This is a genomic window from Paraburkholderia sp. BR10882, assembly GCF_040948855.1.
GTDB classification, from domain to species: Bacteria; Pseudomonadota; Gammaproteobacteria; order Burkholderiales; family Burkholderiaceae; genus Paraburkholderia; species Paraburkholderia nodosa_A.
On record NZ_JBFPKP010000007.1, the window covers coordinates 345334 to 395628 of the forward strand.

Annotated in this window: 44 protein-coding genes and 2 pseudogenes (1 of these 46 only partly in view); 35 read left to right on the forward strand and 11 right to left on the reverse strand. The window is 63.6% G+C overall.

The window, feature by feature from the left end; genetic code table 11:
* Positions 1 to 783 carry the 5' portion of a fructose bisphosphate aldolase gene (locus AB3X99_RS20485; protein WP_342946106.1) on the reverse strand. 114 nt of this gene lie to the left of the window's left edge, so the window shows 783 of its 897 coding nt (coding positions 1-783); the start codon lies at positions 781 to 783; its stop codon lies beyond the left edge, outside the window.
* A 197-nt stretch (positions 784 to 980) separates the two neighbouring features.
* Positions 981 to 2375 (reverse strand): PLP-dependent aminotransferase family protein, encoded by a 1395-nt coding sequence (locus AB3X99_RS20490; protein ID WP_368617953.1) that lies wholly within the window; start codon positions 2373 to 2375, stop codon positions 981 to 983.
* A gap of 172 nt (positions 2376 to 2547) precedes the next feature.
* On the opposite strand from AB3X99_RS20490, the gene cyoA reads away from it, so the two are divergent.
* The 5 genes from cyoA (at position 2548) to AB3X99_RS20515 (ending at position 6887) form a co-directional block, all read left to right on the forward strand.
* Entirely contained in the window at positions 2548 to 3582 is a 1035-nt protein-coding gene (cyoA, locus tag AB3X99_RS20495; protein WP_368617954.1) for a ubiquinol oxidase subunit II, read from the forward strand.
* A gap of 7 nt (positions 3583 to 3589) precedes the next feature.
* A complete protein-coding gene (gene cyoB / locus AB3X99_RS20500; protein WP_368617955.1) occupies positions 3590 to 5599 on the forward strand; it encodes a cytochrome o ubiquinol oxidase subunit I in 2010 nt (669 codons plus the stop codon).
* A gap of 3 nt (positions 5600 to 5602) precedes the next feature.
* Positions 5603 to 6214 (forward strand): cytochrome o ubiquinol oxidase subunit III, encoded by a 612-nt coding sequence (cyoC, locus tag AB3X99_RS20505; RefSeq protein ID WP_368617956.1) that lies wholly within the window; start codon positions 5603 to 5605, stop codon positions 6212 to 6214.
* Complete coding sequence (gene cyoD, locus AB3X99_RS20510) at positions 6211 to 6585, forward strand: cytochrome o ubiquinol oxidase subunit IV (RefSeq protein WP_368617957.1); 375 nt, start codon at positions 6211 to 6213, stop codon at positions 6583 to 6585. The genes cyoC and cyoD overlap by 4 nt, the downstream gene beginning before the upstream one ends.
* A 104-nt stretch (positions 6586 to 6689) precedes the next feature.
* Positions 6690 to 6887 (forward strand): CsbD family protein, encoded by a 198-nt coding sequence (locus tag AB3X99_RS20515; RefSeq protein WP_069261918.1) that lies wholly within the window; start codon positions 6690 to 6692, stop codon positions 6885 to 6887.
* A gap of 101 nt (positions 6888 to 6988) precedes the next feature.
* Here AB3X99_RS20515 and AB3X99_RS20520 read toward each other — a convergent pair whose 3' ends face one another.
* Positions 6989 to 7408, reverse strand: a complete 420-nt coding sequence (locus AB3X99_RS20520; protein WP_368617958.1) for a response regulator transcription factor — start codon at positions 7406 to 7408, stop codon at positions 6989 to 6991.
* On the opposite strand from AB3X99_RS20520, the gene AB3X99_RS20525 reads away from it, so the two are divergent.
* From AB3X99_RS20525 to AB3X99_RS20535, 3 genes are all read left to right on the forward strand, one after another.
* Positions 7397 to 7870 carry a hypothetical protein gene (locus AB3X99_RS20525; protein ID WP_368617959.1) on the forward strand — a complete coding sequence of 158 codons (474 nt, stop codon included), beginning with the start codon at positions 7397 to 7399 and terminating at the stop codon, positions 7868 to 7870. The genes AB3X99_RS20520 and AB3X99_RS20525 overlap by 12 nt on opposite strands.
* Before the next feature lie 147 nt (positions 7871 to 8017).
* Positions 8018 to 8368 carry a hypothetical protein gene (locus AB3X99_RS20530; RefSeq protein WP_342946114.1) on the forward strand — a complete coding sequence of 117 codons (351 nt, stop codon included), beginning with the start codon at positions 8018 to 8020 and terminating at the stop codon, positions 8366 to 8368.
* A 152-nt stretch (positions 8369 to 8520) separates the two neighbouring features.
* Positions 8521 to 9138 (forward strand): histidine phosphatase family protein, encoded by a 618-nt coding sequence (locus tag AB3X99_RS20535; RefSeq protein WP_133186972.1) that lies wholly within the window; start codon positions 8521 to 8523, stop codon positions 9136 to 9138.
* 28 nt (positions 9139 to 9166) lie between these two features.
* Here AB3X99_RS20535 and AB3X99_RS20540 read toward each other — a convergent pair whose 3' ends face one another.
* On the reverse strand, positions 9167 to 10270 hold the full coding sequence (locus tag AB3X99_RS20540; RefSeq protein ID WP_368617960.1) for a serine hydrolase: 1104 nt from the start codon (positions 10268 to 10270) through the stop codon (positions 9167 to 9169).
* A gap of 183 nt (positions 10271 to 10453) precedes the next feature.
* Here AB3X99_RS20540 and AB3X99_RS20545 point away from each other — a divergent pair, with 183 nt between their 5' ends.
* The 10 genes from AB3X99_RS20545 to AB3X99_RS20590 all read left to right on the forward strand — a co-directional run bounded on the left by AB3X99_RS20545 (position 10454) and on the right by AB3X99_RS20590 (position 20678).
* Entirely contained in the window at positions 10454 to 11134 is a 681-nt protein-coding gene (locus AB3X99_RS20545) for a MarC family protein (RefSeq protein WP_368617961.1), read from the forward strand.
* 124 nt (positions 11135 to 11258) lie between these two features.
* On the forward strand, positions 11259 to 11972 hold the full coding sequence (locus tag AB3X99_RS20550; protein WP_368617962.1) for a GntR family transcriptional regulator: 714 nt from the start codon (positions 11259 to 11261) through the stop codon (positions 11970 to 11972).
* Positions 11973 to 12008: 36 nt separating this feature from the next.
* Positions 12009 to 13268, forward strand: a complete 1260-nt coding sequence (gene mtnK, locus AB3X99_RS20555; protein ID WP_368617963.1) for an S-methyl-5-thioribose kinase — start codon at positions 12009 to 12011, stop codon at positions 13266 to 13268.
* Positions 13269 to 13328: 60 nt separating this feature from the next.
* A complete protein-coding gene (mtnA, locus tag AB3X99_RS20560; protein ID WP_368617964.1) occupies positions 13329 to 14405 on the forward strand; it encodes an S-methyl-5-thioribose-1-phosphate isomerase in 1077 nt (358 codons plus the stop codon).
* A gap of 71 nt (positions 14406 to 14476) precedes the next feature.
* Complete coding sequence (locus AB3X99_RS20565) at positions 14477 to 15112, forward strand: class II aldolase/adducin family protein (protein WP_368617998.1); 636 nt, start codon at positions 14477 to 14479, stop codon at positions 15110 to 15112.
* A 124-nt stretch (positions 15113 to 15236) separates the two neighbouring features.
* A complete protein-coding gene (locus AB3X99_RS20570; RefSeq protein ID WP_368617965.1) occupies positions 15237 to 16352 on the forward strand; it encodes a sugar ABC transporter substrate-binding protein in 1116 nt (371 codons plus the stop codon).
* A gap of 82 nt (positions 16353 to 16434) precedes the next feature.
* A complete protein-coding gene (locus AB3X99_RS20575; protein ID WP_368617999.1) occupies positions 16435 to 17973 on the forward strand; it encodes a sugar ABC transporter ATP-binding protein in 1539 nt (512 codons plus the stop codon).
* Entirely contained in the window at positions 17970 to 18974 is a 1005-nt protein-coding gene (locus tag AB3X99_RS20580; protein WP_069261908.1) for an ABC transporter permease, read from the forward strand. Before AB3X99_RS20575 ends, AB3X99_RS20580 begins: the two co-directional genes overlap by 4 nt.
* 58 nt (positions 18975 to 19032) lie before the next feature.
* Positions 19033 to 20061, forward strand: coding sequence for a dihydroxyacetone kinase subunit DhaK (locus AB3X99_RS20585; protein ID WP_083245029.1), 1029 nt, complete (start codon positions 19033 to 19035; stop codon positions 20059 to 20061).
* Positions 20058 to 20678 (forward strand): DAK2 domain-containing protein, encoded by a 621-nt coding sequence (locus AB3X99_RS20590; protein WP_368617966.1) that lies wholly within the window; start codon positions 20058 to 20060, stop codon positions 20676 to 20678. Before AB3X99_RS20585 ends, AB3X99_RS20590 begins: the two co-directional genes overlap by 4 nt.
* Before the next feature lie 10 nt (positions 20679 to 20688).
* Here the strand turns inward: AB3X99_RS20590 and chrA are convergent, their stop codons facing one another.
* Positions 20689 to 21912: a chromate efflux transporter gene (gene chrA, locus AB3X99_RS20595; protein WP_368617967.1), complete on the reverse strand. Its 1224-nt coding sequence runs from the start codon at positions 21910 to 21912 to the stop codon at positions 20689 to 20691.
* Between the two features lie 271 nt (positions 21913 to 22183).
* Between chrA and bfr the strand changes: the two genes are divergently transcribed.
* The 3 genes from bfr to AB3X99_RS20610 all read left to right on the forward strand — a co-directional run bounded on the left by bfr (position 22184) and on the right by AB3X99_RS20610 (position 27285).
* Complete coding sequence (gene bfr / locus AB3X99_RS20600; protein ID WP_368606499.1) at positions 22184 to 22660, forward strand: bacterioferritin; 477 nt, start codon at positions 22184 to 22186, stop codon at positions 22658 to 22660.
* 793 nt (positions 22661 to 23453) lie between these two features.
* Positions 23454 to 25199, forward strand: a complete 1746-nt coding sequence (locus tag AB3X99_RS20605) for a methyl-accepting chemotaxis protein (RefSeq protein ID WP_368617968.1) — start codon at positions 23454 to 23456, stop codon at positions 25197 to 25199.
* 334 nt (positions 25200 to 25533) lie between these two features.
* A complete protein-coding gene (locus AB3X99_RS20610) occupies positions 25534 to 27285 on the forward strand; it encodes a thiamine pyrophosphate-binding protein (RefSeq protein WP_368617969.1) in 1752 nt (583 codons plus the stop codon).
* A gap of 85 nt (positions 27286 to 27370) precedes the next feature.
* Here AB3X99_RS20610 and AB3X99_RS20615 read toward each other — a convergent pair whose 3' ends face one another.
* A complete protein-coding gene (locus AB3X99_RS20615) occupies positions 27371 to 27769 on the reverse strand; it encodes a nuclear transport factor 2 family protein (protein WP_368618000.1) in 399 nt (132 codons plus the stop codon).
* 81 nt (positions 27770 to 27850) lie between these two features.
* On the opposite strand from AB3X99_RS20615, the gene AB3X99_RS20620 reads away from it, so the two are divergent.
* Positions 27851 to 28810 carry a LysR substrate-binding domain-containing protein gene (locus AB3X99_RS20620; protein ID WP_368617970.1) on the forward strand — a complete coding sequence of 320 codons (960 nt, stop codon included), beginning with the start codon at positions 27851 to 27853 and terminating at the stop codon, positions 28808 to 28810.
* Between the two features lie 37 nt (positions 28811 to 28847).
* Here the strand turns inward: AB3X99_RS20620 and AB3X99_RS20625 are convergent, their stop codons facing one another.
* Complete coding sequence (locus AB3X99_RS20625) at positions 28848 to 30554, reverse strand: phage integrase family protein (RefSeq protein WP_368617971.1); 1707 nt, start codon at positions 30552 to 30554, stop codon at positions 28848 to 28850.
* A gap of 120 nt (positions 30555 to 30674) precedes the next feature.
* Between AB3X99_RS20625 and AB3X99_RS20630 the strand changes: the two genes are divergently transcribed.
* A complete protein-coding gene (locus AB3X99_RS20630; RefSeq protein ID WP_368617972.1) occupies positions 30675 to 31058 on the forward strand; it encodes a hypothetical protein in 384 nt (127 codons plus the stop codon).
* Here the strand turns inward: AB3X99_RS20630 and AB3X99_RS20635 are convergent.
* Positions 31047 to 31649 carry a phosphatase PAP2 family protein gene (locus AB3X99_RS20635; protein ID WP_368617973.1) on the reverse strand — a complete coding sequence of 201 codons (603 nt, stop codon included), beginning with the start codon at positions 31647 to 31649 and terminating at the stop codon, positions 31047 to 31049. The two genes, AB3X99_RS20630 and AB3X99_RS20635, sit on opposite strands and share 12 nt — an antisense overlap.
* 316 nt (positions 31650 to 31965) lie before the next feature.
* Between AB3X99_RS20635 and bktB the strand changes: the two genes are divergently transcribed.
* Both bktB and AB3X99_RS20645 read left to right on the forward strand, forming a co-directional pair.
* The gene (gene bktB, locus AB3X99_RS20640; protein WP_368617974.1) at positions 31966 to 33153 is read left to right on the forward strand and encodes a beta-ketothiolase BktB; all 1188 of its coding nucleotides are present in this window, start codon (positions 31966 to 31968) and stop codon (positions 33151 to 33153) included.
* 34 nt (positions 33154 to 33187) lie between these two features.
* On the forward strand, positions 33188 to 34039 hold the full coding sequence (locus AB3X99_RS20645) for a 3-hydroxybutyryl-CoA dehydrogenase (protein ID WP_368617975.1): 852 nt from the start codon (positions 33188 to 33190) through the stop codon (positions 34037 to 34039).
* 565 nt (positions 34040 to 34604) lie between these two features.
* On the opposite strand, the gene AB3X99_RS20650 is transcribed toward AB3X99_RS20645, so the two are convergent.
* Positions 34605 to 34748, reverse strand: a complete 144-nt coding sequence (locus AB3X99_RS20650; RefSeq protein WP_342946133.1) for a hypothetical protein — start codon at positions 34746 to 34748, stop codon at positions 34605 to 34607.
* 14 nt (positions 34749 to 34762) lie between these two features.
* Between AB3X99_RS20650 and AB3X99_RS20655 the strand changes: the two genes are divergently transcribed.
* Positions 34763 to 34942, forward strand: coding sequence for a hypothetical protein (locus tag AB3X99_RS20655; RefSeq protein ID WP_368617976.1), 180 nt, complete (start codon positions 34763 to 34765; stop codon positions 34940 to 34942).
* A gap of 293 nt (positions 34943 to 35235) precedes the next feature.
* Here the strand turns inward: AB3X99_RS20655 and AB3X99_RS20660 are convergent.
* Positions 35236 to 35586 (reverse strand): annotated as a pseudogene (locus tag AB3X99_RS20660) (IS6 family transposase); the annotation flags it as partial.
* Between the two features lie 599 nt (positions 35587 to 36185).
* Between AB3X99_RS20660 and AB3X99_RS20665 the strand changes: the two are divergent.
* The 9 genes and pseudogenes from AB3X99_RS20665 to AB3X99_RS20705 form a co-directional block, all read left to right on the forward strand.
* On the forward strand, positions 36186 to 37631 hold the full coding sequence (locus AB3X99_RS20665) for a DUF1254 domain-containing protein (protein WP_368617977.1): 1446 nt from the start codon (positions 36186 to 36188) through the stop codon (positions 37629 to 37631).
* Between the two features lie 106 nt (positions 37632 to 37737).
* Positions 37738 to 39246 (forward strand): DUF1254 domain-containing protein, encoded by a 1509-nt coding sequence (locus AB3X99_RS20670; protein WP_368606490.1) that lies wholly within the window; start codon positions 37738 to 37740, stop codon positions 39244 to 39246.
* Between the two features lie 56 nt (positions 39247 to 39302).
* The gene (locus AB3X99_RS20675) at positions 39303 to 40247 is read left to right on the forward strand and encodes a transporter (protein WP_342946137.1); all 945 of its coding nucleotides are present in this window, start codon (positions 39303 to 39305) and stop codon (positions 40245 to 40247) included.
* A 241-nt stretch (positions 40248 to 40488) separates the two neighbouring features.
* Positions 40489 to 41406, forward strand: coding sequence for a LysR family transcriptional regulator (locus tag AB3X99_RS20680; protein WP_342946138.1), 918 nt, complete (start codon positions 40489 to 40491; stop codon positions 41404 to 41406).
* A 136-nt stretch (positions 41407 to 41542) separates the two neighbouring features.
* The gene (locus AB3X99_RS20685) at positions 41543 to 42901 is read left to right on the forward strand and encodes an MFS transporter (protein WP_368617978.1); all 1359 of its coding nucleotides are present in this window, start codon (positions 41543 to 41545) and stop codon (positions 42899 to 42901) included.
* 38 nt (positions 42902 to 42939) lie between these two features.
* Positions 42940 to 45054: an acetate--CoA ligase family protein gene (locus tag AB3X99_RS20690; RefSeq protein WP_368617979.1), complete on the forward strand. Its 2115-nt coding sequence runs from the start codon at positions 42940 to 42942 to the stop codon at positions 45052 to 45054.
* A 67-nt stretch (positions 45055 to 45121) separates the two neighbouring features.
* Positions 45122 to 46426, forward strand: a complete 1305-nt coding sequence (locus AB3X99_RS20695; protein WP_368617980.1) for a DUF1254 domain-containing protein — start codon at positions 45122 to 45124, stop codon at positions 46424 to 46426.
* Between the two features lie 62 nt (positions 46427 to 46488).
* Positions 46489 to 47856 carry a DUF1254 domain-containing protein gene (locus AB3X99_RS20700; RefSeq protein ID WP_368617981.1) on the forward strand — a complete coding sequence of 456 codons (1368 nt, stop codon included), beginning with the start codon at positions 46489 to 46491 and terminating at the stop codon, positions 47854 to 47856.
* 139 nt (positions 47857 to 47995) lie between these two features.
* Positions 47996 to 48402 (forward strand): annotated as a pseudogene (locus AB3X99_RS20705) (porin); the annotation flags it as partial.
* Positions 48403 to 48794: 392 nt separating this feature from the next.
* Here the strand turns inward: AB3X99_RS20705 and AB3X99_RS20710 are convergent.
* The gene (locus AB3X99_RS20710) at positions 48795 to 49913 is read right to left on the reverse strand and encodes a porin (protein WP_368617982.1); all 1119 of its coding nucleotides are present in this window, start codon (positions 49911 to 49913) and stop codon (positions 48795 to 48797) included.
* Positions 49914 to 50295 lie beyond the last annotated feature (382 nt).

The following is a 50295-nucleotide window of genomic DNA, read 5'->3' on the forward strand; positions in this document are numbered from 1 at the left end:
GCTTGCAATCATGCGATGGTTTTTGGCGAGACGCTCGCACGCGTCAGTACGCGAGTAGCCGCCCGAGAGCGCCACCACGCGCACCACGCGCGGATGTTCGATGAGCGGCAGGTAGAAGTCGGGCGTATCGGGAATCGTGAGCTTGATCATCACGTTCTGCGAGGCGGGCAGCGCGTCGAGCCCTTTGAGCAGTTCGTCGCGCAACAGCTTCTCGGCCTTGGCCTTGTCGGGGGCCTTGATGGAGACTTCGGGCTCGAGGATCGGCACGAGTCCGTGCGCGGAAATCTGCGCGCCGAATGCGAATTGCTGCGCGGCGATGGAAGCGATGCCGGAAGGCGAGGCGTGCTCGATCACCGAGCGCATCTTGGTGCCGAAAATGCCGGCCGTCACCGCACGTTCGAGCAGGGCGTCGAGGCCCGGAATCGGCTTCATGAGGCGCACGCCGTCGGACTCGGCCTCCAGCCCCTTGTCGACCTTGAGGAACGGCACGACGCGGCGTTCGTTCCAGAGGAAGTCGGGCACCGGCTTGCCTTGCGCCTGGCCGTCCATGGTCGCCTCGAACAGGATCGCGCCAATCACCTTCTCGCCCGTGAATGCGGGGGCGCTGACGATGCGCACCCGCATTTCGTGGATGAGGCGAAACATTTCGGCGTCGCCGCTATACGCGCTTTCGGGGATGCCGTACTGGCGCAGCGCGCCAGGCGTCGAACCGCCGCTCTGGTCCAGCGCGGCGATGAAGCCCGGTTTGTCGCGCATCTGCGCCAGCATTTGCTCGTTTGCCATCGTCGTATCTCCCGTATTTGGGGCGCCCTTGCGGGCGCGGTTACTCGAATCGGGTCGCCGCCTGCTGCGACGAGTGTACTTGCGCCGCTGCGCCGCGTCTTTGCCATTATGTGGGCATGGCCGCGCAGCCGCGCTGAAGCAGGGGAAACGATACACCGCAGCAATTACGGTGCCAGGGAAGATCGCGGCAAGCGCCGTCACACGATGACTTGCGCCTGCGCGCTGCGGTCGTTCGCGAGCAGCGCCGAGAGCTTGCGCAGCGCGGCCTGCAATTGTTCGCGCCCGCCCGTCGCGCCCAGAGAAATGCGGATCGCGTTCGCGGTCTCCGGGCCTTGCTGGAAAGCCGTGGAGGGCGCCACGGCGAGGCCCTCGGTGCTCGCGGCCGCCGCCAGTTCGCGCGCCTGCCAGTAGCGCGGCAGCGCGTACCAGAGGTGAATGCCCGCGCCCGCCGACGATCCCAGCGTATGCGCCGCGATGCGCTGGCGCTCGCGCGCTTCGGCCTTCACGTCCGCGAAGATCTGCTCGGCCACGCCTTCCTCGATCCAGTGTGTGGCGAGCGCGTTGGTGAGCGGCGCGGCCATCAGCGAGAACGTGCGCAGCGCGGTCACGAGGCGGGTGCGCGCGTCTTCGTCGGGCAGCGCGAGATAAGCCGTGCGCAGGCCGGGCGAGAGCGTCTTGGAAAGCGTCGCGAGATAGCAGACCTGAGCGGGCGCGAGCCGGGCAAATGGCGCTGGCGCATCGGGCGCGAAACGCCAGTAAGGATCGTCTTCGACGATCAACGCGCCGCAGCGCTGCGCCACCCGCAGGATTTCCAGGCGGCGTGGCTCCGGCATGGTCGCCGTCGTCGGGTTCTGCAACGTGGGGTTCACGTAGATGAGACGCGCCGCGTGCTTGCGGCAAGCCGCTTCGAGCGCGTCGGGGCGCATGCCGTGGTCATCCACTGCAACGGGGGCGATGCGGCGGCCCAGTTGCGCCGCCGCGTGCGGCAGGCCCGGATAGAGCAGCGGCTCGGCGAGGATGACCTCGCCCGGCTGCGTGAGCGCAAGGATCAGCGCGGCCAGCGCCGCCTGCGCGCCGGGACAGACCACCACGCGATCGGGCGCGACGTGGCCGAGCACGGGCTGCAGCCACTTCGCGCCCGCCTGCCAGTCGGCGCGGCCGCCGCCGCCCATGTGGTAAGTCATGAGCAGATCGGCGTCGCTGCGCACCAGCACGCGCGCCATGCCTTCGCGCAACAGCGCGTTCATGTCGAGGTCGGCGGGCGCAGGCGGGATGTTCATGCTGAGGTCCACGCGTTGGAGCAGCTCGGCGCGCGGCGCGGCGATGAAGGTGCCCAGCGGCCCGCGCGCCTCGATCAGGCCGCGCCGCCGGGCTTCGTTGAAGCCGCGCGTGACGGTGGTCAGATCGACCGCAAGCAGGGTGGCGAGACTGCGCTGCGCGGGCACGCGCTCGCCGGGGCGCAGCGTGCCATGCGCCACCGCGGCTTCGATGAAATCGGCGAGCCGCAGGTAGCGCGGGCCGTTGCCGGACTGCATCGCCGTGGCCCATGCATTGATATCTCCGGCGCTTTCAGCAGGTTGGTCGTGTGTCATTCTGTCGCGGATGTATGCGTCATGTCTTACTCTAGCATGCGTGCATGAAGCGCGTAAATCCATACATATAGGCTATGTATGGCTTCTGCGGCGGCCCTCCAAGGCCGCTCGTGCGGCAGCAGAGTGAGCACGTATGGATGGGTTTGCGCGAACGTCAACCTTGGAACCAGACATGCGCAATCCAGACCCTCGCTCGGGGCGGGCCGCTACCGCCGGCCCGCCTTCTTCATCACGTCCACTCCTCATTACCCGCTTTCTGCGGCGCGCCGCTCTCGGCGCGGCGGGCATCCCGCTCGTGCTGCTCAGCGGCTGCAACATGGCGCTGCTCGCCCCGAAGGGCGACATCGGCGTGCAGGAAAAGAATCTGATCCTGATCGCGCTCGGCTTGATGCTGCTCGTCGTGATCCCCGTGATCGTGCTCACGTTATGGTTCGCGTGGCGCTATCGCGCCTCCAACCCGAACGCGACTTACGCGCCGCGCTGGTCGCATTCCACGGTCATCGAAGTGGTGGTGTGGACGATTCCCTGCGTGATCGTGCTCACGCTCGCCGTGCTGATCTGGCGCACGACGCATTCACTCGACCCGTATCGCCCGATCGAATCGCAGACGAAACCCGTGCGCGTGGACGTGGTTGCGCTCAACTGGAAGTGGCTCTTCATCTATCCGGATTACGGCGTGGCCTCTGTGAACCAGCTGGCGATTCCCGTGGATACGCCCGTCGAGTTCAACCTCACCGCCGAGTCGCTGATGAATTCGTTCTTCATCCCGCAGCTGGGCAGTCAGGTGTATGCGATGCCGGCCATGCAGACGAAGCTGCATCTCATCGCGAACGAGCCCGGCATCTATGCGGGCCGGTCGGCGGCATTCAGCGGCCCGGGCTTCTCCGACATGCATTTCGAAACGCTGGCCAAGAGCCGCGCCGACTTCGACGCCTGGATCGCGCAGGCGAAGGCATCGCCCACGATGCTGAGCCGGGCGGCCTACGAACAGCTCGCGTTGCCCGGCGAAAAGACCCCAGTGACGCTCTATTCGAACGTCGCGCCGGGCCTGTTCGACGGCGTGGTCGGCAAATACATGCGGGACGTGCACGGCAACCCGATTTGCGGCACGGTCCCCGCGGTCCCGGGCACAGCCCCCAGCGCAGTCCCTGGCACAGGCGCCCCGGCGCTCACGCTCAACCGTAGCGCCATCCTGGCAGCGGAGTAATCACACCATGTTCGGAAAACTCACGCTCGACGCCGTTCCCTGGCACGAGCCGATCATCATGGGCACGGGCGCCGTCGTGGCGCTCGGCGGCCTCGCCTTGCTCGCCGCGATCACGATCGCGGGCAAGTGGGGCTATTTGTGGCGCGAGTGGATCACGTCGGTCGATCACAAGCGCATCGGTGTCATGTACATCATTCTCGCGGTCGTCATGCTGCTGCGCGGTTTCGCCGATGCGATCATGATGCGCGCGCAACAGGCGCTCGCGTATGGCGACGCCGCGGGCTATCTGCCGCCGCATCACTACGACCAGATCTTCACGGCGCACGGCGTCATCATGATCTTCTTCGTGGCGACGCCGCTCATTCTCGGCTTGATGAACGTGGTCGTGCCCCTGCAGATCGGCGCGCGCGACGTGGCCTATCCGTTCGTCAACTCGCTCTCCTTCTGGCTTTCGGTCGTGGGCGCGGTGCTCGTGATGGTCTCCATGTTCGTGGGCGATTTCGCGGCCACGGGCTGGGTGGCGTATCCGCCGCTATCGGAGCTTGGCTATAGCCCGACAGTCGGTATGGACTACTACATATGGTCGCTGCAGCTATCGGGTCTCGGCACGACGCTCTCGGGCATCAACTTCATCGTCACGATCCTGCGTATGCGCGCGCCGGGCATGAGGATGATGCAGATGCCGGTGTTCGTGTGGACGGCGTTCATCACCAACATCCTGATCGTCGCGGTGTTCCCGGTGCTCACCGCCACGCTCGCGCTGCTCACGATGGACCGCTACTTCGACATGCACTTCTTCACGAACGAGCTGGGCGGCAACGCGATGATGTACATCAACCTGATCTGGGTCTGGGGTCACCCGGAGGTCTACATCCTCATCCTGCCTGCGTTCGGTGCGTACTCGGAAATCATCGCGACGTTCTCGGGCAAGCCGCTGTTCGGCTACAAGTCGATGGTCTACGCCACGTCGTCGATCGGCATCCTCTCGTTCTTCGTGTGGCTGCACCACTTCTTCACGATGGGCTCGGGCGCGAACGTCAATGCGTTCTTCGGCATCATGACCACGGTCATTTCGATCCCGACCGGCGTGAAGCTCTTCAACTGGCTCTTCACGATGTATCGCGGGCGCATCCGCTATCACAGCGCCACGCTCTGGACCATCGGCTTCATGGTGACGTTCGCCGTGGGCGGCATGACCGGCGTGCTGCTGGCCGTGCCGGGCGCGGACTTCGTGCTGCACAACTCGCTCTTTCTCGTTGCGCACTTCCATAACGTGATCATCGGCGGGGTGGTATTCGGCTGTCTGGCGGGCGTGAGCTTCTGGTTCCCCAAGGTGTTCGGCTTCACGCTCAACGAGTTCTGGGGCAAGGTGTCGTTCTGGTGCTGGCTGATTGGCTACTGGCTCGCGTTCACGCCGCTCTACATCCTCGGCTTCGAAGGCATGACGCGCCGCATGAATCATTATGAGGTGGCCGAGTGGCATCCGTGGCTCGTGGTGGCGCTCGTGGGCGCGGTGTTCGTGGGCCTCGGCATTCTCTCGTTCATCGTGCAGATCGTGGTGAGCCTGCGCGATCGCGAGGCCAACCGCGACGTGACCGGCGACCCGTGGGATGGCCGCAGCCTCGAGTGGTCGACCGCTTCGCCTGCGCCGTTCTACAACTTCGCCGTGCTGCCGGAGATCACTTCGACGGAGCAGCACTGGGACAACAAGGAAGCGGGCCGCGCCTACGTGCAGCCGGCGAAGTACGAGGACATTCATATGCCGCGCAACACCGGCGCGGGCTTCATCATCGCCGCGTTCAGCCTGCTGTTCGGCTTTGCAATCGTGTGGCACATGTGGCTGTTCGCGGCGGCGGGACTCATCGGCATGATCGCCACGTTCATCGCGCGCACCTACAACCAGGACGTGGATTACTGGGTCCCCGCCGCCGAGGTCGAGCGCATCGAGAACGCGCGCTTCAGGCAACTCGGCATCCAGCGTTTCGATCAATCCGAGCACATCGAGGAGATGGCATAAACCATGGCTCACGCTGCTACTACTCACGCCCATGGTCATGCCCATGGTCATGATCACGACGACAGCACCAGAACCACGCTGGGCTTCTGGATCTACCTGATGAGCGACTGCCTCATCTTCGCGACGCTCTTCGCCACGTTCGGCGTGCTCGCGAATGCGACGGCAGGCGGTCCGGGCGCGAAGGAACTATTCGAACTGCCTTACGTGCTCGGTGAAACGCTGCTGCTGCTTGCGAGCAGCGTCACCTTCGGCATGGCCATGCTGAATCTCTACGCGCAGCGGCGCGGACAGGTGAACGTGTGGCTCGCCGTCACGTTCCTGTTCGGGGCGGGCTTCGTCGCGATGGAGGTGAACGAGTTCGCCAAGCTCATCGCCGATGGGGCGGGGCCCGGCACGAGCGCCTACCTTTCGGCGTACTTCACACTGGTCGGCACGCACGGGCTGCACGTCACGGCGGGTCTGTTGTGGATCGCGATCATGATGCACCAGACCTTCAAGTTCGGTCTGACCGGCACGGTCCGCCGCCGCCTCGCCTGCCTGAGCCTCTTTTGGCACTTTCTCGATCTCGTGTGGATCTGTGTATTTACGTTTGTTTACCTGCGAGGTTTCCTGTGAGCCAGTCCCATGCCACCCACCACGCCGTGCATGACGCGTCGCACGGCAGTTTCAAGGGCTACATGATCGGCACGGTGCTCTCGCTCGTGCTGACGCTCGCGTCGTTCGGCGTGGTGATGTTTCGAGTCGTTTCGCCGGCCTTCGGGCTTGCGGCCATCGTCGTGCTCTGCATCGCGCAGCTCGTCGTGCAACTCGTGTATTTCCTGCATATCGGCGCATCGCGCAGCCAGCGCGCCAACACGGGCATCTTCATCTGCACGGCGTTCCTGATCGCGGTGATCGTCGGGCTTTCGCTGTGGGTCATGCACAACGCAAACATCAACATGATGCCCACGCAGATCTCGATCGACCGCGCCATGGCGCACGACTGACGTGTGACGTTGCGTCCCCGAATACTGGCGCCGGAACCGCGGGCACGGTGCATGCGCTATGTGAAGCGTCGCGACACACCGTCGCTTTTACGTGGAGTGTGACCATGAACAAGGACCAGGTGAAGGGCACGGCTGAAAAGATGAAGGGCAAGGTCAATGAGGCCGTAGGCCGCGCAACCGACAACCCGGCGCGCGAAGTGAAGGGGGACCTCCAGCAGGGAGCTGGCCAGGCACGCAAGAACGTTGGTGACATGAAGGAGGCCGCAAAGGACGTGGAGAAGGACACGAAGCGCCATCACTGATAAACGATCGCTAACCCACCGCGCCGCCGCCTCGAAAGGGGCGGCGGCGTCATGCTGTCCGCGCGTGGCGCGTTCGGCGCTCAGGCCGGCGAGATCCACAATCAAGGAATCAGCCCTTTCGCACGGCCGATGGCGACTGCCTGGGTACGATTGCCCGCGCCGAGCTTGGCGCTGATCTTTCGAAGATGCGACTTCACCGTCAGCTCGGAGACGAACAGCTTCTCCGCGATCACGCGGTTGCGGTGGCCGGCCGAAAGCATCCTTAGCACGTCCAGTTCGCGCGCCGTGAGCGCGTCGGCGGGAGAGTCCGCGGCGTAGGGCGAAAGATCGGCGGCACCCGTTGAGTCCGCCATGCGCGCGCGGGCGGGCGCCACGCCGTCCAGCAACTGCGCGACGAACGCGGGCACCACGCCTAGCGAGCCGATTTGCGTGGGACCGCGCTCGGCCCATGCGCCAAGCAGGCGCATCAATGCTTCACCTTCATCGAGGAACGCGCGCACGAAGCCTTCGTGGCTCGCCATGCCCCGCGCGCGGTCACGCCCGGCTGGCGTGTGCTGCGCTCGCACTTCGGCAGCGCCACGGTGCTGACCGTCTTGTTCCAGTCGTTCGCGGGCTATGCAGTCGTCGCCTGCGGCATCACGTGGATGCCCGTGTATTTCCGCCTCGGACTGGGCTTGCCGCCCGCACGCGCAGGCTGGCTGTTCGGTCTCCAGGTGCTTTTGCAGGTGCCGGTCGGGTTCGCGCTGGCCACGCTCTCGCACGCGCTGCTCAGGCGCAACGTTTCGACGCGCATCGCCCGTGGCGGGCTTTCTGTCGCTGCAGCCCACAAAGGAGGGCTGCGGGGCGCGCTGACATCCGCGTACCCGATTCGACCGAAAGATTATCTCGGCCGGGTTCCTGGTAATTCGCAGTGCAATCCATTCCGCCAACGAGCGAATACCGACAATAGAAGAGGAGACATGCATGCGTTTGAAGCTGATTAGCCAGGGTGTGATGGGCGCGACGTTCGCAATGGCCGCGAGCGCCGCTTGCGCCCAGACGAGCGTGACGCTCTACGGAGTGGCCGACACGTTCTTCCAGTACCTGAACAACGGCGGCTGCAGGCGAATTATTCGTATGCGAGGCCGAAAATGCCACCGTCGCATTCACTCGCTGCTGCGCTCGGCACCGCGCATGCGTATAACGTCACGGAGGTTGGCGCGACGATTCAGGCCACCTCGTTCGACGCGATCCAGATCGCCGGTATTCAGCGCAACATTCACGGCGTTAGCGACGAGACGCTGGGTGTGGAGCTTGGCTACGATCATCAGATATCGAAGCGCACGAGCCTTTACGCGCGTGCGGGTTATCTGAAGAACCACGGCCAGGCGATGATGAGCTGGCCCGGCATTTCCGTCACGACCCCGCATTCTTCGCAAACGCTTGCCGTTGCTTGGCATCTCGCATCTTTTCTGAATCACATTACTACGGAGTGCAAATAAATAGCGGCGCGGCATGACAGCCTCGTCGCTTTCGATCTGCCTTCATTTTGCCATGTGCAACAGGAGGATAGCGGCACGGCGAAAAGCCCTCAGAACAGGTATGCTGCAGGCATCCCGTGTGTTCCGCGCGGGGCACGAACGTGGAGCTCCCGATGTCTGCCAATCCTGCCAGTGTGTCCTCCGGACTGCGCGAAGTCTGGTTGATCCGTCATGGTGAAACGGAATGGAGCCTCTCCGGGCAGCACACCGGCCGCACCGATATCGCGCTCACCGGTCACGGACGCGAGCAGGCGCGCTCGCTGGCGCCGTCGCTCGCCGCACAGCACTTCGACGCGGTGCTTTGCAGCCCGATGGCGCGGGCCATCGAGACCTGCCAGCTCGCGGGCCTCGGCGACCAGATGACGATTTCGGCCGACTTGCACGAATGGGACTACGGGATTTACGAAGGCCTCAAGACAGCGGATATCCGCAAGACCGAACCCGACTGGAGCGTGTGGCATTCGCCCATCGCGCATGGCGAGGATCTCGCGCGGGTTCAGGCGCGGGCGGCGTCGGTAATCGAGGGCCTGCTGGCCATGCGGGGCCGCGTGGCACTCTTTTCACACGCGCATTTCCTGCGCGCGTTGGGGGGCTGCTGGGCTTCCGGTTCGGCGGCGCTCGGCGAGCATCTGTATCTCGACACGGCTTCGGTGAGCATTCTCGGCTTCGACCACGAAAGCCGCGCCATCCGCCGCTGGAATGCGCTCGGCGAGCGCAGGGCGTTGATGTAAAGAATTCCTGACGCGCGCGCGCGCTCGCTCAGCGCAAGGAGCACGACAGCCAGTGCGCGATGCGCACGCCGTCCAGACGAGAACCCTCGGGCGTGGCGCTCCCTAGCATTGTGACGATCACGGGCCGCCGGCCGTGCACCATCATGCGCATCACCATATTGTGGCCGGACTCGTTGATGAAGCCGGTTTTCTGCACGCTCGCGCGGACCTGCCCGTAGCGCACCAGACGATTGCTGTTCACATACTGCAACTGCCCCTGGCCAGTGGCCATGCGTTCCTCATGATCGATCGAATAGCGGCGAATGAGCGGGTAGCCATTGGCTGCGCGCACGAGGCTCGCCAGTTCGCGCGCGGTTGAAACGTTCTGCGGCGAGAGTCCCGTCGCGTTGACGAAATGCGTGTGCTTCATGCCGAGGCGCTGCGCTTTCGCGTTCATTGCCGCGATAAACGCAGGCTGGCCGCCTGGATAGTCGCGGCTGAGCGCCGAAGCCGCACGGTTTTCCGAGGACATGAGCGCAACGTGCAGCATATTCGCGCGCGTGAGCGACGCGCCCACGCCGAGGCGCGAATGCGTGAATTTGAGCGTGTCGAGATCGGCGGCCGTGACGGAGAGCCGCTGTTGCAGGGGCGCATGCGCACTATCGAGCCAGACGATGGCCGTCATGAGCTTCGACACCGATGCGATGGGCGCCACCGTGTCGGCATGGCGCGCGTAGAGCGGCGTGTGGGTGTTTTCGTCCACAACGTAGATGGCATGCGAAAAGAGCTGCTTGCGCGACGCCGGCGTAAAGCCGCAGCGGGCGAGCAGGCGAGGAGCGTGCGCGTTTTTGGCGCTCGCGTGCACGGCGTGTTGCGGCGCGGGCGGCGGGCCATGTCTGGGCTTCGCGCGTTTGGTGCGGCGCTTCGGCCCGGAGAGTTTGGTGGAGGGCGCATCGGCGGGCATCGAACGATGCGCGGGCTTCGTCTTGTGCGCGACTCTCTTCTTCTTCGTGGCCGTTGCGTGGTGGGTTCTCTCGGCCACGCTGCGATGAGCGGCGGCATGGGCGCTGGCTGGAACCGCGCCTGCCGCGAGGGCCGCGACAATCAGGGCGAGCAGGCTGGGCAGCAATCGAAGTCGGGAAGCGAAAGGCATCGACGGATGGGCTTGAACGTTGGGTCTGCGCTGTGCGCGTCGAGATTTTGGCGGCATTGTTCGAGCGGGATCGACCGATGAAGTTCCATTCCGGTTCCATAATCGTCATTCAGTGGGATCATCGTCGTATTGAACGGGCGGCGAGCGGGTCCGTACACTCCGTCATGCCAAGGGGGAACAGGGATGCTCAATCAACTCTCCGACACCTTCCTGCTCGTCTTCGCGGGACTCTTTCCCGTGGTCAATCCGCCCGCGGCGGGGTTCATCGTGCTGAGCATGCTGCCGCATGCGACGGCCGGCGAACGCGCATTTCTCGCGCGGATCATTGCCATCAACAGCCTGTTCATTCTGCTCGGGGCGCTGCTCATGGGCGCCTATGTGCTCTCGTTCTTCGGCATATCGATACCCGTGTTGCGGGTTGCGGGCGGGCTGGTCATCGCGTTCGCCGGCTGGAACCTGCTTCACAAATCGCGCGATGGCGCGGACGCGGCGCAATCGCAGGCGCCGCCGGATTCGGCGCGCCAGGCGACGCTGCGCGCCATGGCGTTTTATCCGCTCACGCTGCCGGTCACTGTCGGACCGGGGTCGATTGCGGTCGCGATTGCGCTTGGTACGGGTCGGCCGCGCGGTCACGTGCAACTCGTCAATGTCGTCGGCGTGCTGCTCGCCCTGGTCGTTCTTTGCGGCTGCATCTATCTGTGTGTGCGCTTCGCGGGGCATGTCGGCAAGCGGCTCGGACCGGTCGGGACCGAAGTGCTCATGCGCTTGCTTGCGTTTGTGCTGCTGTGCATCGGCCTGCAGATCTTGTGGCTCGGGATCGAGGATCTGCTCGAGTCGGTGCCGCTTTCGGTGAGCGTCAAATAGCGCAGCGCGCCCACACTCTCGTCGTGTTGCGCCGCATGAAAGGGAAAACCACGAGCCCATAACATCAGACGTCTGATGTAGATTGGAGCCCAATGTCGCCAACCCACGCAATCTTGCGGAAGCCATGCGCCTGAGCGTCGATCAGTCGATGTGCGAGCGAATCCAGGATTCGCTGCTGGAAATGATCCGCGAGCGCTCGCTCAAGCCGGGCGATCAAATCCCACCGGAGCCCGAACTTTGCGAGCTGTTGGGCGTGGGCCGCTCGAGCCTGCGGGAGGCGGTCGCGCAGATGATTTCCCACGGTCTGCTCACGCGCGTGCACGGCAAGGGGACCTTCGTCAGACAAATCACGCTCAAGCTGCAAGGCGGTCTGGATGATCTGATGTCTGTGACGGACATGATACGCAGTGTCGGTGCGGTGCCTTCCACGAGCCGTCTGCAGGTGCGGACGATCGCGGCTTCCGGCAGCCTCGCGCAAAAGCTCGGCATCGCCGAAGGCGATCCCTGCATGCGCTTCGAGCGCGTGCGGCGCGCCGACGATGCAATCGCCGCTTACTGCATCGACATCGTGCCCAAGGCGCTGCTCGAAGGGCAGGAACTGGGCGAGTCGCTGTTCGGCACGCTGGAGCGCGCGGGCGTTCGGCTTTCCCACACCCATAGTTCGATCCAGCCGACCGTTCTCACCCCGCGGGATTTGCCGGAATTGCAGGAGAACATCGGCATGTTCCTGCTGATCGACGAAGTGGATTTCGACGAGACCGGCCGCGCGGTCTGCTACAGCAACGACTACTACAACGCCAGCATTTTCAAGTTCGATCTCGTGCGCAAGCGACGTTAGGCGGGCCAGCGGCCCATTTCCGGACAGGAAGAACGTATGCACTTCGAAGCTTTCAGCTCTGCCGAATTGACCGAGTATCTGCTGGGCATTCCGGCCGTTTGCGCAAGGCTTGGCGACGACAGGGAATTGCAGGTCGTCGAAGTGGGCGACGGCAACCTGAACTACGTCTACTTCGTGAGCAGCACGCGTGACCCGCGCTTGAGCGTCGTCGTGAAGCAGGCGCCGCCGTACCTGCGGCTGGTTGGCGAAGCTTGGCCGTTGCCGCGCGAGCGCATGGAGCGCGAAGTGGCGGCGTTGCGCCGCTTCGGCGCGTTGTGCCCCGAGCACGTGCCGAGCGTCTTTCACGCGGATAGCGAGAAGTTCCTGATGGTGATGCAGCGGCTCGATTCGCATCGCGTGCTGCGCGGGGGGCTGATAGACGGCATCGTGTATCCGCGGCTCGCCGATCACATTTCCACGTTTCTGGCCCGCACGCTCTTTCACGGGTCCGATCTCTATCTGGCGCCGGATGCCAAGAAAGCGGCCGTCGGCGGCGACATCAACACGGAATTGTGCAAGATTACCGAGGAACTCGTCTTCACGTTTCCGTTCGAAGATCATCCCTCGAATGTCTACAGCCCCGCGCTGCCGGTTGCTGCAATCGAACGGCTGCGCACGCACGAGCCGCTGAGGCTCGCGGCAGGCGAGATGAAGTGGGCCTTTATGAACCATGCGGAAACGCTCGTGCACGGCGACCTGCATACCGGCTCGATCATGGCGAAAGAGCATGAGACCTATGTGATCGATCCCGAGTTCGCGTTCTATGGGCCGATGGGCTTCGACACGGGCGCGTTCATTGCGAACCTGCTGCTCGCGTATTACGCGCGCGACTGGCACGACCGCGAGACGGGGCGCGACCCGGCCGCCTACCAGGGCTGGCTGCTCGAACAGGTCGAGGCTGTGTGGAACGCCTTCGCGAAGAAGTTCGCGCAGATCTGGCGGCTGCACGAGCGCGAGACCGGCCACGCGTATATTGGCGGGCCGGCGGGCACGCGTGCGGCGGAGGCCTTCCGCGACGATTTCATCAAACGCCTCTTCGCCGACACGCTCGGCTTTGCGGGCTGCAAGATGATCCGCCGCATCGTCGGCATGGCGAAGGTGGCGGAAATTACGAGTATCGAGGACGATACGGTGCGCGCGCGCGTGGAAGTGCGCTGCCTGAAGCTCGCCGAAGCGCTGCTGACACGGCGCCGCGAGTTGGTGTCGATCGAGGCGGTCACGGCGCTGGCCGTACAGGTCCTCACCGAATCGGCGTAATCGAATACAGGCTGCCGCATGAGCGGCAGCGCCCGGACAACCGGCATCGACGGAGAACGTATGACGTTGCAGGCGCAACAATCGAGTCTTCCGCCCACCATCGAGTGGCGCGACGGCACCCTTTATCTGCTCGACCAGACGCGTTTGCCGCGCGAATGTGTGGTCGAAGCCGTGGGCAGTGTCGAGGCGGTCTGGCGCGCGATACACGAGCTGCGCGTTCGCGGCGCGCCTGCGATCGGTGTGGCGGCCGCCTACGGCCTGTGTGTGGCGATGCGGCACGAGCCAACCGATCCGCGCGATACGTTCCTCGCGCGTCTCGAAGCGCACGCCGCGTTTCTGGACAGCGCGCGGCCCACTGCTGTGAATTTGCGTTGGGCGCTGGAGCGGATGCTCTCGCGCGCACGCGCCGAGTCCAGTGCGACGGGCGCCGCGCTTTATGAAGCGCTCGTTGCCGAGGCTAAGCGCATTCATCAAGAAGATATCGAATTGTGCGCGCGGATCGGCGAAGCCGGACGTGCGCTCATCGCACCCGGCAGCGGCGTGCTCACGCACTGCAATGCCGGTGCACTGGCCACGGCGGGTATCGGCACGGCGACTGCGCCCCTCTATTGCGCGCACCGCGACGGCGTCGCGTTTCGCGTCTACGCAGACGAGACGCGGCCGCTCCTGCAAGGCGCGCGGCTCACCGCTTACGAATTGCAGCAAGCGGGGCTCGACGTCACGCTGATCACCGACAGTATGGCGCCGACCCTGATGGCCCAGGGGCTCATCGATCTCGTGATCGTCGGCACCGATCGCGTGGCCGCGAACGGCGACGTCGCGAACAAGATCGGCACGCTCGGCGTGGCGATCGCGGCGAACCATTTCGGCATTCCGTTTTATGTGGCGTGTCCTTCGTCCACGCTGGATCTGCGTACCCCCAGCGGCGCGGACATCGTGATCGAGGAGCGCGGAGCGGCGGAAGTGACGCATCTCGCGGGACAGCGCACCGCGCCTGAAGGCATTCAGGTGCGCAACCCCGCGTTCGATGTCACGCCCCATACACTCGTGACCGGCATCGTGACGGAGCGCGGCATCGTGCGCGCGCCGTTCGAGGAGAGCCTTGCCGCACTCTTCGCTAACGGAGCCGCAGCGTGAGCGGCGCGAGCGAAGGGCGTCGTGCGGGCGAAACGGCGGAACGTGCGCGCGATGTGCGGGCGGAAACCGAAATGCGCCAGCAGATCGTCGATACCGCGCGCGAGATGGAGCGTCTCGGCATCAATCAGGGCACCTCGGGCAACGTGAGCGCGCGCTGGCATGACGGACTTCTGGTTACCCCGAGCGGCGTGCCGAGCGCCGCGCTCACGCGCGAGCGCATCGTCTGGATGCCGCTCGACGTGCGCGACGACGATCCGCTCTTCGAAGCGCAACGCCCCTCGTCGGAGTGGCGTTTTCATCGCGACATCCTGCGCGCGCGCGCCGACGTGAACGCCGTGATCCATACGCATTCACAAGCCGCGACGGCGCTCGCAATTCACAGTCGCGGCATACCCGCGCATCACTACATGGTGGCCGCGGCGGGCGGCAATTCGATTCGCTGCGCGCCGTACGCGACGTTCGGCAGCCAGGCGCTCTCCGATCACGCGCTCGAAGCGCTGCACGAGCGGCTCGCGTGCCTGCTCGCGCATCACGGCGTCATCGCGCTCGGGCGCGATCTCGCGCGGGCGTTGTGGCTGGCGAACGAAGTGGAGGTGCTCGCAAAGCAATATTTGCTGGCCTGCCAGCTCGGCGAGCCGCCGCTGCTTTCCGACGCGCAAATGGAGGAAGTCATCGAGAAGTTCAAGGGCTACGGCCCGCGCAAGTAATACGCGCTCGCGCGCGTCCAGGCAGTCGTTGCATTGCAAAACACACGCGGTACAAACGATTACGCAGTCGGTTGGCGGTTCGCAGGCCAGTCAAAAACCAGCAGATCAAAGACAGGAGACGGTGATGGCGTGGAGTTCAGCAGGGTTCGACAGTTGGGTGGCGCGCAGCGCGCGCATGGGAGCTACGGCCGGCGTGACGATGTTCGCCGCCGCGGCAATGCTGGCAGGCTGCTCGAAGAGCGAGTCGCCTTCGACCAGCGCGGCTGCGTCCGACGCCGCCGCTGCGAGTGCACCGGCGCAGGCCGCTGCCGCGGCGCCGGCAGTCACGAAGATCAAGGTAGGCTTTTCGATCGCCACGCTCAATAACGCGTTCTTCGTCGGCTTGAAGAATGGTGTGGAGCGCGGCGCGGATAAGCAGGGCTTCGATCTCGTGCAAACGAACGCGAACGGCGACGCGCAGCAGCAGGTCAACGACACGCTCAATCTGCTGAGCCAGGGCGTGCAGGCGATCGTGCTCAACCCGATCGATTCGAAGGCGATCATCCCGGCGGTCGAGAAGGCCAATTCGATGAACGTGCCGGTCTTCATGCTCGACCGCGGCTCGGACGGCGGCAAGGTGACCTCGTTCGTTGCTTCGGATAACGTAGCGCTTGGCGCCACCGGCGCAAAGTGGATCGCCGACCAGTTGAGCAAGCGTTATGGCTCGCCCAAGGGCAACGTGGTCGATCTGATCGGCCTCATCGGCACGACGGCGGCGACCGATCGCGAGAAGGGCTTCTCGGAGGAGATCGCGAAGTATCCCGACATCAAGGTCGTCGCGCGTCAGGAGGGCGGCTTCGATCAGGAGAAGTCGCTCAACGCGATGACGAGCATTCTGCAGAAGTATCCGCAGATCGACGCGGTATTCGGCGCGAACGACGACAACACGGTGGGCGCGGAAAGAGCCATTGACAATGCGGGCCGCTACAAGCCGCTCGGCGACCCCGGCCACATCATGGTGATCGGCGCGGACGGCACGGCGCAGGCGCTGTCTGCGATCCGTGCGGGCAAGCAGGACGCGACGATCTCGCAGAACCCGATCGGCATGTCCGCCAAGGCGATGACGTTCATTACCGACTACGAGGCGAAGAAGGACGTGCCCTCGAATTACGCGTGGCCGACCTATCTGATCGACAAGTCGAATATCGATTCGGACGGCGTGAAGCAATACGGTCTGTGGGCCCTCGAAGTCAAGCAGTAACGGGCGGTCTTAAGCGCCGGCCGCGCGTGACGCGTGCGCCGGCGCCAGGGATGAACGGATGAAACGCGAATCAGGTTCGGCAATGGACGTATCGCAGCAGGAGAACACCGGCGCAGGCAGCGAGAGGGGCGCGTCGCCGCTGTTGCGCATGAACGGCATCGTGAAGAGCTTTCCCGGCGTGAAGGCGCTGCGAGGCGTGAGCCTCGAGCTGCATGCGGGGCACGTGATGGCGATCGTCGGCGAGAATGGCGCGGGCAAGTCGTCGCTCATCAAGACGCTCTCCGGGGCTTACGAGCCGGACGAAGGCACGATCGAGATCGACGGCGTACGACTCGCGCGCGGCACCCAGGCCGCGATCGACGCGGGCGTGGCCGTGATCTATCAGGAGCTTTCGCTCGTCAACGACATGACGGTGGCCGAAAACCTCTTTCTTGGCCGCATGCCGCGGCGCTATGGCCTCGTCGATCATCGCAGCGCCAACGCCATGGCGCGCGAGGCGCTGTCCCAGGTCGGGCTGGAAGGCGTGCCACCCGCCATGCGCCTCGGTGATCTGCCGCTCAACAAGCGCCAACTCGTGGAGGTCGCCAAGGCGCTCGCGCGCGACGCCCGCATACTCGTGATGGACGAGCCCACGGCCGCGCTCCAGCATCACGACATCGAGCATCTCTACGCCGTCGTGCGGCGACTGCGGGCGGCGGGCATGGGCATCATCTTCATTTCGCACCATCTCGAAGAAGTGTTCGAACTGGCCGATTCGGCCGTGGTGATGCGCGACGGCGCGACGGTCGGCGCGCGGCCCATGCCGGAGTGGAACGAACCGGCGCTCGTTCAGGCAATGGTCGCGCGCAATCTCGACTCGTTCTATCCGTGGGAGGCGCGGCCCTATGGCGACGTCGTGCTGGAAGCGCACAACGTGGCGAGCGAGCCCGTGCTGCGCGACGCGAGTTTCAGCGTTCGCGCGGGCGAGATCGTGGGCATCGGTGGCATTGCGGGCGCGGGGCGCACCGAGCTTTTGAAGACGCTTTGCGGCGCGCTCCCGCTTACCCGTGGCGAACTGCGGCTGCGCGGGCGCAGGCTCGCGCTGCGCTCGCCCGCGCAAGGCATGCGCGCGGGCATTGTCTACACCGCCGAGGACCGCAAGCTCGAAGGGCTCGTGCTCGACGCGAGCATCGAAGAAAACGTCGCGCTTTCGAGCCTGCGGGCGCTGGTGCGCGGCGGCTTCGTGAGCGCGGCGAGAAAGCGCCGCCTCGCGCGCGAGGCGGTCGAGCGCTTCGCGGTGCGCGCGCCTTCGGTCACGTCGCTCACCGGCAACCTTTCGGGCGGCAATCAGCAGAAGGTGATTCTCGGGCGCGCGAGCGCGACCTCGCCGGCTGTGATCCTGCTCGACGAGCCCACGCGCGGCATCGACGTCGGCGCGAAGACCGAGATCTATGCACATATCGTCGCGATGGCGCGCGCGGGCGCGGCCGTCGTGCTCGTGAGCTCCGAACTGCCCGAACTGCTCGGCATGTCGGACCGCGTGCTCGTGATGTATCGCGGCAGCATCGTCGGCGAAGTCGCGCGTGAGCACGCGAGCTCGGAGACGATCATTCAATGGGCTACCACCGGAGTTGCAGCATGACGTCCACCACGGTTCGACCGCGTGAAGAAACACCAACCCTGCAACAGCGCGTGCTGCGCCAGCTGCGCAGCGGCCTCGGGCCGCTCATTGCGGCGCTCGTGCTGATCTGTATCGCGCTCTCGCTGGCGTCGCCCGAATTTCTCACCACGAGCACGCTCACCAACATCATGGTGCAGGTGTCCGTGGTCGGCATCGCGGCAGTGGGCGGCACGTTTGTGATCATCACCTCGGGCATCGACCTTTCCGTGGGCTCGCTCGTCGCGCTGAGCGGCATGGTGGCCGCGACTGTCATGGCCGGCGCGAGCCCGGACGCGGTCGGGCTCGGCGTAGCAGGGCTCGTGATCGCGCTCGTCACCGGCGCGGCGGTGGGCGCGCTCAACGGCTTTGGCATTGCGTGGCTGCGGCTCGTGCCGTTCATCGTCACGCTCGCGATGATGGCAATGGGGCGCGGCCTTACGCTCGCGATTTCGGATGGGCGCACGAAATTCGACTTTCCCACCGTGTTTACCGCGTTCGGCGCGAAGACGTTTGCGGGCCTGCCCGCGCCGATGCTCGTGATGCTGGCCGTATTCGTCATTGGCCACGTGTTGCTGCGCAAGACCGAATTCGGCCACCAGGTGTTCGCCGTGGGGGGCAACAAGGAAGCGGCGCGGCTCGCGGGCATTCCGGTGAGCCGCGTGATCTTTCTTACCTACATGTTAGCGGGCGTGACCGCTGCCATCGCGGGCATCGTCCTCGCGGGGCGGCTCAATTCGGCGTTGCCGTCGGCGGCCAACGGGCTCGAGCTGCAGGTGATCGCAGGCGTCGTGATCGGCGGCACCTCGCTCGCGGGCGGGCGCGGCTCGATCGTCGGCACGTTCATTGGCGTGGTGCTGATCGGCGTGATCAATGTCGGGCTCTCGCTGCTCGGCGTCAATCCGTTCTGGACGCAGTTCATCCAGGGCGGCGTGATTCTCGCGGCCGTCTTGCTCGACGCGCTGAGCCAACGGCGCAAGCTTTGAACGGAGAAGTCAACGTGAGCGGTGGTGCGAACGCCACCCATTACTGGAGACGCGACACGTGAAAAAGATCATTAATCATCCTGATCAATTTGTCGACGAGATGATCGACGCCTTGCTGCTCGCCCATCCGGGCTGGCTCAAGCCGGTCACGGCCGACCGCCGTGCGCTCGTGCGTGCCGACGCGCCGAACGCGGGCAAGGTCGGCATCGTGACGGGCGGCGGCTCTGGGCACCTGCCGGGCTTTCTCGGCTACGTGGGCAAGGGGCTCGCGAGCGGCGTGGCAGTGGGCAACGTGTTTTCGTCGCCATCGTCGGAGCAGATCTACGAGGCGACCAAGGCGGTGCACGGCGGCGCGGGCGTGCTCTACCTGTACGGCAACTACGGCGGCGACGTCCTCAACTTCGATCTCGCCGCGGACCTGGCCGACGCGGACGGCATCGAGACGCGCACCGTGCTCGTTGCCGACGATGTCGCTTCCGCGCCGCCCGAGCGGGCTTCTGATCGCCGCGGCGTAGCGGGCATGGTGTTCGGCTTCAAGTGCGCGGGCGCGGCGGCCGAACGCGGCGACACGCTCGACGAAGTCGCGCGCATTGCCGCGAAGGCGAACGGCGCGACGCGCACGATGGGCGTGGGCCTTTCGCCGACGATCCTGCCGGCGGCAGGCAAGCCCACCTTCACGCTGCCCGATGGCGAAATGGAGATCGGCATCGGCATTCATGGCGAGCCGGGCACGCACCGCGGCAAACTGGAGAGCGCGAATGCCATCGCCGAACGGCTTGCGGGCGCGATAATCGGCGACTTGCAGGCCAAGGCGGGGGCGAGCGTGGCGCTGCTCGTCAACGGGCTCGGCGCGACGCCGCTCGAAGAACTGTATCTGCTGTACCGGCGCGCCGCGCAGGCCGTTGCCGCCGCCGGGCTGCGCGTGGCGCGTGCTTATGTAGGCGAGTACGTGACGAGCCTCGAAATGGCGGGCGCCTCGATCTCCGTGATGCAACTCGACGAGGAACTCGACACGCTGCTCGATGCGCCGGTGCGCTCGCCGTTCTGGCGCGAAGGCTGGCGCGTGGACGAGGGAGGTGCGCGATGAGTCTTTCGGTCAGCGAAGTCCGGGCGCGGCTCATCGATGCGTTGAACGCGATGCCCGCCAGCGCGGAGGAACTGCGCGAACTCGACGCCGCGCTCGGCGACGGCGACCTGGGCGTCACCGTGAAGGCGGGCTCGCTCGCGGCAGCCGATGCCATTGCGAAGCTGCCGCCCGACGCCGCGCTGGGCGACGTGCTGATCGCCACGGGCAAGGCGTTTTCGACGGCGAACCCTTCGACGTTCGGTGCGCTCGTGGGCGGCGGGCTGCTCGCTGCGGCGAAGACCGTGACGGGCAGCCATGCAGCCGGCCGGGCCGAAGCGCTCGCGATGGGTCGCGCGGTGGCCGCGCGCATAGCCGAGCGGGGCAAGTCGCAGCTCGGCGACAAGACGGTGCTCGATGCACTCGTGCCGAGTCTCGATACGCTCGAAGCGTTCGAATTGGGCGCCGACGAGCGCACGCTCCTCGACGCGATGATCGACACGGCGGAGCGACAGGTGCTCGCCACGGCCGCGTTGCAGTCGAAGAAGGGACGCGCGGCGTGGGTGCAGGAACGCAGTATCGGTCACGCCGATCCCGGCGCAACGGCCTGGCTCAGGTTTCTTCAAGCCTGGCGAGGGTGAGCTTCGCCACTCAACGAACAAGCATCTCGGCCACGCCGGCCGCCGCCAAAAACACGACGACAACGAGCGGCGGCACCTTCCAGCGCGTGAGCAAAAAGAAACCGATGACCGCGACCGCAAAGTCGATCCGTGACTGGACGGCGCTCGTCCACACCGGCGAATAGAGCGCCATGGCGAGCAGCCCGACCACGGCTGCATTCACGCCCGCCAGCATGGCCGCCATGGAGGGATGGGCGCGAAGCGCTTGCCAATAAGGCAGCGCGGCGAGCACGAGAAGCAGGCCTGGTAAAAAGATGCCTGCTAGTGCCACGAAGGCGCCGAGCGCATGACTGGATGGGCCGCTCATGATCCATCCAAGGAAAGCCGCGAACGTGAAGAGCGGACCGGGCACCGCTTGGGCGGCTCCATAGCCGGCAAGAAAGTCGTTCGGCGAAACCCATCCCGTCGCCACGGTCTCACGCTGCAGCAACGGCAGCACCACGTGACCGCCGCCGAACACGAGGGCGCCCGAGCGGTAGAAGGCGTCGAACACGCGGACGGTATGCGTCGTGTCGAATTCGGCAAGCGCCGGAAGCCCGAAAAGCAGGGCGCAAAAGAGGACGAGCGCGACCAGACCGGCGGTACGCGACACGCGAAACTCCTGCGTGTGCTGACGCGTGCCGGCGATGGTTTCCGAAGTCGTGGACCGGCACAGCACGATACCGAGCGCCGCGCCGAGCACGATGACGATCAACTGTGCATACGCCGTCGTCACGACAGCGAGAAGCACGACCGCAATGAGTGCAATGCCGGCGCGTCGGTGGTCGGGGCACAGGCGGCGCGCCATGTCCCATACGGCTTGCGCGACGACGGCAACGGCGACGAGTTTCAGTCCGTGAATCAGCCCGTTCCCCACGGGGCCGCCGAGTTCAGGCGCGACGATGGCAAAGGCGATCAGGAGTGCAACGGATGGCAACGTGAAGCCGCACCAGGCTGCCAGGCCGCCTCGCCAGCCGGCGCGCAGCAGACCGATCGAAAATCCGGTCTGACTACTGGCGGGACCGGGGAGAAACTGGCAGAGACCGAGCAGATCCGTGAAGGTTGCGTCGTCGAGCCAGCGACGCCGCTCGACGAACTCGCGACGGAAGTAGCCGATATGGGCGATGGGACCGCCAAAGGACGTCAGGCCCAGCTTCAGAAAGACTCGCAGGACTTCAAGCGCGGAGCCTGCACGGTCCGGCTCTGACGTCGACATATCTGTTTCCATGGAACTCAGTCGTAACGAATACAAACATAGATCGATTTTGCGGCGATCATACCCGATCCGCTGGCACGATCGCAGGCCGGGACTTTCACAGCGTTGATCCGGTGGTTCGCAAACAACACGGTTTAAAGCGTCATTCCTCTGCGTAAATCGAGCCGGTAAAACGCTGAATTCTTCTCGTCGATGCTCTCGTTCGTGCGCTGCGCGCGTCAACTGTCTATGCTCGTTGTAATTGTGCCGACACAGCGCCCCGGAGGGAGTCATGCAAGCAGATCCAAAAGTCATCGAATATCTCAATGCGGAACTGAAGAACGAGCTGACGGCGATCAATCAGTACTTTTTGCACGCACGACTTTACGGACACTGGGGTCTCGCAGGACTCGGCAAACACGAATACGACGAGTCGATCGAGGAGATGAAGCACGCGGACAAACTGATCGAGCGGATACTCATGCTCGATGGCCTGCCCAATCTGCAGGACCTTGGCAAACTTCTGATCGGCGAGGACGTTCGCGAAGTGCTCGAGTGCGATCTCAAGCTCGAACGCACTGCGCAGGCGCAGTGCAAGGAAGCCATTGCTTACTGCGAATCCGTTCGGGACTTTGTCTCAAGGGAAATTTTCGTCGAGATCCTGGACGACACCGAGGATCACATCGACTGGCTGGAAATACAGCTCGGGTTGATCGACAAGATCGGCCTGGAAAACTATCAGCAATCGGCGATGGGCTCGGTCAGCTGATACGCGACCCGGCGTGGAGCATGCCGGGAAAAAGCGTGGATGCCGCTTGCGGGGCACCCACGCACCTCTGCTTCAGGAAACCAGTGGTCGACAACGTTTAGTCGTTGTACTTCGTGAGGGCATCGAGTCGTTGCCACCTGCGTCGCTCGTTGCCGTGACGCTCTTGCCCGTCGAATCGATCAGCGTGACGTTCGCACCTGCTAGCGCGTCGCCACTGCTACGGTGCCGCCGATGCTCGAAGGAGTGGCCGTCGAGGTGGACGTTGTCGACTCGCTGCTGCCACCGACCCCGCACGCCGCGAGAGTTCTCCTGGAGAAACGAGCACCTGGAATGCCGGCAGCCGGACGGCAAGAAGAATGGCGCATGCAGCGTCAATACCCAAACCCTGGAAAACGTCTTAAGGATAAATGTTTCGGCAATTGCATCGGGCAATAATGAAAGATTTGTGTAATGAAATCGATGGCAAGTCTATGACAGCTGTGTTGCTGGAAACGTTTTCGGACTCCCAGGACGCGCCCGTAAGGACCGTGCAGCGATGTAATAAAAATCTCGCCGGCAGATGAACAATTTGTATGAAGAAATAAATAATGCCGCCGATAACCCAGATATGTCCCGTGCTGCTTCCGGTGTTCGTGTGGCGGTGCACCGGTGTCAGGCGTCACGGACGCCAGGCGTTTGCGCTTGTTCGTTGAGTCGAAACACGATTGCCGGACTTTTCGACGTTGATACCGCGTCGAGCTGGGCACGAACTCGCTTAAGCATTCTGGTTCTTTCATTCTCACCAAAGTGAATCATGAATTTCAGCAACATGAAGCTCGGCACCAAACTGATCAGCGCTTTCATCCTGGTTTCGGCGATCAGCGCTGCGGTTAGCGGGATCGGTCTGCGCAACATGGCGCAAATCAGCGCAAATGCAGACAAGACGTATCGAGAGGATCTTGTTGGACTGAACCTGATCCAGCAGGCTAACGCGGACGTACTGCGAGTCGGAACTTATCTGCGCAATGCGGTTCTGGCCACAACGGCCGAGCAGCGGGCTGGCTCGCTGGACCAGGCCGACAAGGCACTGGCCCAGGCGCGTGATCACCTGAACCAGGCAGAACCGCTCGTCTATACCGACAAGGGGAAGGCGACCTTCGGCGAGCTTGATCAGGGCTGGCAGGACTACATCCAGGCCTTCAACGAAATGAAAGGCAAGATCAATTCTGCCGCGTTACAGGACCGGGATGGCCTGACTGAATACATGCTGGGTGAGTATCACAACAAGGGTTTCAGGACGCTCGTCCTGATGGGCAATCTGGTTACCCTGAAACAGGGCGACGCGCAAAGGACGGCGGAATCCAACGACGCCGTGTACGGCGAAGGCCGCAATCTGATGCTTGTCCTCGTGGCGATGTCCGTCTCGATCGGCCTCGGTATCGGCATCTGGATGATGCGTAGCGTCACCCGGCAACTGGGTACCGAGCCTGCAACCGCCGCCGCCGTGGCCAGAAGCGTGGCCGCGGGTGACCTGAACGTGAGCATCGACCTGCGCGCCGGCGACACAAACAGCCTCATGGCATCGCTGAAGTCCATGTGCGAGGCCCTGATGCGGGTCGTCTCGGAGGTGCGCGAAAACGCTGAAGGTGTCGCGACTGCGAGCGCGCAGATCGCACAAGGCAATCTCGAGCTGTCGAGCCGCACCGAAGAACAGGCCGCGTCGCTCGAGGAAACCGCGTCGAGCATGGAGCAACTGACCGCGGCGGTCCGCCACAACACGGACAATGCAACGCAGGCTGCCACGCTCGCGGGTACAGCCTCGGGTGTGGCGCAGCGCGGCGGCGAGATCGTTGGTCGCGTCGTCGAGACGATGCGCGACATCTCGACGAGTTCGACGCGAATGTCCGAGATTATCGGTGTCATCGAGGGCATCGCCTTTCAGACCAACATCCTCGCACTGAATGCAGCAGTCGAGGCGGCGCGCGCTGGAGAGCAGGGGCGCGGCTTCGCCGTCGTAGCGGGCGAGGTTCGCACGCTCGCGCAGCGCAGTGCGACTGCCGCGAAGGAAATCAAGGAACTGATTTCCGACTCTGTTCACCGGGTGGAAGCAGGCTCGAGGCTCGTCGAAGAAGCAGGCGGCGCAATCAAGGAAGTCGTGCAATCGGTGAAGCGCGTGACGGACGTCGTGGGCGAAATCTCGTCGGCATCGAGCGAGCAAAGCACCGGTATCGAGCAGGTGAATCAGGCGGTCAACCAGATGGACCAGGTCACGCAGCAGAACGCCGCGCTCGTGGAGGAGGCTTCGGCAGCCGCGCAGACGATGGCGCAGCAGGCGGAGAGCCTACGCAAAGCGGTGGCCTTTTTCAGGTTCAATGGCAACGGAACGACTTCATCTCCGGCGACGAAGCTGCAGAAGGCCTCGCAAACCGTCTCCCGGAACCGCCTCACGTCCCCTCCGGCAACAACGAGAAAGGTCGCCGTGATGGCAGAGCCGTCCGGGGGCGGGAGTAAGGTTCTGGCTGCCACCGCTGCCGGCACGTCGGACTGGCAGACATTCTGAACCGGGCTGCGAGGTTTGGGCGGCGATTCAGAACAGAGCGCAGGCAGGTCGAGTGGACGCAGAGCCACGATGACGCTCGCCGTATGTTGCCGCAGCCGGCGACGAGGAACTCCCGGATGGAGACACGCGGGCCGCGTTACGAGCGGGCCCGTTGAAGTAGCGCGAGACACGACTGCAGCACCATGTGCAGTGTGTCAAAGGCCATCTTGCTGTCTCCAGGCATCGGTTGTCGCCGGCTTCGGTGCATTTCAAATCCGCAAAGCCGTGCATTACCCCGGGATGGAGAGCGGCAGGATCCGAATGTTGACTTCTGTCCGGATCGCAATCAAAGACCATGAGATCTTCCGCTTCCCCCAACGTATCGAAGGTAGTTGTGAAGTCGCTCGAGTCCGCGGGAATAGGCCACGTGTTTCTGGTCCCCGGAAAGCTGATTTACCCGCTTCTGGCTGCGATTGATGATTCACCATCCATTCGCGGCATCGTTGGCGCTCATGAGACGGGCAGCGCTTTCATGGCCGATGGCTATGCGCGCGCTAGCCGCAAATTCGGCGTTTGCGCAGGAATTTCCGGTCCCGGTACCATGAACTTCGTGCCCGGCATGGCAGCCGCGCAGGCAGACCGGATTCCGATGCTCTATATTGCGGGAGCGATTTCGTCGACAGCGGAGGGTAAAGGGGCGTTCCAGGATGCGACATCAGGCGGCATCTATGAAAGTAGCGTGGTCAGAGGTCTGATGACGGACGTGGTCGAGCTGAAGAACAAGGATAATGTTCAGGCGGAGCTACGTCGTGCGACGGACGGGCTGAACTGGATGCGTCGGGCGCGGTCATTCATCAGTATCCCTGTTGACGTTCAAAAGCAGGACGTCCCTCCCGGTCCGCAGGTAGCACGGCGACCCTACGCCCAGCACGAATTCAATCTGGGTGAAGCGCCCCCTGACCGTACCGCGCTGGATGCCCTGTGCCGCCTCTATCTGCTCCAGTCGAAGAAAGTCGCGTTTCTGATTGGTAGTCGCGGGAATGACGCGGAAACTGCAAGGGCGCTTCTTGAGGTTGCCGAGAAATTTCACGTTCCGGTCGCGACGACGCTGGCAGGCAAGGGTGCCTTTCCCGAGGGACACGAACTCGCGCTGGGCATCTACGGGTTCTCAAGCCATTCGCGCGCCGCACGTGTGATCAATTCGGACGAGCTTGACGCGCTCGTTGTATTTGGCAGCGATCTGAACCAGCGCGACAGCATGAACTGGAGCAGGAAGCTGACCGAGGGGAAGGATCTGCTTGTCTTCGATGATGGCTTTGATCAGCCGCCGATGGGGCACATTGCCCAGCGCAGCATTTTCTCGGGAATCGGGGCTAGCTTCCGGTTGCTTGCCCGGATCAACACGGGCGCCAGCGACGATTTCCAGAAAGTGCTCGAAAGAAGGAGGGCATGGATCGCCGGGGTCAGCCAGACTCCCCTGTACGACGGCCAATTCGAGGATTTTTCCGCGCAGCAGACCTCCAGCGGTAATGAATCGCTTTATCCTGGCGCCGTCATCAAGCGCCTGTGCAAACTGTTGCCCACCAACAGCAACGTCGTGGTGGACTCCGGTGCCCATCGTATATTCATGGCCCACTACTGGCTGTCGTCGGGTATGGGCAACTACTTTTCGTCCAACGCTCTCGCGCCGATGGGCTGGGCTATTGCAGCCGGAATTGGCGTCAAGCTTGCGTCCCCCGAACGCCCTTGCGTCGTAGTCACAGGCGACGGATGCATGATGATGCACGGAACGGAGATTCAGACGGCAGCTCGCTACGGCGTCAAAGTGATCTACGTCGTCCTGAACAACTCTGCGCACGGTGCAATTCACATCGATGCGATGAGGGGCGGTCTGATTTCGGAGCAGTTCACCAGACTGCCCCGTCATAGCTGGACCGCGTTTGCATCGTCGTTTGGTGTGGCGGCACGCGTGGTTAGCGGAATCGACGAGCTGGACGATGTTCTTGGTGAAGCAAGTCGATATGACGGCCCGTTCCTGATTGAAGTCATGACAGGGGTCTTTCCCGCGCCGAACCGGTACTATTCGGAAGCGGGGGCCTGTTCCTGAACAACTTCAACTGGGCGAACAACAACGAGTCGGCCATCGGCGCATCATCCAACTATTGCATCGCGCGGCAGAGCTTCCGCCGCTGCTACGCGTATTTGTCGCCTACCGTGTTGCGAATGGGATGCGTGTCGTAGACGATGATCATCTGCTCGATGCGACCGCTTTGGTCGAATTCGAATACATCCACACACTCGAATTTCACTGCAGAGCCGTCTTTCAGCCCCCAGTCGTAGACGAAATAACCCGTCGCACGTCGCGCTCCCGTTGTGCTGACGCAGATGTCAATGGGGCTGATCCGGCTTGCTCCCGACGCGGCATTGACCTTCGCAAAGAACGGCGCGGGACGCATCCAGCCGAGAAAAGGCGAGAATATCCGCGCGTCTGGCGTGAACAGGGCGCAGATTGCAGCGATGTCGCCCCGCTCCAGGTCGCTCAGGTAGGTGCGAATCTGCCGAGTGTATAGTGCTTCCTGTGATGAACCCACAATCATTCTCCGAGCGTATCTTGACAGGTCTGCCCGCACGAAGGAGCGCGGGTATGACGCAGCCACGATAACGACGCAGCGATGACCGAACAATCGAATAATTCGCAACCCGGGTATGCGGATCGTGCATATCCTCTGGCTGACCTCACGCGCGCGTTACCGCCACTGTCCGCGTACCAGGCATTCGTCGCAGCGGCGGAACTTGGCAGCATCAGCAAGGCCGCGAACCACCTGTGCCGAACGCAGGGGGCAGTGAGTCGTCAGGTCCGGCAACTGGAAGACCACTATCGATGTGCGCTGTTCGTGCGCCATGTGTCAGGGCTGACGCTGACAGCAGAAGGCAATGCTCTGCTGACGGTGGCGATCAATCTGCTCACGCTACTGGTTCGACACGCAGACGTTCACGCTCAATCCGCGGCGGTTCTCACCTTGCGGTTACCGTCCACGTTTGCGATTCGCTGGTTGCTGCCACGGCTGTCGGCGATCAATCTCGCGCTGCCCCGCACAGAGTTGCGCATCTACACATCGGCGGACGATACGCCGGATTTCACTACGCCCGATGTCGACGCCGTGGTCGTGCGCGGAGCCGGACATTGGGCGGGGATGGACGCGATACCGTTGTTTGAGGAGCGCTTGACGCCGATGTGCACGAGCGAGCTGGCCACATCGCTGAAATCCGTTGCGGATCTCGCCAAAGTCAAATTGCTTCATCCGGGACACGGTCATGGAGAGTGGCGATGCTGGTTCGATCATGTTGGCGCGCCCCAGAGCGACGCCGATGGCGGGCTCGTGTTCGATACCCTCGAATTAACGCTCACCGCCGCGGCACAGGGGCATGGCGTCGCAATCGGCGACCCTCGCATGGCGAAGGAGCGCCTTGAGGCGGGGGCACTCGTTATGCCGTTCAGCGAGGTCGTGCAAAATGGACTGGGCTATTTCCTCGTCTTTCCCTCGCAACGCGCCGCACAGGCCAGGATTCGCGCACTCGCCGACGTCTTGACCCGGCTCGCGCAAGAAGACCCGACTAAGCCGGCCCAATAAGCGGCTGCCAGGTCGCCTATTTCTGCTGAACGTGGATTCATTTCGCTTTGCCAAATGCGTCCGCGATTTGCCGCGCGCGCTTGACCTCGTCGCTGTGCAGATAGATCGAGGTCGTCGAAACGGAAGCATGCCGCAGGTTGTCGCGCACCGTGGTGAGTTCGGCGCCGCGCCCGAGCGCGTGGGTGGCGTGCGTGTGGCGCATCCAGTGCGGACTCGCGCGGCGCAGCTTTTCCGCGAGCGGCGCATGATCGGCCTCGATGGCTTTGGCGGCCAGCAGGAAGAAGCGCCGCAGCACCCCCCACAGACGCACGCTGCTGATCGCGGCGTCGCTGTCGGCCTCGAGACTGCCGATGACCGGCGTCGCCGGATTCCAGCGCACGGACACGACCGGCAGGTCACGTTCGGCCAGATAGTGCGCGAGCGCCTCCCACGCGAGCGGCGGCAAGGCGACGCGCGCAAGCTTGTTTCCCTTGCCCGTCACGCGCAGCCAGTGATCGCCGCGTGCATCTGTTTCGACGTGGCCGAGCGTGGCTCCAACCAGTTCGCTCGCGCGCAGGCCGGTCGCATAGCCGAAATCGAGCAGGAAGCGCAGCCGCTGAGCCGCCGGCGCTGACCAGCCGTACGACCACTCGAGGCCGTCTGCGATCGTGCGCACGAGCGCCCATTCCCCTTCGCTGAATGCGTGTGATGTATCGAGTGCTTGCGCGCCGCTCGCGCCGCGCACTTTCACGCCGGAAAACGGATTGGCGAGCACGTAGCGCTGCTCGATGAGCCAGCGGAACAGCGCGCCGAGGATAGATAGCGCATGCGCGACCGAGCGCGCCGAGAGGCTGCCGTTGAACGGCCGCCAGTCCGGCGACGTGCGTGCCCGCACGGGGCCGACCCAGCGTCCGCGCGGAGAGGGATGGCGCAGGAACGCGCGGTAGGCGATGGCGTCTTCGGTCGAGAGCGACGAGAGCGCGCGGCCCCGCTCGACGATCGCCCAGAGGATCAGCCGTTCGGCTTCCTTCCGGTAGGTACGCTGCGTGGCGGGCGACTCGTGCAGCGCGAGCCAGGTCTGGATCGCTTCATAGTCGTTCGACGCATCCAGCGTGCAGGTCGCGCGGGGTGCACGGAAAGTGCCTTCGGAGCCGTCGACTTCGTGCGGCAGTTTGAGTGACTCCCACGGTGCGATGTCGCCGCGCTGGCTCGCCACGATGAGCGCGCGCGCCTTTTCCGTGAGTGCTGGCCAGGCCGCAAAGAACGCCTCGATCGCGCGGGCGCTCGCCACACCGAGTCCCGGCACGGCCTTCCACCACTGGCGGCGGCGCGGGATACGCACAGTGAGGTCGGCTAGCGTAGTGATGCCGTGCGCGTACAGCACCCGCACGGCGCGCGGCGTGAACCACTGCGCGATGTCGTCAGCAATCTGGGGTTCGGGCGGGCGGGCGTTGCGCAGGCTGTCGATTGCCTGCGCAACAGCCTTGGCGTGCCGCTCGCGTTCCTCCACGGGATGTTCGAACAGCGCCACCAGATCGCCGCGATGCGCCGCGCGCGCGAGGGCGACGAGCCTGCGCCGGATGCGTCCGAGCACGCCACGCGCCGATTTCCCGTCGCCGAGCGCCGAGGGGAGATAACGCTCGACGGCGGGCCGCACGGCGAGGCCTGCATACCACGCGCGCAGCACGGCGAGTTCGTCGGCGTCGGGGAATCCGGGCGGCTCGGTGGAAGCGGGTGCGGCAAGGGGTGTGTGACGCGTTTTCATCTGACGAAGTTTAGCGTAGAAATAAGCCTCTAGTGATAAGAAGGATTATCTTTCTAGTTGGATATACACTCCGTCTGACCATCTTCACGTTTCTTTCACGCTGGCCAGGCCGGCATAAGCGTGGCGACGCTCGTTGCCGGCACGCCGTTCACGGCGGCCGATATCCAGGCGGCGGCATTGTCCGAATCGCAGCGCAATGCGCTGACTCCCGATCGGATCATCGAAATGATGAAAGCCGGCGACGAGCGGTTTCGTACCGGCAAAATGAAAAAGCAGGACTTCCTCGCGCAGAAGAGAGCGAGCGCCAGCGGCCAGTATCCTGCAGCAATCGCCCTCAGTTGTATCGACTCGCGCGTGCCGGCCGAGATCATTCTGGATATGGGAATTGCTGTCGCGCGATCGAATATTCAAGGTGCGATAGCCGCTATCCGCCGCGGGAGTCCGATCCTCTCCGATCTGGAAAACAAAGGAAACGCGAAGATGGTGGGCTCACTACGGCCGTAACCATCGCAAGCCAATCGGGACAGCGAGAACCTTCCTGTAAAGCGCGATCAACGCGCCGGTCGCCGCCACGCCCGCGAGGCGCCATAACGGGCTGCCAATCATGCAGGCCAGCCACGCGACGATCGCCGCGCCGATCATGTCGAATGGCCAGTGCACGCCGACGAAGATGCGAGCCCAGGCAACGGCGATATCGACGAACAAGGCAAGCAAGCCGATTCCCCGCTTTCCGCCGTACAGGAAGGTGAACGAAACTGCGGAAAGCAACGTCACATGGTCGCTAGGAAACGAAGAATCGGGAGCATGGGCGAGAAACGTATGGCCCGTTGCGCTGGCGAAAGGGCGGGGGTGATACCACGCCAGACCGATCAACTGGTTGATGCCGAGAGCCAGCAAGCCGGCAAAGCAGGCGCGCACCGCCAACGCGCGGCGTTCGTCCGAGCCCGTCAGCCATAGCGCCACCAGCATGGCCGGGACCACCAGGATCGCATAGTCCGCGATCAGCGTGCCCGCGGTAATGAGCCAATGCGGCGTCGCGGGTGTGGCATTGAGTGCGATAAAAAACGTTCGGTTCAGTGTTTCGACTGCGTCCATGGGGGCCCTCTGTTTTCACGCCCGTTCTTGCGTTAAAACTTGAAGGGGGTTCCGGTTGTCAAAGGCGATTCTACGCATCGGCCCCTTAACAAAACCTTAACAGGGGCGACCGCGTTCCACGGTCCGGCCGCCGTGGACGGCATGACATGGCCAGTTTTGTCAGTATGTCGGCCGGTTTGATCAGTCTGTCAGGCGCCGGTTGGCGCTAGGATTGCCACGGCGTGCCTTGGGTACTTCCTGAACAGGTCGGGACCAGAGGTAGAAACAGGCTGCGTCGGCGCTTCACAGGCGGCAGACAGATAACTGAGGAATCCATATGAATAGGGAAGTCGTGGTGGTGGGCGGTGTGCGGACCGCGATCGGCAAATTCGGCGGCAGCCTGAAAGATGTGCCGCCAACCGAACTCGGTTCAATCGTCGTGCGCGAACTGCTCGCACGAAGCCGCGTCGAGGCAAAGGACGTGGGGCATGTGGTGTTCGGCAACGTGATCGCCACCGAGCCGCGGGATTTCTACCTGTCTCGCGTCGCCGCGATCAATGCCGGCATTCCCGAATCGACGCCTGCGGTCAACGTCAACCGGCTGTGTGGTTCCGGCCTGCAGGCGATCGTTTCCGCCGCGCAAACCATTCTGCTCGGCGATGCTGACGTGGCGATCGGCGCTGGCGCCGAGAACATGAGCCGCGCGCCGTATATCACGACCGAGGCGCGCTTCGGCGCACGTATGGGCGACGCACGCCTCATCGACATGATGCTGGGCGCGCTCAATGATCCTTTTCACACTGTGCCGATGGGCGTGACCGCCGAGAATGTCGCGGGCCGTTACGGCATCACGCGCGAGCAACAGGACAATCTTGCGCTCGAGTCGCATCGCCGCGCAGCGCGAGCGATCGCCGAGGGCCGCTTCGCCAGCCAGATCGTGCCGGTCAAGCGCACGGTGAAAGGGCGCGAGACCGTCTTCGACACCGACGAACATTTGCGCCACGACGCCACGATCGACGACTTCGCGAAGCTCAAGCCCGTATTCGCGAAAGAGAACGGTACGGTCACGGCGGGCAACGCCTCCGGCATCAACGACGCAGGCGCAGCCATGCTGCTGATGTCGCGCGAAGCGGCCGAGGCGCGCGGCCTCGCGCCGATGGCAAAACTCGTGGCATATGCACATGCGGGCGTCGATCCGCTTTACATGGGCATCGGGCCGGTGCCGGCTACGCGTCTTGCGTTGCAGCGCGCGGGGCTGTCCGTCGCGGACCTCGATGTGATCGAATCGAACGAGGCCTTTGCCGCCCAGGCATGCGCGGTCACGCAGGAGCTGGGTCTGGACCCGGAAAAGGTGAACCCCAATGGCTCGGGTATTTCGCTCGGCCATCCCATTGGCGCGACCGGCGCACTGATCGCCGTGAAGGCGCTGCACGAACTCAAGCGCATTGGTGGCCGCTACGCGCTCGTCACGATGTGCATTGGCGGCGGGCAGGGGATCGCCGCCATTTTCGAAAACGTCCAGTGAGTTGAGTGCGCCTTCGGGCGCACCAAATAAAGCCATGCAAATCGAAACATTGGGAATCGTGGGCGCCGGGACGATGGGTTCCGGCATCGCGCAGGTCGCCGCGCTCGCTGGCGTGCGCGTGATTGTGGTCGACGTCAGCGAAGCCGCGCTCGACAAAGGTCTTACCGCGCTGAAGGGAAGCCTCGATCGGCTCATCGCGAAAGACAAGCTGGACGCGGCGGCGAGCGAGGCCGCGCTTGCCCGCATCGAGACGTGCACCGATTATCAGCGCCTCGGTGCTGCTGGGCTGATCATCGAAGCAGCCACCGAAAACCTCGAACTGAAGCTGCGCATTTTGAAGCAGATTGAAGCAGTCGCGCGTCCCGACGCCATTCTGGCTTCCAATACGTCTTCAATCTCGATCGCCACGCTTGGCGCCGCGCTTGCCGACCCGTCGCGCCTCGTCGGCATGCACTTCTTCAATCCGGTGCCGTTGATGCCGCTCGTCGAAATCATCCGGGGCCTCGAAACCGGAAGCGCCGCAGCGGAGGCGGTCCACGAGTTGACGGTGCGGCTCGGCAAGTCGCCGATCAGCGTGCGCAATTCGCCGGGCTTCGTGGTCAACCGCATTCTCGTGCCGATGATCAACGAGGCTTTCTTCCTGCTCGCGGAAGGCGTCGCGCCAGCCGAGGATATCGATACCGGCATGCGTCTCGGAGCGAATCAGCCGATCGGGCCGCTGGCGCTTGCTGATCTCGTTGGACTCGATGTGGTGCTTTCGGTCATGGACGTTTTTTACCATGACTTCGGCGATTCGAAGTACCGCGCGTGCCCGCTGCTTCGTGAACTGGTGGCCGCAGGACGTCTGGGTCGGAAGACTGGGCGCGGGGTCTATCGTTACGGCTAGAAAGATTGGGCGGAGGTCCGCGGGCGGTAAGCCCGCGGTCGTTGAAGGTGATCGGTGAGATGGGATGGGATGCAACGAGTTTTGTCGTTTGCGAACATTATAATGTCCCGGCCAGATACAGATGTCCGATCTCCGGCTCAATAGAAATGTCCGGTTTTAGAGAGATTTGCTTCTGTCTTTCCCGGGTTCGATCTCCACTCAGTGTTGAAGGATAGCGTCTGAAGCAGCAGGGCGCTTACGTCCATTCAGCGGGCCCTGGCACGCCGCCGGCCAGGTTTTGACTCTGGTTTTGAGGGCTGCACCAGCTTCACGATCACCGCTTCCATGTCCCCTGCGTGAACTCGCGTGGCTTCTTCGTGCCCGGCACGCGTTCGGCCCGGCGCACCTCGATGCCGCGATTCGGGGTGCCCTCAAGAAACGTACTTTTTCGTACGTTAAGACGCCCCGGTCGATTTTCTGACGCGCAGCGGTCGGAATCGCCCCTTGGCGACGCGCCTATTGGCATGCCATACATAGTCGCCGGTCAGGTCGATGTGGTTCCAGCCGAGCGGGGCGACGTGCGAGATCAGGCTTTCGTCGATTTCGCGCTGCTGCCGTAGGGCTGGGCCAGGAACGGATCGTCGCCCGCGTCTTTCGCTGCGATCAATGCTGCGCCGACCTTCGCGTAGAGACGCACCTTGTCATTGACCGCGTTGCCCTCGGCCGCCAACGCTTCTCGTACTTGTGCTTGGCTTTGGTGAAGAACAAGCCGATCAGTCGATCGTGGAGGTTCAGAATTTCATCCGTCAGTGTCGCGGTCGTGTCGAGCAGGATCGCAATCAAGGTGGCGTGACGCCGGTCGGTTTCATATTCCTCAATCTGATAGACGGCGGTCTGTCCGCCTTCACGCGCCAGACGCAGTAGCCGGTCTGATGGACGTTGCGGCCGATGTCCGGCGGCAAGTCGAGTGCGCGGATCGCCTGCAAACGATCGATATGGGCCAGAACGGCCTTTGCGCGCGGCTCCCCCGGTGATTGCCGCAGCCAGGCCAGCTTGCTGATGGGCCGACCAGTCCACGGCAGCAGAAGCTGATCGGGTTCTGTCGCAATAAGGAAGATGGCCGGCGAGAGCGCTGAAATACAGAGGATTGCTTATGCAGAGAGAGAATAGAATTGCTGCGCGGGAGTGAGTGCCTTACGGCCGTCGTTCATCTGACCCCGTCGGGCTCGCAGCAGAAAATCGACGGTGTTGCCTGCCTTATCGACAGCCCGGTAAAGATACTGCCACTCACCCCTGATTCGAATGTAGGTCTCGTCCATCCTCCAGCTCTTGCCGACCGCCCGTTTGCACCGTCGAAACGCCTTCTCCAGGACCGGCAAGAGTTAGAGCGCCCAACGATGAATCGTCGAGTGATCGATCACAATCCCGCGCTCGGCCATCATCTGTTCGAGATGACGCAGGCTCAGCGGATATGCCACGTACTACCGAACGCAGAGTAACGTCACGTCCAGCGGATAATGCAACTGTTTGAGAACTTTTGCTACCGCGGGACTCAGCTCCCGGTTCATCGATCACGCCACGCATTCAGGGCCCGTCGGCATAGCAGACACATGCTGGCTGAAGCACTGGAAGGAACCTGCGGCTTCTTTGTGCCTTAATTCTCGCTGCCTTGTTCAACTGTTTCATTGCCGCCGACTTCCCCGCGTGACGCCGACGGCACGAGAAACGAATTGTTCAGGGACAACTATTGAGTCAATGACTGATGCAAAAATTATAGATGCTTGATATTCTTTTGATGCGTCAAAGCTAAATTCCGCATGGCCGGCAATCTAAAAGTAGTAAAGCATCGAAAATGGGCTATTAGAAAAGGGGGAAATCATCGGTGGACGAAGCCGAGAGGGCAAACAATTGCCACCGAGTTTCTATTGGCCTGAAAAGCTACCCGGCAGTGGCTTACGAGCGAAAGCGCGAGCGACATGCGTGATGCATGTCTACCAATCCGGTCGCACCGAATACGGCCGTCCGCGTCCTCCATATCTTGCAGTCTGGGTTTTCCTGTGACATGAAGAACCGCCTGGAACAAAGAATAAAGAAATGCCTACGCTGAAAACCGCATGATCTGCAGCGCACCGCAGCGTAATTGCTTTTCCTTCCTACAGGAGCCTTTATGCATCGACGCTTGATTGCTGCACTGCTTCTCGCCTGTGCCGGCACGGCGGCCCACGCGAAAGACAACATGGGATACGACTTCGATCGTGGCTATCCCACGCCGCAAACGTCGGAGCGCACGCGTGCCGACGAAGTGCTGCAAACGGCCGTCGTCACCTATCGCTTCTGGTATCCAACGGTATCGGTGGAAGGCATATTTAACGGCACTCGTACGGCTGGCATTCAGGACGGCAAGGAGTGGGGGATCGCGGCCGCGGGCCCAAGGCAAGTGGGCTTCACACTGAACTCGGATACCCCGTACGGCTCAGCGGTGCTGGACTTGTCACAGGGGCCGATCGAGATCGACTTGCCGCCTGGGCCGTACATTGGTCTTGTCAACGACCACAACCAGGGCTGGGTCAAGGACCTCGGCCTTCCTGGTCCTGACGCGGGCAAAGGCGGCAAGCACCTGATCCTGCCGCCGGGATGGAAGGGCACGGTACCCGACGGTTACTACGTTGCCCGTTCTCCGACGCTGAAGAATCTACTTGCTGTTCGCGCATTGCCGGTCGGCGGAGATATTCCGAAGGCAATGGATGCGCTGCGCGCCGTCAAGATCCGGCGCTGGTCCGAAGGCGGCGCCAGCAGCCCGGCGCTTGAGGCCGTGGACACCACGAAACGCGCGATGGACAGTTCGTCGCTTCGCTGGGAAGACAATATTCAGTTTTGGGAAGTCCTCGACAAGATCATTCAGGAAGAGCCGCAGAATCCTGCCTTCCTGCCCATGTATGGACTGCTCGCCCAACTCGGCATCGAGAAGGGTAAGCCATTCAATCCCGACGACAAGCTGAAGGCCGTGCTTGTAAATGCCGCGGGCAAGGGACGCAGCCAGATGCTGGTATCCGCATTCGACAGCGACCGCCCTGACCGGAAAGCCTGGCCCGACCGGCAGTGGGAGTGGGTGGGGCTCGTGCCGGGCAGTGCCCAGTTCGAAACGCCTGGCGGGATCGACCTCGACGCTCGCGATCGTTGGTTTGCCCAGGCCATTGTTACCTCGCCCGCCATGTTCCGGCGCGACCCAGGGGCGGGCTCGCTCTACTGGCTTGGCGCTCGAGACGCTCAAGGCGCGTATCTCGATGGTGGCAAGAACTACACGCTGGTAATTCCGCAGCCTGTGCCGGACAAGCTCTTCTGGTCCGTAACCGCTTACGACGCCGCTACGCGCTCGCAGGTTCAGACCGACCAGGACAATGCCGCGTTGCGCTCGCTGTTCGAGCTGAAGGACGTGGATCAGAGCAAGCCAGTGACACTGTACTTCGGCCCGGCCGCGCCGAAGGGGCACGAGGACCACTGGATCAAGACTGTGCCAGGAAGAGGCTGGTTCGCCTATATCCGGATCTATGGTCCGGAGGCCGCCGCGTTCGACAAGAGCTGGAAGCCCGGCGACTTCGTGCAAGCGAAATGAACAAGCCGGGCGACGGGGTTCTACCTTCGTGACTGATATCTCTCGTGGCAGCGCGTAGCGCGTCGCCAGGTAGTTTGTCGTAACTGGAGATCCAATGCTTCCTGCAATGACACGTTCGTTTTCCCTGTCCATCATCGCGGCCACGCTTGCCGCATGCACGAGCGCAGCACCGCCGGCAAGCTACACGATGACGACTCCGATCCCTGAGCAGATCATCACGCAAGCCACGGTCGACACGCGTATCGGCAAGCTCGAGTACTTCGACGGCGTACCCACGTCGAAAACCGCCGAGAAGGTGTACGACAACCTCGTGTTCATGCGTGGCGTCGAAGCGTTCCTGAACGGCATACCAGGCGCGTCGATGGTGGCAATCCGCCAGGCGTTGCGCGACGCGGGCGCGACCGGCAGTACTATCGGCGTATTCGCGTCGTTGATGGATTCGAAATCGATCTTTCTGACACCGAACTCGGAGACTGTCTACTTCTGGAACTGGATGGACCTGAAACACGGCCCGATGGTGGTCGAAACACCGCCCAACATCCTCGGCGTGGTCGATGATTTCTGGTTCCGCTACGTCACCGACATGGGCAACGCAGGCCCGGACAAGGGGCAAGGCGGCAAGTATCTGTTCGTGCCGCCGGACTATACGGGCAAGCTGCCGTCGAGCGGCTACTACATCGTGAAGTCGCCGACCTTCGGCAACCTGCTGTTCGGGCGCGCGTTCATGAGGAACGGCGACCCGAAACCAGGCGCGGCGAGCCTGAAGGCAGGGTTGCGTGTTTATCCGCTCGCGCAGGCCGCGAATCCGCCCGCCACGCGGTTCATCGACCTGTCGGGCAAGACCATGAACACGGTCCATGCGAACAACATCGAGTTCTACGATGAGATCAACCAGATCGTTCAGGAAGAGCCGGCCGGTGCCTATGGACCCGACATGACGGGACTGTTTGCCTCGATCGGCATGGTGAAGGGCAAGCCGTTTGCGCCCGACGCACACACGAAGGCCATCCTGACCGATGCCGTTGCAGTGGGCAATGCCACCGCCCGCACGATTGACTTCGCGAACCGCAATCCTGCCGCACTGATTTATCCAGACGGGCACTGGACAACGCCGTTCATCGGCGGCAGTTACGAATGGCTGAACCAGGGCGCGCGCAATTTTGACGCACGCACGATGTTTTTCTACGCCGCAACCATCGACACCCCCGCGATGGCGGTGGCCATGCCCGGCATCGGCTCGCAATACGCGGCGGCGAACGTCGACGCGGCCGGCAAGCCGTTCGACGGCGCGAAGCACTACGTGCTGCGCGTGCCGCCCAATGTGCCCGTGAAGGACTTCTGGTCGGTGGTGATCTACGACACGCAGACGCGCTCGATGCTGCAGACCGACCAGCGGTTTCCGAGCCTGTCGAGCGAAAAGCAGAGTCTGCAAAAGAACGCCGACGGTTCCGTCGATCTGTTTTTTGGTCCGAGTGCGCCGGTGGGCCACGAATCGAACTGGGTGCAGACGATTCCTGGCAAGTCGTGGTTCACGATCTTCCGCCTGTACGGGCCGCTGCAGCCGTGGTTCGACCGTAGCTGGCGCTTGCCCGACATTGCGCAGGCAAACACCTAGCCGCGGGAAGCCATTACACGATCACGTTGGATTCGAACAGGGCAACAACGATCAAAGTGCGTAGAACATCGACAAGCCTACTGGCCGCACTGACGTGCTTCGGCGCGCTGGGCGCTTCGTTTCATGCCGGCGCGACTGAAGGCGGTATCGGCCGCCCGATCACCGGCATGCAGATCGCACCCTATGCCGGTATCGTTCCGCCTACCTCGGACTGGATCGTCTCGCTCAACACGATCTACTACGAGGGCTCAGTGAGCGCGAGCAAAACGCTGCCGATCGCGGGGAAGGTGACGGCGGGGCTCGACTACACGATCTCATACACGCTGATCAATGCGGTGAAAACATGGGGCATCACCGCGGGCGGCTGGAACTTCGCGACGTCGTTCGGCGTGCCCGTGCAATATACGGACGTTTCCTCGTTCCATGGTCTTTTGCCGAACGACCACGGTACGCAGTTTGCCGACGTGTTCTTTTCGCCTGTGGTGGCCGGCTACCACCTGACGAAACTCGATCACGTTGCGCTGAGCGTTCAAATCTACGCGCCCACGGGTGCCTACAGCCCTGACCGCCTCGCCAACGCCGGCCAGAACACCTGGACGTTCACGCCGACCATCGCATACACGCACCTCTTCCCGGCGGCAAACATCGAGTTCTCGCTCAACTACGGACTGGAGTTCTATACGCGGAACGGTGCCACGCAATATCACAACGCACCGGTCAGCGTGCTGGATGTCCTGGCACTCAAGCGTTTTGCGGGCGGCTGGGGTGTCGGGATCATCGGCGGTTACATCCAGCAGGTGGGCAACGATACGGGCGGAATCGCACAACTGACTGGCGGCGCGCAGGGGCACGCAGTGGGCATCGGGCCGATGGTGACGTGGACTGGCAAGATCGACAGGACGCCGGTTGCCGCGACGCTGCGTTGGGTAAACGAGTTCAACGTGAGCAATCGCCCGAAGGGCAATGCTGTCCAATTGACTGTCAACGCGACTTTTCAGTGAGACCGCCGGTGGCGGCGTAGGTAACATGCCGTCCGGTTTTGAGTGCAGATGTGCAGCCGAACGGTCTGGTGCGTAGACGCGAATCGCCGTCCGTTCTCGAAGGAGCAACGGCCGATCGTGGGTATTTTCACACTGTAGAGAGCCGCGACAGAAGACACGTGCCGTGCGGTGCCCGTCCAGGCTATGCTGTTTCGCGGCGCAGGGCTTGCCTGCGCCGACCGATTAGCCTGTCGCGTCCGCCATGAACCTACGCCAACTCGAACATGTGGTCGCCCTCGCGGAAGAGGGCAGTTTCGCCCGCGCCGCACAGCGCGTGCACCTAAGCCAACCCGCTCTCAGCCGTAGCATCCAGTCCATCGAGGAAGAACTCGGCATGGCGCTCTTCGACCGCACCACCCGGGACGTGCAGATCACGTCCGCGGGCGAAACCGTGGTGCGCCGAGCGAAGAAAGTGCTGTTCGAGGCGCGCTGTCTGGTGCGCGACGTGGACTTGCTGCGCGACCACAGTATCGGCTCGGTGAGCTTCGGGGCAGGCCCGTATCCGGCGGCCATGCTGCTGCCCGCGGTGCTCGACAACCTCGCGCAGCAGCATCCGCAGATGCGTATCGACGCGCGCATCGACAACTGGAAAAATTCGCTCGAATCGCTCTACAGCGAGGAACTCGATTTTCTGATCGTGGATATTCGCGGCGCGCCGACCGTCAGCGAGGTCAATGTAATCCCGCTGCCCAGGCATCGCGCGGGCTGGTACGTACGTGAAGGCCACCCGCTCGCGCGCCTGGCCACTGTGGAGACCCACCAGCTGCAGGCATTTCCGGTTATTTCCGTGCCGCTGCCCGACGCAATGCGCGATGGGCTGCGCAAATGGCTGCGCTATGCGCCTGGCAACGAACTGGACTTCCATCTCGTCTGCAACGATGTGAATGTGCTGCAGGAGTACGCGCGCAAGACCGACGCACTGTTGTTGCTCACCACGCATGCGTTCCCGAATGCGTCGCGCATGGCGGACCTCGTGCCGCTCTCGCTGCCCTCGCGCAAGCCGCTCTGGCTCCAGTTCTGCATCATCCATCTGGCCGGACGCACGCTTTCGCCCGCAGCGGAACAGGCCATTCGCGTTGTTCAGGAGGTTGCGGCAGCGCACTACCCGCACGACAATTAATGCACTGATCGCATCGATACAATGCAAATTATGCAGTTGTATTATTTGTCTCTTCGTCGTTCAATCTCCCGAAACGGCAATTTTGGGCGACCGCTTCACGCCGGCGCGCAAAGGAATAGCCGCAAATGGAGACACAATGACATCAGAGACACGTTACAGGCGTCAGCGATGGGTAATCGTCGTCGGCCTGTTTTTCTTCCTCGCCATCAACTTTGCGGATAAGGCCCTGATCGGTCTCGCCGCCGAACCGATCATGCGCGAGCTCGGGCTCACGCACACACAGTTCGGACGCATCGCGGCGAGCTTCTTCACGTTCTTCTCGATTTCCGCGCTGCTCGTCGGTCTGCTCGCTAACCGCGTGAAGGCGCGCTGGCTGCTGCTGGCGATGGCGCTCACGTGGTCGCTTTCGCAGGTGCCGCTGCTCGTATTCGCAACGCCGCTTACGCTGATTGTCTCGCATGTGCTTCTGGGTGCGAGCGAGGGACCCGCGTATCCAGTGGCCGTGCATGCGCTCTACAAGTGGTTTCCCGACCACGAGCGCACGGTTCCATCGGCAGTACTTACGATCGGCGCATCCTTCGGCGCCGGCCTCATTGCGCCGGTTATCACTGCCGTGATCGTCCATTTCGGCTGGCACGCTGCGTTCGCCATGCTGGCCGTGGTTGGCGTGGTCTGGAGCATAGCCTGGTTGTGGATCGGCAAGGAGGGGGCACTCGATTCACACGCCGCGCAGGGGGGGCGGCCCGCGAACCCTGCCGATTCCCTGCGCGTGCATTCACCGGTGCCTGAGTTGCCGCAACGCATTCCGCTCGCCGCGTTGCTGCTCGCGCGAACCTGTATTGGCAGCGATCTCAGCGGCTTCGCCGCCTATGTGATCCTCACAATGTCGACGATCTGGCTGCCGAGCTATCTTGTGCGCGTGGCAGGTTATTCGCTCACGCAGGTCGGCTGGATCGTTGTGCTGCCCGCATTCGGCCAGATGGTGGCTTCGCCGCTGCTCAGCTGGTGGTCGCAGCGCCTGATGGCGCGCGGCGTGTCGAGCCGCCATGCGCGCGGCACGCTGGGCGCGGCGGCCGTGGTGGTATCTGGCGTGGCGCTCGCCCTCATGCCGCTGCTCCCGGCCGGGCTACTGCTCGTGTTCGCGGTGACGATCGCGTTCTCGCTCGCTTCGTTCACGTTCGTAACGGGCGTGACTCTCGCCGGCGAGATCGTGCCGCCGGCGCAGCGCGGCGGAGTGCTAGGCATCAACATCTGCATCACGACGCTCGCCGGACTCATCACGCCCGCCGTGATGGGCCAGGTGATCGACCATGCCGCAGTCCAGCTCGACGGGTATCGCACCGGCATGATGCTGGCCGGCGTGTTCTCGGTTGTGGCCGGCATTATCGCGGCCATCCTGATCGATCCGGCCTCCGACCGCCGCCGCTTCGCGGCGCGTGCGCTCGTAGCGCAGGATGCTTGTCTTGTCCCTCCGCTCGCACGGGGCGAGCAGTGAGCTGCCCGATCATCGCATAAAAAGGAATGCTAACGTCCATGCGGAATATCGATCTCACGCCACTGCTGCGTCCTGCCTCGATTGCCATAATCGGCGCTTCCGCCGATGCCGCCAAAGTCGGCGGCATGCCGCTGCGACTGCTGCGCGAACATGGCTATGCGGGCCGCATCTATGCGATCAACGGGAAGGCTGCCCAGGTACAGGGAATGACTGCCCATGCCACGCTCGACGCTGTGCCCGAGCCCGTCGATCTCGCGATCGTGGCCGTGCCCGCGCACGCCACACCCGACGTGATCGCGCAGCTCGTGCGCAATCGGGCGCGCTCCGCCGTGCTGTTCACGGCGGGCTTTGCGGAGATGGGCGAGGCCGGGCGCGCGGTGCAGCGCAATCTCGCGCGCATGGCCGCGCAGGGCGGTGTCACGCTGCTCGGCCCCAATTGCCTCGGCTTGATGAACCTGCGCGAACGCGTCTACGCGACGTTCTCGCCCGTGGCACTAGCCGGTGCGCCGCCCGTGGGCGACGTGGCGCTGGTGAGCCAGAGCGGCGCGTTCGGCGCTTATGCGTTCGCGCTCGCCCGCGAAGCAGGGCTCGGCTTGAGCCACTGGATCACGACCGGCAACGAAGCCGGCGTGCAGGTCGCGGACGCCATTGCCTGGCTCGCCAACGATCCTGATACGACGGTCATCCTCGCGTATCTGGAGGGCTGCACGGACGGCCCCAGGCTGCGCCAGGCGCTTGCCGCCGCGCGCGCCGCCGGCAAGCCCGTGGTCATCACCAAGGTGGGCACCACGGCTACAGGCGCAAGGGCCGCGCAGTCGCACACAGCGAGTCTCACGGGCGAGGATGCCGTGTATCAGGCCGTGTTCGATGAATACGGGGTGTTTCGCGCCGATACGCTCGACGGCTTCTTTCGCCTCGGCTATGCGCTTTCGAAAGGGCGCCGGCCGCAGTCGGCCGCCACGGCCATCGTTACCGTTTCGGGCGGCGTTGGCATCATGATGGCCGACCGCGCCGAAGCGCTCGGACTCGAACTGCCGACGCTGCCCGAAGCATGCAGCGCACGCCTGCGCGAGCGCATTGCGTTTGCCTCCACGGCCAACCCTGTCGACGTGACGGGCCAGATCGTCGCGCAGGCCGACGTGCTGGCCGACACGCTCGTCGACGCCGTCACTTGCGGCGCCTATGGCAGCGTGGTGGCATTCGTCGCCGGCGGCGGCAATGCGCCGGCCGCGTGGGCCGCGATCGAGCAGGCCGTCGAGCGTGTCGCAACCAGCGGCGCAAACGTGCCACTCGTGCTCTCGGGTCTCGTCGACGATGTCAATCGGCATTGGCTCGAAGCGCGTGGCGTGCTCGTCTTCCGCGAGCCGGTGCACGCAATGGAATCGGTGGCGGCGCTGTTGCGTGCGCGCGAGACGAATGCCTCGCTCGATGCAACAACGATTGATGGCGAGAGCGCACGCGTGGTCTTTCCCGCGAGCGTGCCGCCCGATGCCGCCGCTCTCGACGAAGCCGAAGCGATGGCACTGCTTGTCCGAGCTGGCGTGCCTGTCGCGCGGCATCGCGTGGCGCGCTGCGCGAGCGAGGCTGTCGACGCGGCACAGGAAGTGGGCTTTCCGGTCGCGCTCAAGCTGCGCTCGCGCCACGTGCTGCACAAGAGCGATATTGGCGGCGTGCGGCTCGACCTGCGCGATGCAGCGGCCGTGCGCCAGGGCTTCGACGCCATCGCAAGCGCTGCCGCGCAGGCAGACTTGCCGGGCGGATTCGAAGGCGTGGTGATCGCACGGATGGTAAAGGGGTGGGGCGAGATGATCGTGGGCGTGAAGCGCGATCCGGTGTTCGGCCCTGTCGCGATGACGGGCCTTGGCGGCACCGGCGTCGAGTTGTGCCGCAAGGTGGCCTTCGGCCTCGCGCCGCTCACTCGCGAACGGGCGCTGGCCATGCTCGAAGCGAGCGGCGTGGCCGCGCTCTTTCGCGGACACCGTGGCAACCCGGTCCTCTCGCTCGACGAAGCCGCCGCCACGCTGATGGCGCTGACCCGCGTGGGCGCGGCGATCGGCGACCGGCTGGAAACGCTCGAAATCAATCCGTTCATCGTGACGCCGCAAGGGCTCATCGCCGCCGACGCCGTTATTACGCTCGAACGCGACGCATAGTAACGTCGCTTCCGCATTCAGCTTGTCGCAATCCGTTACAGTGAGTATTACTATGTACAACCAAACAATGTCAGTCGTAGAACCAGAGGCAAACCAGCTGCGTGAGGACCCGGTTGTCACCCTGGTCCGCATGTGCGCCGGTCCGCTGGCCATTGCGCGTTATCCTGTCGTGGAAGTCGTGCGCACCTGTGCGCTGCATACGCTGCCGCACTCCACGAGCCCGCTGCGCCGGCCCTTCAATACGATTCATGCGAGCACGCACCGCTGGACGCACGAAGACCGCGATATCGTCACGCCGGCCAACGACTTTCTCTACCTGAACGCCTGGATCGACCTTTCCGGCGGGCCGGTGGTGCTCGACATTCCCGCAGTGGACGACGACCGCTACTACGTGGTCGAACTGCTCGACGCCTTCACGAACAACTTCGTGAACCTCAGCCCGCGCAACGCCGGCACGCGTGGCGGCCGCTTCGTACTGCACACGCCGGAGCAACATCCAACGAGCGACGGTAAGCCCGTGGCATGCCCCACGAAGCTCGTGTGGATGCTTGGCCGAGTGCTCGTGAAAGGCGACGACGATCTCGCGCAGGCGCAGCAGGCCGCCAGCGCCTTCCGTCTCGACGGCACGCGCGGTGCGGGCCCGGTTTGCGTGGGGCAATGGCACGACAGCGGCGACGCCGCGCTCGACTTCTTCCAGAACGTCTTTCAGTCATTCGCGGACCTGCCGCCGTGCAATGACGAAGCCGCGCTCGTGAGCGCGCTCGAACGCGTGGGCATTCGCGCGCCGGGCGAGCGCAGCATGGCTGCGCTGCCCGAGTCCGTGCAGCAGGGCCTGCGCGAGGCTTACGCCGACGCGCAGCGCCTCATTGTCGCCTTCACGGCAAGCCGCACCCGGCGTAGCTGGACCTACAGCCTCGGCCTTGGCCGCTACGGCCACGGGCATCTGCTGCGCGCATGCATCGCCATGAAGGGACTGGGCGCGCTCGCGGCCGACGAAGCTGTCTACGCCACAGCCGACTTCGACGAAGCGGGTGAGAACCTCGACGGTGGCCGCCGCTACGAGCTTTATTTCCCGCCTGGCCAGTTGCCGCCGGTGGATGCGCTCTGGTCGCTCTCGCTCTATGGCGCGGACCGTTATTTCGCCGACAACCCCGTCCGCCGCTACGCCATTGGCGACCGCACGCACGGCCTGCAATACGACGAGCACGGGGGCCTGCGCATCGAGATCCAGCATGAGGCGCCGGCCTCGCAAACGAACTGGCTGCCTGCGCCAGCCGGCAGCTTCTATCTGATTCTGCGCTTCTACCATCCGCAGGCGTCGTTCCTCGAAGGACGCTATGTGATTCCGCCGGTGCGCGCCGTCGCCGCCTGAACCGCGCCGCGCCCCCACTCGTCACGCAGCGCGACCCTCAACCCGATCCAACCGTACAACCCATGACGTCTTCCATCGAATCGCCTGAAACGCCAGCCAATTCGGCCACCGGCACCGAGAACGCCGACTACGACCTCGCCGTCGAAGCCGTGCAGTTCGCGTTGCCGCTCTACGAAATGGCGCGCATGCGCTCGGCCACCTGTCCGCGAGTCGACCATGCTGGGCGCTACGCGGGTGATTCGCCCGAAACGCTCAAGCGCTGGGCCAACGAATGGTTCCATACGCGCGTGCTGCTCGGCCCGCAACACCGTCGCGTGGTCACGCCCAACAACGACACGCTCTATTCGAGCGCATGGTTCGACCTGAGCGACGGCCCGCTCGTGATCCGGGTGCCTGCCATGAACACGCGGTACTACGTGCTCGGCCTGCTCGATCTCTACACGAACCCGTTCGGCTATATCGGCACCCGCACCACTGGCAACGAGGCCGGCGCATTCTTCCTGCACGGGCCCGAGTGGCACGGCGAGGTACCCGCGGGCATGCGCGCAATGGCTTGTCCGACCGATACGGTATGGCTCATCGGCCGCATTCTCGTGGACGGGGAAGCCGATCTCGCAGCGGGCGTACACCTGCAGGACCAGTTGACGGTCGAGCCCGCGCCGGGCAGCGCGGCACAGATCCCCAAGCTGATCGACGCCGGCGTTCAGCCCACCGAAATGCTCGGCAACGCGGAGCGCTTCGCGCAAGTCGTCAACCGGCTGCTGGCCGACCACCCGCCGCCGCGCGAGGCGCAAGCGGTCGTGGCGCGCTTTGCTGCATGCGGCATTGGCGCGCCATGCATGGACAACGTGCTCGACCCGGCGCAGCGCGACGCGCTGGAACGCGCGCTCGCTCACGTTACGCACGAACTTGCCGGCGAGCCGCCGCTCGCGCTGGGCGGAGGGTGGGCGCTGCCAGTCGATGTGCGCGCAACCTTCGGCGAAAACTACCGCGAGCGTGCCCAGGTTGCGCTCTGCTATATCGGCGCGCTCGGTATCGAGGAAGCGATGTACATCACCGCCGATACCGACGCAGATGGCGCTACGCTCGACGGCAACGCCTCCTATGTCCTGCACTTCGCACCGAGCAACCTGCCGGCCGTCGACGCGTTCTGGTCACTCACCGCCTACGAAAAGGCGACGTATATGCTGGCCGAAAACGCCATCGGCCGTTACTCGCTCGGCGACCGCACGCGAGGCCTGGAGTACGACGCCGACGGCGGTCTGCGTATCGCCATTTCGGCGAACATGCCATCGGACCCGACGCTGCGACGCAACTGGCTGCCAGCACCGAACGACCGCTTCTACCTCGCGCTGCGACTGTATGTGCCGCGCGAGACCCACCTCGCGCGCACCTTCGTCTATCCGCCGATCGCGCGCCAGGCCGCCTGAGTGCAAGGGCCCGGAGTATGCGCTCCGGAAGCCGCAACCCGCATTGCTATTCGATTTCACGATGCCCGCCGGTGCCGATCCGGCGGCTCATTTCCGCGAATAATAATCAGGATAACGATATAAAATAGAGACGCATCGAGTGAAAAACCGGCATCTCGCATTGGCCTGGACGGCGACTCAGGCGCAAAGCAGCGTCACGCTGTACGGGCTGATCGACGTCGGTCTCACCTATGCGAGCAACACGCAAACGGCGGTGCACGCAAGCGTGCCATGAGCGACGGCAGCGCGAACGGCGTGGCGGGCAGCCGCTGGGGCGTGCGTGTGAGCGAAGATCTGGGCGACGGCCTCAAGGCGCTCTCCGTGCTGGAAAACGGATTCCGGGTCAACAACGGCATTCTGGGGCAGGGTGGCGCGATGTTCGGGCGTCAGGCATTCGTGGGCCTAACGAGTGCGAACGCGGGCAGCCTCACCTTCGGTCGCCAGTACGACACCTATACGGGTTTCGTGCAACCACTCACGGCCACGGGCCAATGGGCGGGCTACATCAACGCGCGCGATCCGAATGTCTCGCTCTACGGCAGCACGCCGAACAAGGGCCTCGCCACGGTCAACAACCTCGGATCGTTCGGCTCGGCTACCACGCCGCAGTCGTAACCGGTCGATGCGGCTATGTGTCGGCGAGCACCACGCAAATCGCGGGCGCGGCCATTCAATACGCGCTTCAGCCCTTCGGCCACGGACAAGCAGATTGCACTACGCCTCGGCTTGCAGAAGCGCTTCTAGCGCGTTGCGACGACGTCTCCTTCGCCCGTCGTGAGGTACAGGTTGGGGGGCGCGGCTGAATATGACTGCGGTGAGCAGAGTAAACGGGAAAAAGCGTGGGAACGGTGCCTGACGGCAGCGGTTCCCGCGTCGCACAACTGTCCTCACATTGCAACCTAGAAGCGGTGCGTCATGCCGAGCGCGGCCATGTACTGTTTGGCGCCCGGTTCGGTCACGCTAACGCCGGGCCAACTCGTGGTCGCGCTGCCGTTGTTCTTGAAGTAGCCCGCGCGCACGTAGAAGCTCGTTCGCTTGGAGATCCAGTGATCGGCGCCAATCTGGAAGCCCGGCGTGTTGTCGTGCGCGCCGCGTACGTTTCGATAGAGCGCGGCGAGCTGGATTTCGTCGACGGAGGTGGCCTGAATCGTCGCGCCGACTTCAGCGATGCTCACCGAATGCGCCGTGCCGACCACGGCGGCAAGCGTGTGTGGCGCCGGGTCGTTCGCACGCTGATACGAGTAGTTCGCCTGAAGATTGACGGGCCCGATACGGTAAGCAAGTGCGGCAATGAAATGCTCCGTGCCGAGTAGCGCGAGCGGGCCGGGGAGTGCCGCAATCGTTTCCGTACCCGGATGCTGGTACATGTATGCCAATCCGGCGTAAAGGCCTGCGCCGGTGTAGTTGAGTCCGACATTCAGCGCGTTGCCCGTGGTTGCCGGAACGGGCTGCGTGACCGTGGCGGCAAAGGCGTACATCGCATAGCCCTGCACGCCGTAAAGCCGGGGCGTTTGATAGAGGATCGAGTTGCTCAGGCGGCCGCTGTCGTACTGCGTGGAGAGCGTGTTGCGGTCGGGTGTGAGTACGAAGGCGGCGAACGGCGAGAGCGCCTCGTCGACCTTGAACGGATCGGTCGGGTAAACAACGCGGAAGCTCGCGTCATACTGCCGCCCGAATGTGAGCGTGCCATAGCGCTCGTCCTTGAGCCCTACCCACGACTGACGATAGAACAATGTGCTCGTATCCGCGAAAAGGCCGCCGTTGTTGATGTTGAAGCCTGACTCGACGGTGAACTGGGCCGTCAGACCGCCGCCAAGGTCTTCTACGCCCTTGAGGCCGAATAGCGAGCCGGTGGAGCCGCCGCTCTTCATGGCGAACGTATGGGTGCCGCCGTTGCCGAGATACTGCAGATAGGTATCGGCGACGCCGTACAACGTGACGCTCGAATCGGCTGCCGCTGCGCCACCGGCGGAAAGCGCCAGTGCAATGCCGCACACTCCATGCACGCGAAAGCGCATGTATGTCTCCTCTAGTTATGTGAACGACGCTCAAAAATAGAATGAGCGTGCTAATTAGAGCGGCGCCGAAATTGGATGTCTATTGCATTGTTCTCATCGCACTATTGCGTGAAATGCATGAGTGCTGCTTCGTGAATGGGCTCGGGGTTTGGGGCTGACGACATGAAGAAGTCCAAGAATTCCGCCGCACCCCCGAATCAGACATTACAAAAAAGCTGTGACAAGTAATGTCAAAGCCATTTTCAGATGTCCGCTTCCCGGCCAAGTTCAAGTGTCCGCTTTTGCGGGGTTCAGGTTTTGTCTTTCACGGGTTGCAGCTCACGCAGTGTCGAAGATCGGATCATGAACGGGCAGGGCATTCGCCCCTGTTCCATTAACGCCT

What these genes read in the sequence shown, in the direction of transcription:
- AB3X99_RS20545 (WP_368617961.1), top strand. Translation starts at nt 10,454, where the DNA reads ATGCTCAATCAACTCTCCGACACCTTCCTGCTCGTCTTCGCGGGACTC.
- AB3X99_RS20580 (WP_069261908.1), top strand. Translation starts at nt 17,970, where the DNA reads ATGACGTCCACCACGGTTCGACCGCGTGAAGAAACACCAACCCTGCAA.
- AB3X99_RS20665 (WP_368617977.1), top strand. Translation starts at nt 36,186, where the DNA reads ATGCATCGACGCTTGATTGCTGCACTGCTTCTCGCCTGTGCCGGCACG.
- cyoB (WP_368617955.1), top strand. Translation starts at nt 3,590, where the DNA reads ATGTTCGGAAAACTCACGCTCGACGCCGTTCCCTGGCACGAGCCGATC.
- chrA (WP_368617967.1), bottom strand. Translation starts at nt 21,912, where the DNA reads ATGTCGACGTCAGAGCCGGACCGTGCAGGCTCCGCGCTTGAAGTCCTG.
- AB3X99_RS20710 (WP_368617982.1), bottom strand. Translation starts at nt 49,913, where the DNA reads ATGCGCTTTCGCGTGCATGGAGTGTGCGGCATTGCACTGGCGCTTTCC.
- mtnK (WP_368617963.1), top strand. Translation starts at nt 12,009, where the DNA reads ATGCACTTCGAAGCTTTCAGCTCTGCCGAATTGACCGAGTATCTGCTG.
- AB3X99_RS20690 (WP_368617979.1), top strand. Translation starts at nt 42,940, where the DNA reads ATGCGGAATATCGATCTCACGCCACTGCTGCGTCCTGCCTCGATTGCC.
- AB3X99_RS20680 (WP_342946138.1), top strand. Translation starts at nt 40,489, where the DNA reads ATGAACCTACGCCAACTCGAACATGTGGTCGCCCTCGCGGAAGAGGGC.
- AB3X99_RS20530 (WP_342946114.1), top strand. Translation starts at nt 8,018, where the DNA reads ATGCCACCGTCGCATTCACTCGCTGCTGCGCTCGGCACCGCGCATGCG.
- AB3X99_RS20565 (WP_368617998.1), top strand. Translation starts at nt 14,477, where the DNA reads ATGCGCCAGCAGATCGTCGATACCGCGCGCGAGATGGAGCGTCTCGGC.
- AB3X99_RS20670 (WP_368606490.1), top strand. Translation starts at nt 37,738, where the DNA reads ATGACACGTTCGTTTTCCCTGTCCATCATCGCGGCCACGCTTGCCGCA.
- AB3X99_RS20610 (WP_368617969.1), top strand. Translation starts at nt 25,534, where the DNA reads ATGAGATCTTCCGCTTCCCCCAACGTATCGAAGGTAGTTGTGAAGTCG.
- mtnA (WP_368617964.1), top strand. Translation starts at nt 13,329, where the DNA reads ATGACGTTGCAGGCGCAACAATCGAGTCTTCCGCCCACCATCGAGTGG.
- bktB (WP_368617974.1), top strand. Translation starts at nt 31,966, where the DNA reads ATGAATAGGGAAGTCGTGGTGGTGGGCGGTGTGCGGACCGCGATCGGC.
- AB3X99_RS20590 (WP_368617966.1), top strand. Translation starts at nt 20,058, where the DNA reads ATGAGTCTTTCGGTCAGCGAAGTCCGGGCGCGGCTCATCGATGCGTTG.
- AB3X99_RS20540 (WP_368617960.1), bottom strand. Translation starts at nt 10,270, where the DNA reads ATGCCTTTCGCTTCCCGACTTCGATTGCTGCCCAGCCTGCTCGCCCTG.
- bfr (WP_368606499.1), top strand. Translation starts at nt 22,184, where the DNA reads ATGCAAGCAGATCCAAAAGTCATCGAATATCTCAATGCGGAACTGAAG.
- AB3X99_RS20515 (WP_069261918.1), top strand. Translation starts at nt 6,690, where the DNA reads ATGAACAAGGACCAGGTGAAGGGCACGGCTGAAAAGATGAAGGGCAAG.
- cyoC (WP_368617956.1), top strand. Translation starts at nt 5,603, where the DNA reads ATGGCTCACGCTGCTACTACTCACGCCCATGGTCATGCCCATGGTCAT.
- AB3X99_RS20635 (WP_368617973.1), bottom strand. Translation starts at nt 31,649, where the DNA reads ATGGACGCAGTCGAAACACTGAACCGAACGTTTTTTATCGCACTCAAT.
- cyoA (WP_368617954.1), top strand. Translation starts at nt 2,548, where the DNA reads ATGCGCAATCCAGACCCTCGCTCGGGGCGGGCCGCTACCGCCGGCCCG.
- AB3X99_RS20620 (WP_368617970.1), top strand. Translation starts at nt 27,851, where the DNA reads ATGACCGAACAATCGAATAATTCGCAACCCGGGTATGCGGATCGTGCA.
- AB3X99_RS20645 (WP_368617975.1), top strand. Translation starts at nt 33,188, where the DNA reads ATGCAAATCGAAACATTGGGAATCGTGGGCGCCGGGACGATGGGTTCC.
- AB3X99_RS20535 (WP_133186972.1), top strand. Translation starts at nt 8,521, where the DNA reads ATGTCTGCCAATCCTGCCAGTGTGTCCTCCGGACTGCGCGAAGTCTGG.
- AB3X99_RS20550 (WP_368617962.1), top strand. Translation starts at nt 11,259, where the DNA reads ATGCGCCTGAGCGTCGATCAGTCGATGTGCGAGCGAATCCAGGATTCG.
- AB3X99_RS20490 (WP_368617953.1), bottom strand. Translation starts at nt 2,375, where the DNA reads ATGACACACGACCAACCTGCTGAAAGCGCCGGAGATATCAATGCATGG.
- AB3X99_RS20695 (WP_368617980.1), top strand. Translation starts at nt 45,122, where the DNA reads ATGTCAGTCGTAGAACCAGAGGCAAACCAGCTGCGTGAGGACCCGGTT.
- AB3X99_RS20605 (WP_368617968.1), top strand. Translation starts at nt 23,454, where the DNA reads ATGAATTTCAGCAACATGAAGCTCGGCACCAAACTGATCAGCGCTTTC.
- AB3X99_RS20520 (WP_368617958.1), bottom strand. Translation starts at nt 7,408, where the DNA reads ATGGCGAGCCACGAAGGCTTCGTGCGCGCGTTCCTCGATGAAGGTGAA.
- AB3X99_RS20570 (WP_368617965.1), top strand. Translation starts at nt 15,237, where the DNA reads ATGGCGTGGAGTTCAGCAGGGTTCGACAGTTGGGTGGCGCGCAGCGCG.
- AB3X99_RS20625 (WP_368617971.1), bottom strand. Translation starts at nt 30,554, where the DNA reads ATGAAAACGCGTCACACACCCCTTGCCGCACCCGCTTCCACCGAGCCG.
- AB3X99_RS20700 (WP_368617981.1), top strand. Translation starts at nt 46,489, where the DNA reads ATGACGTCTTCCATCGAATCGCCTGAAACGCCAGCCAATTCGGCCACC.
- AB3X99_RS20685 (WP_368617978.1), top strand. Translation starts at nt 41,543, where the DNA reads ATGACATCAGAGACACGTTACAGGCGTCAGCGATGGGTAATCGTCGTC.
- AB3X99_RS20575 (WP_368617999.1), top strand. Translation starts at nt 16,435, where the DNA reads ATGGACGTATCGCAGCAGGAGAACACCGGCGCAGGCAGCGAGAGGGGC.